This is a genomic window from Vibrio aquimaris (assembly GCF_009363415.1).
GTDB lineage: Bacteria > Pseudomonadota > Gammaproteobacteria > Enterobacterales > Vibrionaceae > Vibrio > Vibrio aquimaris.
Window position 1 is genome coordinate 3,055,285 of sequence record NZ_CP045350.1, and the last position, 57,671, is coordinate 3,112,955.

Genomic DNA, 57,671 nt, shown 5'->3' on the forward strand with positions numbered 1-57,671 from the left:
GCTAAACTCTCACTCGATTCCTTGTGCTCAAATTCATCAATACTTTGTATCACCTCAACACATTCTTCGAGTGTTCCGATGCGATATTCAATTCCCATTTATGCCTCCAAAAAACAAAAGCTGGCTAACAAACGTCAGCCAGCTTTGTAGTGACCATTAATTCTATTAAGATGATTGTAAAAACTTGGCCGATTCAGCATTATCTCTTGCCAGCCATTCAGCGACATCTTTGGCGAAGTAAGTCAGGATTCCATCAGCACCCGCTCGTTTAAAGCACAGCAGTGACTCCATGACCGTTTCACGTTCTTTTAGCCAACCATTTAAGAACGCTGCCTTGTGCATGGCATATTCACCTGATACCTGATAGGCAAATGTAGGAATACCAAGTTCAGATTTTACACGCCGTACAACATCAAGATAAGGCATTCCTGGTTTAACCATCACCATATCAGCACCTTCATTGATATCCATGGCTACCTCATGAACAGCTTCATCGCTATTCGCCGGATCCATTTGGTAGTTATTTTTATTACCACCTTTAAGATTACTCGCTGAGCCAACCGCATCACGAAATGGTCCGTAGTAATGGGACGCATACTTAGCTGAATAAGCCATGATTTGGGTGTTGATATGTCCGGCTTCTTCCAAAGCTTCACGAATGGCTCCTATACGGCCATCCATCATATCTGATGGGGCAATAACATCAGCACCTGCTTGAGCATGGGACAAAGCTTGTTTGACTAAGACTTCTGTTGTCTCATCATTTTGAACATAACCTTCTTCGTCAATAATGCCATCTTGGCCATGGGTCGTGAAAGGGTCCAAAGCAACATCGGTAATCACACCTATTTCTGGTACGTGTTCTTTCAAAGAACGTACCGCTCTTTGTATCAGTCCCTCTGGATTATAGGCTTCGGCAGCACATAAGCTTTTAGCATCTTGATTCACCACTGGGAACAGAGCGATTGCTGGAACACCTAATCGCGCAAGGTATTGCGCCTCTTCCAACATTAGATCTATAGATAATCGCTCTACTCCAGGCATTGACTCCACGGTCTCGCGACGATCTTTACCCATCAAGATAAACATTGGGTAAATCAGATCACTGACTGTAATCTGGCTCTCTGCCATAAGGCGGCGACTAAAGTCATGTTTACGCATACGACGCATACGACGACCAGGAAACTGGCCTTGAATGGAAACGGACACTCTATTCTCCTTATGTGGTGAAAGTGATTGATTTGCATAATATCACTCCTGAGGGCCGACGCTAGCAACAAGTGATAAAAATACAAAAAATGACCAAATGCTCACACTGCCGTATACTCTTTGCCATCAAGCTTTATAGAGATTACCTATGATCGATACTCACGCGCACATTTATGCCAGCGAATTTGACGACGACCGCGATCAGGTTGTGGAAAGAGCGCTTGCTCAGGGGATAGAGAAAATCTTGCTACCCAATATAGATCTTGAATCTATCCAGCCAATGCTGCAAACAGAAGCAAACTATCCAGGTATATGTCGGTCCATGATGGGACTCCATCCTTGCTATGTGGATGGAGACTATGAAAACACGTTAAAAATAATCCATAACTGGTTTGAAAACCATTCCTTTATTGCCGTTGGAGAAATAGGTATCGATCTCTACTGGGACAAAACCTATAAAAATGAGCAAGAAAAAGCATTTGTGACCCAATTGAATTGGGCCAAAGAGATGAAGCTTCCTGCAGTAATCCACACCCGAGACTCCATCAAAGAAACGCTAGAGCTACTCGAACAAGTTCAAGATGGCTCACTTTCCGGCGTCTTCCATTGCTTTGGCGGTGATATAGAACAGGCGAAGGCGATCAATGGACTCGGCTTTCACCTCGGACTCGGCGGAGTAAGTACATTCAAAAACGGCGGTATGGACAAAGTCATCCCCGAGCTCGATCTGAGCTATGTTCTGCTTGAAACCGATTGCCCATACCTAGCCCCTGTCCCCCATAGAGGTCAACGCAATGAGCCGGCCTTCATTTCATTAGTAGCCAAAAAGATCGCTGACTTACGAGATGTTACATATGAAGAAATTACAGCCTTAACAACCCAAAACTCTAAATCATTGTTTTTGTTGTAAAATAATTCAAATTCACTCTAACATAAAAAATAACGCCATAATACGAGAAGAATTTTCATACTTTAATTTAATCACTACTGATTTACTATTGACAAGAAAAATAATTAATAGTTATTACAATATGCATCATCACAGTGGTTGCTTACGCCGAAGGCATCGAACATTTTGGCAAAAGCTACTCGGCGTAAAGGAGGTTTATAAATGCTCACATTGCAGATACCTTGTTAAAATAAGGTAGGCGGAATTGTCTTAAGTATCTCTTTTTGAGTAGCTTACAGTTTGTAATCCTTTTTTATATCAAAATCCAAATCAGCGCGTCTTATTTATAAAATAAGGCGCAGAAAGCCCTCGCATATAAAGCTTTTCAGAGAAATATCTCGTATTTGATAAAATCAGATTCTAGTGACATTAAGCCCAACTTACCCTTTTAAAAAAAATGATACTAGTTTAATATACAAAGCAAACAATAAAAGGAGGGTGATATGTGCAAACACATCAACAGCTTGCACAGGAGACGTCGTAAGCTTTGGCACAAATTAATTGGTATAAAAGAGGTCTACATTTGTTCAAAGTGTGGACATATAATGAAATTCAAGTAAATTTTTCCCATCGCGATGACAAGTACCACACGTTTTGTCAATTTTGCCTCGCTGATGAGTTAGCGTAGAACCTCGCAAAAAATAATCCGACTTCGAAAAGTAGGCACATAGGCACAGCTAGTAGGGTCTGAGAAATAATATCAGGCGGAGTTAGCATCATACCGACCACAAAAGCTCCAACGATAATATAAGGCCGCTTTTCACTTAAGCTTTTAGGGTTGGTTGCCCCAGTCCAACATAGCAAAATAATCGCTACAGGCACCTCAAAAGCAATGCCAAAGGCAAGAAACAAAGCAAGAACAAAATCTAAATAGCTGGAAATATCCGTCGCAAATTCTACCCCACCCAATGAAATTGCCGTAAAAAAGCCAAACACCAGAGGAAACACCACAAAATACGCAAAAGCAACGCCACAATAGAAAAGTAATGAACTTGAAAACAGAAGAGGCATGATGAGCCGACGTTCATGCTTATACAACCCAGGGGCAACAAAAGCCCATACCTGATATAAGATGAAAGGCACTGCGATAAAAATAGAGGCAATAAGAGTTAACTTTAATGGCGTAAAGAAAGGTGATGCGACGTCGGTTGCAATCATTGTCGCACCTTGAGGCAAACGCTCTACAAGGGGTGCAGAGACAAACTCATAAATGTTATTGGCAAAATAAATCAGGCCAAGAAACACAATTAAAACAGCAATGAGTGCACGAAGCAAACGGCTACGCAGCTCCAAAAGATGGCTAATTAAAGGCTGCGTTTGCTCAACAGATGGCATGAAAACCCCTACTGGAAAATATGATAAGACATAGCTGTGACCATACCTAATAAAAGGTAGATTATTTGGCTTTTTTATTATCTGCCAAGGGTGAAGTATCACCAACCACATCGCTTTCTGATGAAGGCTTTAGATCATCAGGACTTTGAACTGTTACAACTTGATCTTCACGCTCACCTTCGCTGTACCCCTGCCCTTTAGTATAAGGCCGCTGAACATCATGCGCAGCCTGTTTGAGCTGCTCAACAGAGGACTTGAGCTCCGGGGATAAATCTTCCATGCCCATCTGCTCAGCCTTGCGTAAGTTATCTTGTAGCTCCTGAACTTTTAGCTCATGAGAGATCTCATCTTTGACGTTATTGGCCATGGTTTTGGCAGCACCGACAAAACGAGAGACACTACGAATCGCGTGAGGTAATCGCTCAGGGCCTAGGACCACAAGTCCAACAACTGAAATCAATATCAGCTCCCAAAAACCGATATCAAACACGAGTTATACCTGCTCTTTATCTTTTTTGCTCTCAGCAGCAGTATCTTTCTGCTGATCGAGATGTTTGGGCTCAAAATCTGCGTCTTTTTTTGCCGTATCGTCTTCACTCATGGCTTTCTTAAAGCCTTTCACCGCACTGCCCAAGTCACCTCCCATGCCGCGCAGTTTCTTAGTGCCAAATAAAAGCACAACAATAACTGCAATAATCAGAAGTTGCCAAATACTAATACCACCCATTTTCTGTACCTCGGGCTATTTCAAATCAATTAAAATCTATCGCCTAACGGCGATAGGCTCTCCAACTAAGCAGCCAAAAAATCGCACCACCACTCGCTGTAACCAAGGATAGCGGATCATACTGGCTGTTTACCAATATTGCTGAGCATACGACTAATGTCGCACCTACCCCAAATAAAAACTTCCCTTTCAGCTGCTGACGCTTACTCACACGATAACCATCAAACAGCTCATCCATGCGCTGATTCATCATTTTACCCTGGCGTAAGCTGTCATACAGCAACTCGGGCAATTCAGGTAATTTTTCTGCCCAAAACGGCGCTCGGTCCCTCACTGCGTTCAACAGAGCTTTAGGGCCGACCTGATTCATCATCCATTCTTCCAAGAAAGGTTTCGCTGTCTGCCACAAATCAAGTCGTGGATATAATTGACGTCCCAAACCCTCCACGTAAAGCAGTGTTTTTTGTAACAAAACCAACTGCGGTTGAACTTCCATATTGAAGCGACGAGCGGTATTAAACAAATTCAACAACACATGACCAAATGATATATCACACAGTGGTTTAGCAAAAATAGGCTCACACACCACGCGTATAGCACTCTCGAATTCATCAAGATTCGTATCTTGTGGAACCCAACCTGATTCAACATGAAGCACCGCTACACGGCGGTAGTCTCGATTAAAAAAGGCCAGAAAGTTCTCTGCTAAATATCGCTTATCTTCACTATTTAGAGTACCAACTATGCCGCAATCCAAACCAATCCACTGTGGGTTCTCTGGATGCTCCAAGCTAACAAAAACATTTCCTGGGTGCATATCTGCATGAAAAAAACTATCTCGAAACACTTGGGTAAAGAACACACTGACACCACGTTCAGCTAACAACTTCATATTAGTGCCGTTAGCTTTCAAACCATCGATATCCGACACTTGGATGCCATATATTCGCTCAGAAACCATGACAGTTTTATTACTAAAGTCAGTAAAAACTTCAGGAACATACAATTCTTCACTGCCTTCAAAGTTTCGCCTAAGCTGAATGGCATTAGCCGCTTCACGCTGCAGGTCTAATTCATCGAGCAGAGTTTTCTCATATTCTTGGACCACTTCCACAGGTTTCAAGCGACGCGCCTCTGGCAAGGCTTTCGCCACTATACGCGCCATGCGGTACATAAGTTTTAGATCCGCATCAATAACTGGACGAATATCGGGACGAATGACTTTTAACACCACTTGTTGATCATTTGATTTGAGTCTCGCGGTGTGAACCTGGGCAATAGAGGCCGAAGCAAGTGGAGTAATATCAAATTCAGTAAACCAATTATCAATCGGTCCGCCCAAGGCGCTCTCAATCTGCTGCTGAGCGAGGTGACCGTCAAAGGGAGATACTTGATCTTGAAGAAGCGCTAAAGGGTCAGCAATATGGGGCGGAAACAAATCGCGCCGAGTCGACATCATCTGACCAAATTTTATCCAAACAGGTCCCAACTCCTGAAGTGCCAGACGTAACCTCTCACCCAATTCCTTATCACCATGTCGATTTTTAATCCAAAATAAGGCTTTTCTGGCAAACAAAGGCCCCTTGGCGAGCTGATGATCAGGAAGAAGTCCATCCAAACCATATTCAAGCTGGACCTTGATAATTCTATAGAGTCGTCTTAATTCGGCTGGAGTCATACTCTGTCCATAAGTTTATTCAATTTTGCTTCCACACGAGCGGTCCAACTCGCAACATCATCCACTTGATCGCAAAAATGTGCCACCTCCAAAGACGCTGGAGCTAACTTCCATTCTTCGGTGATTACTTGTGCAAGATGATTGGTGTGCTTTTCAGCTCGCCTTATAGCAAATTCTCTAAGTCCTGAAGCACTTTGGACTAGATTATGAGCGATAACATCTCCTGTTGCTCTCGACAACCACTCTTCAATATCTGGCTTACAGTCAGATAGCAACTGAGAAAACTTTTGCGCTAGCTGGATATCACCTTCAAGCGTTAATTTATCTTGTTTAATCAACTGAGTAATATTCGATTGCTCTCTTAGCTCTGATAAACTGGCAAGGTTAAGTGATAGATAACAGTCTGGTTCGCCTTCGTAAGCAGCAAGCACATCAATCTTGTGGCTAAACACAAAGGTAAGGGTTTTGTTGAGCTCTCTTAAATGCACTTGGATCACCTGGCCTTTTAGCCGTGAAAGACGACGCACCAGCTCAGGATCATCGTTAACTAAGATGTTCATGCTTGATTCGACAGCAGCAGTAATGAATGCTTCAAAGGGCATAAAGGTTTTCCCTATCAGAACTTGTAACCACGATGAAGAGCAACAATACCACCGGTCAAGTTATGGTAACTGGTGTTTTCGAAGCCTGCCGATTCCATCATACCTTTGAGTGTATTTTGATCGGGATGCATACGAATGGACTCAGCAAGATAACGGTAGCTTTCTGCATCGTTGGCCACCAGTTCGCCCATTTTTGGCAGTAGGTGGAAGGAATACGCATCGTACAACTTCGATAATGGCTCAAATACAGGTTTAGAAAACTCTAACACCAGTAAGCGACCACCTGGCTTTAAAACCCGAAACATTGATGCTAGCGCTTTATCTTTGTCCGTTACATTACGAAGACAAAAGCTAATAGTGATAGCATCAAAATAATTATCTGGAAACGGTAATTCCTCAGCGTTGGCTTGAACATAATGAACATTACCAACAACACCACTGTCACGAAGCTTGTCACGGCCGACATTGAGCATTGAGTTATTGATATCAGCAAGGATGACATGCCCTTTATCACCGACGATTCGTGAGAACTTCGCCGTCAGATCTCCAGTACCACCACCTAAATCAAGCACTTTATGCCCTGGGCGAACCCCACTGCAATCAATGGTAAATCTTTTCCACAAGCGATGGATCCCGACCGACATCAAATCATTCATGATGTCATACTTTGCAGCAACGGAATGAAAGACTTGCGCAACCTTAGCGACTTTTTCCTCTTTGGCTACCGTGCTAAAGCCAAAATGCGTGGTTTCATTTGATTCTATAGCGGTATCTAACTTCTCGCCTGTATCTGTCATGACAATTCCTCTTAAAGCAGCGTTATGAATTAATACGACCTCAGCGCTGCGAGCGATTAGTTTACTTTATCCTCAGCTTGTTGTCTTTCATCGATAGAATCATTTTCAAGTCCAGAATTATTTTCCTGTAACCCATCATAACTTGCCAAATTCGTTACACTGGGCGCAATAGGCCTCTTTACTTCAACCCCAAGCTGTTTAAAGCTTTCTGCCTGTCGAATCATATTGCCTCGACCGCTAGCAAGTTTGTTCATCGCTCCTTGATAACTCTGATTTGCTTTATCTAATGCGCCACCAAGATTTTGCATGTCATCAACAAATAAGCGCAGCTTGTCATACAATTTGCTCGCTTTGTCAGCGATAACTTGTGCATTCTGGTTTTGACGCTCGTTGCGCCACAAGTTGTCTATCGTGCGAAGGGCAACCAACAATGTGGTTGGACTCACCAAAATAATGTTTTGCTCTAGCGCATCTTTAACTAAACTCGGATCAGCCTGAATGGCCAACTGAAAAGCAGGCTCTACTGGCACGAACATTAATACATAGTCTAGGGTTTCTATCCCTTTCAGCTTATGATAATCCTTTTGCGATAGCCCTTTAATGTGTGCTCTTACTGAGAGTAAATGTTCACTTAGGGCTTTATCTCTCATTTCATCGGATTGGGCATTAAAATACCGCTCGTAAGCAACCAGAGCCATTTTTGAGTCGACAACAACTTGTTTATTATTGGGCAAGTAAACAATGACATCTGGCTGAAAGCGTTTACCTGACTCATCTTGTAAGCTCACCTGCGTCTGATATTCATGCCCTTCACGTAAACCTGATTCAGCTAACACACGCGCTAAAACCACCTCACCCCAATTGCCTTGCTGTTTGTTATCACCTTTGAGAGCTTGAGTTAGGTTAACTGCTTCTCGGGCCATCTGCTCGTTAAGCCTCTGAAGATTCTTTAACTCATGAACCAGAGTATGACGCTCTTTTGCTTCTATATTGAAGCTGTCATTAACCTGCTTCTTAAAGCCTTCCAACTGGTGTTTCAGCGGCGATAATATCGCATCCAAACTTTGTTTATTTTGCTGGTCGACTTTCGCTGTTTTAGCGTCAAATAGCTGATGCGCTAACTGCTCAAATTGTTGTTTGAGACGAACTTCTGCCCGCTCCAGCAGTTGCAACTTTTCTTGGTTGGCTTTATTTTCTTCTTGATGTCTTGCATCTTGCTCTCGAAGCTGTGCTTCAAGTTGCGCTTTTTGCTCTCGACTAATATCAAGCTGAGTGGCGTAATGCTGACGCTCCTGTTTAAGTGTTTCCAAATAGCGAAGTTTTTCCAACGAAGCCATATGCTGGCCATGCACTTGCTTCAACTCATAAGCCGCTTTATCTCGTTCTGAGTCAAGTTGATCAAGCTCTTGATTTGCTTGTTCTAGGGCTTTTTGTAACTGGCCAATCTGCTCATTTGATAATTCTCGAGCCGATTCCATTTGCTGTTTTAAAAGCTGGTGACCTAAGGTCATTTTCTGCTTTACCCACCAGCCAACTGCAACACCACTTAGAAGCGTACAACCTATTACGACCATAACTAGGGTCAAATTATCTAGAATCCACTGCATAATCAGGGGTTAACTCATATTTTCCATATGTTAAATGGTATTTTACCACTGGATAAATGTCCAGTTTGATGGTTGAATATCAAACCGATAGACTAGCGCCTTGAGTTGTATCTATCTAGGCAAGGGAATGTCATGAACGAACGTCGTGCAATCGGTTTAGGACTATCTGCTGTACTTTTATGGTCGACTGTGGCCACAGCCTTCAAGCTCACCTTAGCAGAGTTAACACCTATACAAATGCTCACTGTCGCAAGTACAGTTTCGACACTTGCATTAACTTTAATATGCGCTTGGCAAAGAAAGTTATCTTCCATTAGTTCAACTTTTCTCGCCAATCCTTTCTATTACATCTTGCTTGGGGTAATTAACCCCTTGTCATACTACCTTATTCTGTTCAAAGCTTATGACCTGCTGCCAGCCTCACAAGCTCAAGCGATCAATTACAGTTGGGCAATCACACTGACTGTTATGGCTGCTGTATTTCTCAAGCAAACAATACGCAGGCAAGACTGGGTTGCGTGTGCTTTAAGTTACTTTGGAGTCATTGTTATTGCGACTAAAGGTGACATTTTAAGTATGACCTTTGACAGTCCGCTTGGCGTAGGCCTCGCCCTACTATCGACTTTATTATGGGCGGGTTACTGGATACTCAATACTAAGAATAAAGCCGACCCTATAGTAGCGGTTTTGCTAGGCTTTCTCGTCGCAACGCCGTGTGCACTGCTGATTAGCTGGATAGAGGGCGCTAGTTGGAACCATATTTCTTCACAGGGCTGGCTAGCAGCAACATACGTGGGCTTATTCGAAATGGGTATCACCTTCGTTCTCTGGCTAAGTGCATTAAAACTTACCCAAAATACCGCACGGATCAGTAATCTTATTTTTGCGTCTCCCTTTATTTCCCTAGTGCTACTTGCAACAATCATCAAGGAGCACATCCACCCAACCACCTTGATAGGGCTTGTACTTATTATTGCAGGCTTAGTCATCCAACAAATGAGGTTTAGGAGAAAGAACCAATACGAGCCTTCGTGTTAGCGGTACTAAAACAGCTGGTATGCCATTTCACTCCCTTGGCCTCTAACTGCATCAATTTTTTCTGTTAGATTAGAGTCTAGGTTCAGCGCTATAGCAGCCTTGTGTTTTTTTAAATACCCCAGCTTCTCTTTAGCGCTCATTGAATCCCAGCTTTGGTGAATATCCCTAGCCAGAAAGACTAGGCAGGCCAATCGTTTCGACTCTACAGCCTTGTTGGGGTGATTAACATTGGCAATCGCATCAATCAATTCGGCAGGAAACTTCCAACTCTCAGCTAAAGCAGCTCCAAGCTGCTGAGCATCGGCCCCAAGGACATCTCTCTGTACCTCTATAGGATTACTACCCTTTTCAACACGCCGATTGATCTCCAAAGCTTTTTCTGGCTCAAGAGAGTGAATCATAAGCTCACCGATATTATGTAATATCCCAGCGATAAAAGCTTCGTTTGGGTCAATTTTGACTTCCTTCGCTAACGCACCAGCGACAGTCGCTACCTCAAAAGTACTGGCCCAGTAGTCTTTGATATTAAGTGTTTCCAACTTAGGGAAGGTAGAAGCCAGAATTGATGAGGATATTAAATTGCGAATAGCCCCAGTACCGATTCGTACGATTGCATCATTAATGTTCGACACACCCTTAACGCCGCCGAACTGAGCAGAATTGGCCATTCTCAGCACCCTAGCTAACAAAACTTGATCCATGGCCATCTTTTTTGCCAACTCACTAAAATCAATCTGATCGCTATTTACCATCTCAAGAAGCTCTTGAAGCACACTCTCTATTCTAGGCAGTTCATTGATTCTTGAAATTAGCGCTTGATAGCTCATATCATCCCCCGTAAACAACACCTTTCTCACTTAATATAGGACAGAAATCACTAAACGGAACAATAAGCTAGAGCTCTCACATCCAAGCCACAGCGCAAAACAAAAGCACCTAGTTTCATATAATTGATAGCACTCACACAAATTATACATGTCAGTTCAAAGCCAGTTATTCCTTAATTGATCAAAGCACATTCATGTACTTACCTTGAGTAAAATATTCCATTGGTGGTGATCGGTAAGCCTTCGAGTTGCTGCCTAACTTTGATGATATGATTTTATTTAATACCCTTAGTAGCAAACTCTCCAATCGTAATACAAGCGCCAAGATTGGTTATCGAGAAGCACAAGTATTGGAGCTTCTAATCCAACACTCTCCCAATGTTGTTAAGAAATGCGACATCATCCAACACGCTTGGGGAAATCAATATGTTGGCGAGACTTCTCTTGCTAAAAGCATCAGTTCACTGCGACATGCTCTGCTGAAGTTAGGTGCCAACGAATCGCCCATAGTTACCGTGCCCAAAGTAGGTTATAGACTAATTAACGACTGTATTGCTTGCGATACGCAAAAAACGGTCCAGAGAGAGGCCATACAAAAAGCTTTTGTTGACATATCAGCACCTAGAAGCAAAGTCACAGTTGACGATCAACCTAACTCCATTTTTCACCACTACAGGTTCTCTATCTGTTATCTCTCCGCTTTTATCTTGTTATTTTCCGCGAGCCTACTCGCTTTTAGTAAATCCTATGGCTGGCACTGGGAAAACGTAAACAGTAAGCACTCACTAATAATAAGAAAAATAGATATGATTGATGTCATTCGTACTCCAGATACTCATCTAAATCCAGAGCTTCTCGCCTTAATTTCCAAGCATCAATGCCGCTGTGTTGTGTACTTCGAACAAAATGATCAGTATGCGGAGCTATCAATAATGGACAGAAATCGTCGCCGCTCTATCAATATCTTCTACACTCATGGGCAGCCACATATAGTCTCAAACCAGATATTAAGTTTTCTTGAAGAGAGTCAATTATGATCCCCTATCTAACTCTCATCTGTTCCGTAATCGTGTTTCTTTTTGTGCTCGCTCTTCCTTGGTCAAATCAGGTAGAGGGAAATCACTATCAGCATACCGAAGTACGCATCCAACAAAACCAGAAGGTCTTTCGCTCAGACGGGCTCACCCGTATTGAAAATAATCATGTCGTCCACCTTGCTTCGCTAAAAGATAGTTCAATGCAAGATCCAGTAGTGATTCGTTTTTCTGGTAAAGCAAAGTCATTTGACCAATTTGGTTTCTCTCTGTCTGGAACACTTGATTTAATGTCAGTACAAAGTTTACGATCAGGCATAGATGATACAAGCATCTCTCCCTACCTCTTACTCAACAATGATCCCTATTCGGTAGATATTAAGATTTTATATACAGCGGACGATTACATCCTTATCCGAGAGCAACCCAGCGGCCGAGCAAAGCTGCTGGCCAAGCGCGAACTAGCTCAATAAAGTCAATCCAACTTCGCTCACCGTCTTGTTTTCTTTATTTGTTAACAACCAAAATACCACAAGCATTTGATTTTTAACTGGAATAAATTTCAATTCTTTTCAATACCTCAATATTTCTGAGTATGGAAAGGTAAACACCTCGGAGTTAACAAATCGTTAACAACAGTATGTAACCTCACCAACGTCACAGACATAAAGGGGAATATCCATGCCAACCATCAAAGTGCCCTTGTTCTCTATTGCTATCTTCATTTTTTCAAGCACAAGTCTTCATGCAAAGATTTATCCCGATCAGCTTGTTATTGATACGCTTGGTGAAGATATTTGCCGGTCAGAGTATCGCCCAATAAATAGGTTCGAGGCAGCTCAACACAAGGATTATCTCGTGGCTCGAATGGGCAAATGGCAAATTACGGGACTTGACGACAATTGGGTGATTATGGGCCCAGGTTACTATGGAAAAATTAAGCAGGATTTATCAAACCACCAGACTTGGTGCTACCCCAAGAAAGCCATCTCTGGCATCCCTCACTATCAATCCAGATCAATAAGCGAAGGTAATGAGCTTGATATCCAGTACCGACTTGTAACCAATCAAGAAAATTTCGTTAAACCACTTAGCTATCTAGCACACTATTTAGGTTATGCGTGGGTAGGCGGCAATCACGGCCAATATGTCGGAGAAGATATGGATATAAGGCGTGAAGGTGATAATTGGGTAATTCAAGGCAATCAAGATGGTACCTGTAACGGATATCGCTGCAACGAAAAGACCAAAATGACCATAAGTAATTTTGCCTACACCCTTAATAAAGATGATTTTTGGCATGGTGACGTCACCGAGTCATCTCGCGAGCTGGTCAAAACCATTACTGCTGTGGCGAGAAACTATACCGACATCCCCCAACAGGTTGTGGTTGATCTAAAAGTTAACGAGTCTACAAACTGGTCAAAATCAAACAGCTTTGGTTTTGCGCAGAAAGTGACGACCGAAAATACCTTTAAATGGCCTCTGGTTGGCGATACTAAGCTGACCATCAACCTTGAATCCAACCAAAGCTTTGCCAGTACCAATGGCGGATCAGACAGCGAGAATATCATGCTTCAAGCAAGACCTATGGTACCCGCAAACTCTGAAATTCCAATTCGAGTTGAGCTTTATCGCGCAAGCATCTCTTACCCTTATCGTTTTGGGGCGAATATCAGCTACGACGTTACATTCAATGGGTTTTTGCGTTGGGGCGGTAATGCATGGTTTACGCATCCTAGTAATAGACCAAATCATACCCACACCTTTACCATGGGACGAGCTAGCAACCATTCTGCCGATCTTCGCTATCAATGGGACCATAGATACGTTAATGGTGAAGTGAAATGGTGGGACTGGAGCTGGGCAATCAATGAATATGGCCTTGAAAATATGCAGCACACAACAGGCGCAAGTTTAAGACCATTTTACTCCTATGTCTCTGGGGAGTTTTACGCTGAGTCTCAATTTGCTGGAAGTATAGAAATAGGCCAGGCCAGCGCCATTAAAAAACAACATCTACATACAGAAAGACCTGTTGATGTGTCGAGTGACTTTGATAAGCAAGAACTCGACAGACTGGGTTTTAGCAACGCAGAATTCTCCATCAAAGTTGTCAACGAGTAAAACAGGCTCTTAAGCCAAAAAACGGAAGAGTGGCTACCTACTCTTCCGCTTTATCATTGATAGCAAAAAAGTCTAGATTATTATCAGGCTGTGCTCTTACTGAGCACATCTAACATTATTTACAACTTCTACGCCACCATTACTAATTTCATCAATCTTTAGCGTGGCAAAAAATAGTTAGGTGAGTCCATAGACTGAGCAGGGCATCCGCATGAATGAAAAATGATTCATGAAACAAGAATAAATATTATAATTTTATCCTTTTGATAATATAAAAAACCTGATATATATAATTAAAAAATCACCTTTTAACTATGCGATAGCACAATACTAAATCGACTGCCTTGGCCAACTTGTGACGATAGTTTAATCGTCCCACCCAAGTTATCTACCATAGCCGCGGCGATTGATAGCCCTAGTCCATAACCCTCAGTGTTACTGCGACTCGTATCAACTCGATATAATCTTTCGAAAATGAGTGATTGGTATTTATACTCAATTCCAATTCCTGTATCAATAACATGAATTGCCACACCTTTATCACACGACTTTTCAATATCGACAGTAACTTGCCCACCTTCAGGTGTATATTTGATCGCGTTGTCCACTAAATTAACTAAAACTTGAGTCAGCTTATCTGGGTCTGATTCAATCACCACCTCTTCAACTGACGTAGTCATTAGAGTGATATTCTTTTGTTCAGCGACATCTTCAAACCAGCTTGATACCTTTTCTACCACCTCATTTATATTGGTTGAGACTTTTTTTATCTTACGCTTCCCTACTCTCTCATCATTTAACTTCATCAATGCGGTCAGCATATTACTAGCCTGCATCGCCTGTTCAGCGCAGTCAGCTAAAGCCTCTTTTACTTTACTCTCATCGGTATCTTCTTCACTCATGAGAGCGGTTTGCGAAGACAGCATAATTCGAGATAAAGGAGTACGAATATCATGAGCAATAGCATCAACTGTGGTGTTAAGTACTGTCGTAGTATGATGCAAACTGGTCACTCCTTCTTGAACGCTTGCACTAACAATGCTTAACCCTTGCGGTGCTTTGATCGGCTCTATACTGTCTAACTTACCGTGACGAAGCTGTTCTAACAAGTTGCCTAATGTCACCAAAGGGGTCATAGCATTGCGAATAATCCGCTGGGTAAAGATTGAAGTAATCACTAACATAACAAGCATTGCGTACACGGTCGTTATCCAGTTTTCAAACGCAATCACGTAACGCTTTTGGTTATCAAGCACTAACCAAAAGTTCTGTGTATCGCCTTTTACTGGCACAACAAGATAAGGATTGAAAATGAAGCGTTCGATCCAATTGCCACTCTCTTGTTGCTGCGCCCTTGAACCAAGATCAGGTGAAAGCATTTCATCTCCGACGATAAGCGTTACTTGATCTGGTTTGTTAGCTTCAGTCACAAACACGCTAATCTTGTTATCAATCAAACGTTCTGGGTTTGCTTCCAGCACATGAGTTAAACGCTGCGCAGAATCATATTTCAATATGCGCTGATATTCCGAGGCCATAGAGGTAAGTATTTTGGTTTCAGCGCGATAAAGATCATAGAAAAAAAGCATGCCGACAGCGAGCTCTACCAGTAGCAGGCAAAATAAAAGCAAACCGATGAAGCGCAGTAATAACTTCTTTTCAGCACTGATAAGCGCCTGTTTAATATTACGACTTGAGGACATAGCCAACTCCCCTCAGTGTGTGAATCAGCGGTTTGTCAAAACCCTTATCAACCTTACTTCTTAAGCGGCAAACCAACACATCAACCACATTGGTTTGAGGATCAAATTGATGCCCCCAAACTTGCTCTAGTATCGCGGTTTTTGACAACACAACCTCTGGGTTCTCCAATAAAAGCTTCATCAATAAAAACTCTCGCTGGTTTAAAGCGATAGCCTTACCCGCCCTCACTAATGAATGTTTCATCAAATCCAAAGTCAGATCATAATATTTCAGCTCATAAGACTGAGGTGAGCTTTGCTTTCCTCGGCGAAAGAGCGACTGACACCGCGCTAAAAGCTCAGGGAAAGCGAAGGGCTTAACTAAATAGTCATCCGCGCCAGCTTTTAACCCAACGACTCTTTCCTCCACCGAATGTTTCGCGCTGAGAATAATAATTGGTGTTGTATACCCTTGGCCTCGATACTGTTCGAGCACTTCAAAACCTGTTTTCAGCGGTAACATCAGATCTAGGATAATCACGTCATAAGACTCCGTGCTTGCTTCGTGCAGCCCGTCAACACCATTAACCGTATGGGTTACTGTGCACCCCTCTTGCTGGAACCCATTAAGCAGGAAACGAGCGATATGAGCATCATCTTCTATCAACAATATTTTCATGAGCCTTTCACTTTGATGGCGCTTGTATCAATCTACTTTATCAACAATAGTTGGTGAATTTCATCTAGATTACATTTTTGTAATCTTTGGGCAAGCTTCTGGTAATAGTGTTCTTGGTAGTCTGACTGTGTTGATAACAACAATGTGTTAGATGGAGTCATTATGAAAAACTTAAAACAAAACGCGCTAGTTACCGCTCTTGGTCTGTTCTCTGCTGCCCTATCTTTTAGCTCTGCAGCAGCAGAAAAAAACCAAACTGTTTCTGTTAATCAAATTTCCTCAACAGCGGCATTCTCGCTGGTTAAGGAAGCCGTGCATAAGTGTGAGCTTGATGGATATAAAGTGACAGCAACTGTAGTTGACCTGTCAGGTAACGTACTTGCTCAGCTGCGCTCTGATGGTGCAGGCGTTCATACTTTGGAAAGCTCGCGCAAAAAAGCCTTTACCGTGGCAAGCATGAAACAGCCTTCTGGGAATCTGATGAATCTGATCGCCGACAAACCTATTCTTCAGCCACTGCAAAACATGGATGACAACTTATTGTTCTTAGCAGGTGGTGTACCAGTCCAAGTTAACAATGCCATAGTAGGTGCTATTGGCGTGGGTGGCGCACCGGGTGGTCACTTAGATACAGCCTGCGCAGAAAGCGCAATTAAAACGGTACTTTAATATCTAGGGAATACGATGCCATATTGAGTAAAGCTCTATGGCATCAGTTAGTTTAGGTCCACTCCACCTATTTTCAGTTCGGCGTTATCTAACGACTCTAGAATCCAAAGCTAGTGTATCCTATGCTTCACCACCTCAGTGTAAAATAAACAACCGACTATATCACTACTTTATTTATCGATTGGTTGTAGCTCTTGAAACAAAATTATCCCCTCAGCTTCAAAGAACAATGATCGCTGTATCTTGCAATCATTAACGCTCTTTTTTTATTACCTATCTTGTGACAAACAAAGGAAGATTTTTATTCCTTCACGTTATATACATATAAAAAATTTATATTTTAAAGATCTTGATATGAAGAAATAGATTGCATATAAAATATCTGAGGTTAAGTCATCACTTGATTAACCTAAATACTTTGATTGATCTATTAATATTGCTTCACTAGGAGAATGTTATGAACTCAATTGATTTAACACCACTTTACCGTACTACAATTGGATTTGACCGTATGGCAGCATTAATCAACAGTGCGCTGAGTTCAGATCCCATCCCCAGTGGGTATCCTCCCTACAATATTGAAATGCTAAACAATTGCGAGTACAGCATTACACTTGCAGTAGCTGGCTTTTCGCAGGACGACATCGACATCCAAGTAGAGAATGGATTGCTCACAATCAAAGGCGAGAAAGAAAGTACTGATAATGAGCAAAGTAAGCTGTTGTATCAAGGCATAGCAAATCGCTCATTTGAACGACGCTTTAACCTCGCTGAATATGTAGAAGTCACTAGTGCCGATATGAAAGATGGGCTATTGACTGTGCACCTTAAGAAAGAAATACCTGAAGCTATGAAACCAAAGCGTATTGAAATCAGTGTAAACAAAAAGGAGGCGATTGAGCATAAAAAGTAACCTGACTCGAGAGCTGCACATGCAGCTCTCACCGATACATTTTTTGAAGAATGATGTTTTCAAGGAGGATACAATGACTGTTTGCCCATCTTGTAAAACCGAAATGATTTCGAGAAATGGCATTCATGTTTGCCCTAGAAATGAGATTGGTGATTGCGCTTTTGACGCTTATACCGAACTCAAACAAGGTTATTATCTTAAACCTAAACTCCAAAATATTCCCGACCAATGGGCGATTCGGCAACCTAGCCGCCCCCATATGTAATACGATAATTTAACAGATCGTGATTCTCGATGCGTAAAGATCAAGCGGGCCAAGTGCCCGTTTGCTATCTTTTTATCTCCATAATTCTGAACGCTTGATCCGATTTAGAGTAAATTCAGGCTTAACGATCAAACCAATACCAAGTTAGCAAAGATTGTCACGCAATCCACTGAAATGGGTGATTAGTTTTGCAAAGACTGCAACACCTTAGACTGGCCGTAGATTTGAGCAAACTCTTGCAAATTTAGCCCCGCTTTATTGCGTAGCTCTGGCGAGCATTTAGCTTTGTAGAGGTCACTGGCAATACTGATTTCACGTTTTATCAGTGCGCCCATTAGGGCAGTGTGACCGCGTTTATCTTGCAAACAGGCATTAGCACCGGAATCCAAAAGTAAGCGCACACTTTCTTTATTACCGTTGTAAGCAGCTACCATCAAGGCGGTATAGCTTTGGTTGTTGCGTTGGTCAACCGGAAAGCCCTGCGATACAAACGTCTCAAGCACCTCATTGTCACCTATTCGCGCTGCATCAAAAAATAGCTCCACCAAAGCTTGGTATTCTTCTTCTACCTTGGTTTCTGCGGCTAGTAAGTTAAATGACAGGCTGATCGAGAAAAGAACTGAGCTTAGTAATACTAGTGTTTTCATTTGTTTACCCTAAAAAAATGGCCTGCGGGAGCCCTGATTTTCGGGCAGAAAAGAGCAGATACACCTCCCGCAGGCCAAAATTTATTCCTACATCATGGCTTTACTTTTAACACTCGCAAGGTCGGTATGGGTCGCCTTGGCAAGGCGCGTCCCATAATCTTTATCTGCGCGATAGAAGAAGCTGACCATAGTTTCCTTAACGTCTTTATCTAAAACTTGGTTTAAATCACCAGCCAAGTTAGCAATCAGATCGCTTTGATCTTGATAACTCATACTGCGATATAAAACACCAGCTTGATAATAATCACGAGGATTGCTGATTGCCTTTTGAATCACAGTGCCAGACAAAGGAGTTTGAACCGCTTTAAATTGCGTATCTTCAGACAAATCAAGTTGGCGACTCGGCTCATAATTCACATCCCCATTTGCCTGTTTAGCCTTATTACTTAGGCCATTTTGGTTGTGATTATTCACCGTCGAGAGCGGGCGATTCACTGGCAATTGAAATAGGTTTGCACCTAAGCGGTAGAGTTGAGTGTCAGCGTAAGCAAACAAACGGCCTTGCAAAAGACGATCTTCAGATGGCTCGATTCCCGGAATAAGATTTGACGGCGCAAAGGCTGACTGCTCGGTATCTAGAAAGAAGTTTTCAGGTATCCGGTTAAGCGTCATAGTACCAACTTTTTTATCCGGTACATTAAGCCAAACTTTAGTCGCATCAAGACCATTATAATCGAGCTTACTGAGCTCTTCTGGTGACAACACCTTGACGTACAAATCCCATTTCGGGTAGTTACCACGACTGATTTCGGTATATAAATCATTAGTCAGATGATTAAAGTCCTGACTTTGCACTTTAGCCACTTCATTTGGGCGAAGGCTCTCTACACCTTGCTGACTCTTCCACTCAAACTTTACATAATTAACATCACCTTGGGTGTTAATCCATTTGTAAGCGTGGACACCAAAACCATTCATGGTGCGGTAACTAGCAGGCGTACCCAGATTACTATACACCCAAGTCAACATATTGGTTGAGCTTGGCTCATGACTAAAGAAGTCAAAAAATCGGTTTGGATCCTGAACGTTGGTCACAGGCGATGGTTTAAGAGAATGCACCATATCCGGAAATTTAATCGAATCACGGATGAAAAACACTGGTAGGTTATTACCTACTAGGTCCCAGTTGCCTTGCTCAGTGTAAAACTTGGTAGCAAAACCACGTGGATCGCGAAGGGTTTCAGGGGAACCTTTTGAGTGAACCACCGTCGAGAAGCGCACAAATACAGGTGTCACCTTGCCACTTTCGGTAAAAGGAGCAGATGCAGTCAGCTGACTAAAATCACCTGAGGCAACAAACTCACCATGAGCACCAGTACCACGTGCATGGACCACTCGCTCTGGAATGCGTTCTCTGGCAAAGCGCTGAAGCTTCTGGATAAGATGAACGTCTTGCAATAATACGCTGCCGTTTTCTCCAGCAACGATTGAATTCTGATTATCTCCAACTGGTGCGCCATTATCTCTTGTCAGAGTTTGCGCTTGTATCGATGCGCTAAACACGCCCACTGTAATAAACAAAGATATTTTTGACATCTGCATGGCTGCTCTCCAATGCATGCTAACCCACTGACTCATCGAGTAGTCAATAGATACTCAAAAGCCCTTTTCCGCCCGAAAAACACTATATCTTCAATGGTTAAGTTTGTTTAATGGGAAACAACAATAGAATCAATAGGGATAATCGATGAAATTTTTCAGAGAGGCACTTGACCGTTTTTACACCAATTATTAGAAGAGCAGCCTGCAAGGGAATGCCCCAAAGTGGGTTACAGGTCGAGGTTCGAACAAAGATGAACTGGTAGCTTTAATGTAGAAAAACTTATGGTTAACGAGAAGTAAAACCAGTCCGTGAGTTTTCACAGAACCTTCATTTTCACTACATTAATAGTCATTATGCAACGGTGCACTATAGGTTAAAAACTGTTACGATCTTTTCACGATCAGTTGAAAGGATAAATATAATGACAACAATTGCTTACCTAACCATAGAGAGTATTGAAGGCGGCTTATTATCGATGGCTTGTAATACCCCAGATTCAATGGGTAATGGCTATCAAAGTGGCCATGAAAACGAGATTACAGTTCTGGGCTTTTCGCATAACATGTCATGGGAAAATCGTTCAGTGCACTCACCTATTCAGATCGTTAAAAAAGTGGATAAATCGAGTCCACTAATATCACAGGCATGCTCAGATGGAGTTGAATTGAAGTGTCAGCTTACTTTCTATCGCAATTCTCCTAGAGGCGGTACACAAGAAAAGTTTTACCAAATTGACTTAATTGGCGCTTTGATTAGAAATGTAAATATCGAAATGCCCAACGTGGCTCATTTTGGTGATTCTGAAATGCAAGAAGTTGTCGATATCGCATACCGAGATATTCACTGGAAACACCTAGCAGCAACTACAAATGGCTTTTCCTCATGGATGAATGGGCTTGCCAGTATAAAAGATGGCTTGGGTATGTAAGTATGTCAGGTTCAAGGGAAGGCTTAGACGAAAACTACTGGCTTTTAGAACAAGAAGCAAATCAATTTATAACCGCTACATTATTACAACTCGCACAGTTAAAGCTTGAGCGCCAAGTTCATTCCAAAGCTGTCCGTGAGTTTAGTCAGGCTGTTAGCAGTATTTTAAAGGCATATCAAAAACAGTCTATAAGTTATGAACAAGCCAAGCAGTTATTCAAAAACCTCAAACTGGGGTTTATTGATGGTGTTAGAGCTATTAAAACGTCGCAAAGACACAGAAAAATTCGTGGGCAACAAAGACTCTCTCAGGATGGAAGTTATCGCCGAAATATGACGGTAAACAATCAATCGTTTAACGTTAGATTTAAAGCTCGTTGTGCCACTCCAGAATGTTTAATGAGAGGAGCAAACTTTGACCTTCAGGATGATGCATTTCAGGACTATATTGAGGCCGCTACGCAAGATAAACGATCGGATGTGATGACAGTCGTCAACATGACCTTGATTGCTGCGCCATACCTCAAACCTCTTGAACTGCTGTCTCATATTGACAATGTTTACACCATATATTCTGATGAGACCTTAAACCCCGCATGGGCCTATGCAGCAGGGAAAGGTGCAGCATACAGATTAAATTTACTTGGCATACCCAAAGCCATATCATCAAGGGTGGAGAATGCCACAGCATTTACTACGGGTAGCATTTTAAATGAAGCTAACTAACGATAACGTACTCAAGCTTTTCAACGCATTAACAGCCTTCAAAATCTGCATCGTGATAGCCTGTTTCTTTTACGAACCAAAGGCCGCTGGAATAGCGGCTGGGCTTTGGGGGCTGTCCTTTATTGCATCTGAACTACATATGAGGAATTACTTCAAAGGAAAACCAATGATGAAGTTCGGTACATTGACCGAGGAAGACCCAGATGACGTAGATTCAATAAGGAACACATATTATTTGAATATATTTATCGTTCTTCTTGTCTTTATCTTCATGGTTTTGACGCTTATCAGAGCGATCTCTTAGGTTAGAAATTGAAGATATTCCCAGACAATAACAACATTGAAGCCAGACTTAACATGACATTGGCCGCAACGGTAGTCCTGTTGATGATTAGTTTGGTTTTGAATGGAGTTCAAAGCTCATTACCGATTCTTGCGCTTTTTGCGTTCTCTTTCTTACACTCAGAACTCCACCTTAGAGCTTACGCTAAAGGAAAAAAGATGGTCAGGTTTGGAACCATCTCAGATGTAGAGAATGAAGAGCAAGAAGCAAACTCATACAAAAATCACTTTGCTACAGTATATGCCAGTGTGGTGCTGACTCTTGTCTTTATTATATTTAAACTAGCACAATAGCTGTCAAAAAGCCTTCCATGACGGAAGCTTTCCCCCTTACAAAGGAAGGAAGTGCATTAAGCAGGAACATGATATTGCGTTTTTATGCAATGAGTCATTAGCAAGTAACAACTACTATTTTGATTTAGGAAACTAACAATGAAAAAAATAGGATTAGTAATCTATGGAGCAGCTTATTTACTCCTCTCATTGTTCAATATGGTGACGGCAATTTTAGCGGGCGCTATTTCTGTTGGGTTTTTGGTTAGTATTGGATTTACAACTCTGTATTTAATTGGATTTTATGGTTTTCTTTTTAAAAAACCAATTTTCACTCCCAAAGTATGGAGAAACTTATTTTACTTACAATGCGTTGCTTTAATACTACAGTTTACGCCGGTTCTATTTGAATTCAGTAGTGAATTGTTAGCTATCAATGGACTAATATTAATAGTAACTCTACCTATGCTTGTATGTTTGTATAGATATAGCTCTCCAGATAGTGAAATCTGGATTTCGGCTTCAGAGCGAGCAAAGGTTAGTCAAATAGAAACACTTCTAGCAACAACAGATGTAATTTCTGCTTCTAAGACGATGGGAGAAAAGACAACAACCGTTACGATGAGCAAGGCGGCGGGTTGCTATATCGTCCATATAAAGCGTGTTTCTACAGAAATTGAGTCTTTCAAAAATGAATTCATAACATTAAATCGAGCCGTTGAGTTTGTTGAGAAGTACACATCAATAAGCTCTGAAGAGTTGGTAGCCTTACAGACATAGCGAGTTTCTTTCTCTTATGAGTTAGTTAGGTTCGCACGATAACTCTGGCTAACTCTTGCCCCAAAATCATCCAGCATCCGATTCCTGACCACTTTCTCATGTCAGTTTTTGACCTACATATACTAATAGTGGATTATGAGCTTAGTTGGACATTTGCGACTAGACAAACATGCTCTGTAATCTGGAAGCATAATGGAGAATAAGACTTATAGAACAGTATGTTGCTATGGTGTCTGTATTTTCTAAAAATATTAGATGCTGAAAAGACACTCGTATACCACAAGGAGGTCAACTTGACTTGTGTAGAGGTTTTTACCTTAATTAAAGATTTAGCTCTGACTGGAGCGGCTGTCTCTGGTGCGATTGTTGCGATCAAAGGTTTGGGAACGTGGCACCGCCAACTAAAAGGTCAATCTGAATATGAATTGTCGCGGAGAATACTAGTTAGCTTATTCAAGTATCGAGATGCGATAAACGGAGTACGAGATCCTGTTATGCTTTCGCATGAAATACTGCACCCATCTGAAGATGATGCTAAGAGTATGAGTCCGAAAGAAATTGATTATTATGGTATCTCGAAAGCCTATCAGAACCGGTGGAAGAAAGTTCAGGATCAACGTACAGCTTTGTATGCTGATCAACTTGAAGCGGAAGCTATATGGGGTGATGAACTAAACACACTGTTCAAAACTATTTATTCTCTAGAACATGAATTATTAACACATGTTCGCCACTATCTCGTTTTGATGAACCCTAAAGCTAATGAGGGAAAAAAAGACGCCATCTATCGAATAGATCAAAAGAAAAGGGATATCATGTATGACGAATTAGGAGAAGAACCTGATGAGTTCAAGCACGAGTTGCTAGAAGCAATAAGACACGTTGAAAACTATTTGAAACCTAAGCTGCGTCATGAAGTGGTATAACAATTCAATGCAATTGACGCGGTCAAGCTTCACAATTGCGGTATAAAGTTTTTAAAACGCTTTGGTTACAGCGCAATGCGCAATTGATTGGGGTGTTATATGGCAATCAGAGTTAGGAGTTTTTTTGATAACTGAACGAATAAAGTTTTGGGCTTTGGCTTATTTTGCCAAGAATGCTTGTCCAAGTCGGTTCTCGCTTTCTAGCGAAGTTGCAAAGAACAATGATTTTTATGAGACTAATGTATATTTCCCTCAAGGGACAGTAGAACAGTTAAATTCAATGTCCAAAGAACGAGTAGGGAGTCAGAAATTACTATATAGGTTTATCCCTCTAAAAAATGGATTGCAAGCTAATAAATTGATTAAGGGTTACAGGTTCTTAGATGACAACCAGACTATTGAATGCTTTGTATCAGAAGCTGCACTGAAACATGCTCGCATTGATGTTACATATTACTTAGGCTATTGGAGAGACGAAAACACTCACTGTACACCAGCTAGGCTTGTACAAATGGTTTTATGGCGCAAATTGCGCCTAATGTACATGGGTATTTTCTTTTCAAAGGTTCGTCAAAAGCTTCGTTCTTGGCGTATTTCTAAAAGGCTGCGTACACCTTTGCGCTCGAAGTACGAAATATACGAGTGCCTCATGTCTAGTGATAAATTTTTAACCAAAGGGACTTTTAATAAAAGTGATTTAGTTGAATTGTTTTTGGGTCAAAAAAGCATATTTGACTATGCGCTTCACAGGAAATTTTCACAATCGCTTGATTGGATCTTGGAAGCATGTGTAGAAGATGGAGAAATTGTCAGAGTCGGTCATGCCAATGACTCTAATCCTCTATACAAAATGAAAGGCAAAGGTATTCATTACTTTACTCAGACCAAAGAAAATATACGAAACGAAGAGCATCAAAAAGAAATTCAAAAGACACAAGTCAGTATCCAGAATAGGATGTTGTTTTTAACTTTTTTACTTGTCATCGCAACGTTTATGACAGCGGTTGACAAGTTTGATGAGACCTTAGAGGTTATCTATAAGTTAGCTGACTGGATAACAAAGTTATTATCTTTAGGGTAAGCCATATAACAAATTCCCAAGGAATCAACAACTTTTTCTAATCTGACAGAAACGCTGTAGAGCATCAGTTCTAAACGTTACTGTCCAAGAATGTGTTTGGAAGTGATCTGCGATTTTTGTGATCACCAAGCGATTCTGTCGTACCATTATAAAATGGGTATTTAATTGTTGCGGGCAAACTTTATTGTCTCTACACCCATTGCCCTGCCACAAAGCCTGAGCTCCAGCACCATTGGAAATTATAGCCGCCAAGCCAACCTGTCACATCCACTACTTCGCCAATAAAATAGAGGCCTGCTATGTCTTTACATTGCATCGTCTTGGATGAAATATGTTCGGTACTCACACCGCCCAAGGTAACTTCTGCGGTGCGATAGCCTTCTGTGCCATTGGGCATGATGCGCCAATTCTCAAGTTTCTCAGTGACTTCTATTAGCTGTTTAGAAGTGAACTGCTTTAGTGGCTTATCTGTGAGAACTTTACGCTCTATCAGAACCTCTACTAAACGCTTGGGCAGCACTTTAGCTAAGGTATTTTTCAAACTCTGGTTGGGGTGCTTTTCAAGATTACTCGCCAGCAAAGCATCGACATCGACATCAGGAACCAAGTTAATCGTAACCGCTTGTCCTGCCCTCCAGTATGAGGATATTTGCAGCACAGAAGGACCAGATAAACCTCTGTGGGTAAACAGCAAAGCTTCTTTAAATACTGTGCCATCTTGGGCAGTAATTTCAGCATCGACGGCAATACCAGACAACTCAGCAAACGCTTCTTTATCCTCTTTGTGAAGGGTAAAAGGCACAAGGCCTGCAGTAGTTGGTTCGATGTTTAGGCCAAACTGCTCAGCCACTTTATAGCCAAATGGCGTTGCACCAAGCTTTGGCATTGACAGGCCACCAGTCGCGATGACTAGTGAATCACACTCAATGGAATGGGTGTTTACATCAAGCACAAAGCCAGACTGGGTCTTTTCGATATGATGGACATCTTGTTGGTAGCGCTGAGTAACAGTGGGCAAATCGCACTCGGCTAAGAGCATCTTAACGATATCTTTTGACGTGTAATCACCAACGCAAAACAGCTGGCCATGGTCGCGTTCTTCAAACTCAATACCATGCTTGCTGACCATGGCAATAAAGTCCCAATTGGTATATTGAGATAGCGCAGACTTAACAAAATGAGGGTTTTGGCATAAAAAGTTGCTCGCCGACACGTCATAGTTAGTGAAGTTACAACGACCACCACCTGCGATGAGAATTTTTCGACCGGGCTTTTTAGCATGATCCAGTACCAGCACATTACGACCACGTTTACCTGCCTCTGCCGCACACATTAAACCCGCAGCGCCCGCTCCGATAATGACAACATCAAACTTCTCTGTCATAACCTTTCTCAACTTAAACCCAATAAAAAAGGATGTGCATCTAGCACATCCTTAGCCAATTGGCGCTATTCTACCCCCAATTAGAGGCCTTGCCAAATTATCCAGCTACAGAATCATAGCTGCAAAGAGGGTTACTCCGAGTAGAGAACTCGATAGAATAAACAGCTCCCTTACTCTTTCACACTTGCCGGTAAAGATTTCATCATGATGATGGTGGTACTCTTTACTCTTCAAATAATGATAAAGCCTAACCTGCTTAGTCACGTTACCATGAGCGGTGAAGAATCCGCCACCATCAACTTGCTGATAAAGCAAGGGGTGAGCTTCGCGCATAATGTATATGAGAGAACGTAAGGCGGTTAAGTATCTGGCCATGTTGACCAAGGTGATTAACATTAACGTGAATAAAATCGTATCAGCTGTGATCATCTTTTCCTCCCTACATCTTCATCAGAAGCCCAGAAAGAAAAGACGATCTGCCTAGAAAGTCTTATGCTGAAGCTTATTCAGCGGGGGCATCCATGATAGAAGATGAACCTTCTTTCGCCAAAGCTGCTAAATCTTTGTCAATAAAGAACAGGGCTTTACCGTCTTCACCAACAAGATCAAGCTTGTCTATGATCCCTTTAAACAACTTCTCTTCTTCGTGTTGTTCTGCGACATACCACTGCAGGAAGTTGAAAGTTGAGTAGTCTTGGGACGTAAAAGCGACGTGGGCAAGCTTATTGATGTTCTGAGTTATCATTTGCTCGTGTTCATAAGTCTCACGGAATACGTCACCTAAACTGGCAAACTCATGCTTAGGGGCTTCAATTGCACCCAAAATTGGCATGGCGCCTGTTTCACTTACGTAAGTAAAAAGTCGCTGCATGTGCCCCATTTCTTCAACCGCGTGTGCACGAAGAAACTCGGCGGCACCTTCAAATCCTTTGTCTTCACACCAAGCACTCATTTGTAAGTATAGATTGGATGAGAAAAATTCGAGATTAATTTGCTCATTCAGTTGATCAACCATCGCCTGTGAAAGCATTTCTTACTCCTAATTAACTTGATTTACTTCAATGAATCTTATCACTACCACACCTTAACACTTTGACGAGTGAATGTGGATCTGAGATCACCTCAACAAAAACATTTACATCATAATGCTAACCTATCAACAGACACTAAAATGGAGAGTTCACCATGAGTTATCAGCATATATTAGTTGCCGTAGACCTGTCAGAAGACAGTAAAACACTGGTCGATAAAGCCGTTTCCCTAGCCAAACCACTCGGCGCTGAAGTGTCTTTTATCCACATAGATGTCAATTATGCCGAGCTCTATACAGGACTTATTGATATCAACCTCGCCGAAACCCAGCATCAAGCTATCGAAGCCTCGCAGCAGCAGTTACAAAACTTTGCCAAGCATGCCAACTACCCGATTAAACATACCCTAGTAGGCAGTGGTGACTTAGGCAATGAACTGTGCGATACCATCAGAGAGTTTAATGTTGATATCGTAGTTTGTGGCCACCATCAGGACTTTTGGAGCAAGCTATTATCTTCAACCAGACAACTCATTAACTGCTCTCCTGTCGATATGTTGGTCGTGCCACTTAATGACTGACCCTGCTTGGTTTTTGGTATAGACTGCTGGCCATTTATTGATAATGAGTATTGATTATGGCTTACCTGTCTGCCGTCACACTTTTGTGGGCATTCTCATTTAGCCTGATCGGTGTATATCTCGCTGGTCAGGTAGATTCTTGGTTCTCTGTGCTAATGCGTGTTGCTTTAGCAAGCTTGATGTTTCTTCCATTCTTAAAATTTAGGGGAGTAAATAAAAAGCTGATTGCCAAGCTTATGACAGTTGGGGGCATCCAACTCGGTTTAATGTATTGCTTCTACTATCAATCTTTTCTTTTACTCTCTGTACCAGAAGTACTGCTGTTTACTGTGTTTACCCCAATTTATGTCACTCTGATCTACGACTTACTCAAAGGGCGTTTTTCACCTTGGTATCTGGTTACCGCGATTATCGCCGTTGCTGGAGCCGCGTTGATTAAGTTTGCTGGAATTAATGAAAACTTTCTACTTGGCTTTCTGGTGGTTCAGGGAGCAAACCTTTGCTTTGCTATTGGTCAAGTCGGTTACAAATACATCATTGAAAATCAGCCTGTAAACCTATCTCAGCATACGATCTTTGGCTATTTCTACCTCGGTGCTCTGTGCGTCGCTGTCGTTGCGTTCAGCTTACTCGGTAACATAGAACGCATGCCTACCACCAACACACAGTGGGGCGTGCTTATTTACCTTGGCATTATGGCCTCTGGATTGGGTTATTTTGGCTGGAATAAAGGGGCAACCTTAGTCAACGCCGGTGCGCTAGCAGCAATGAACAATGCCTTGGTTCCAGCAGGACTGATTGTCAACATAGTCATTTGGAATAGAGACGTCGATTTAACTCGTTTAGCCGTGGGCGGCGCTGTTATCATGCTGTCACTATGGTTTAACGAAACTTGGGTAAAACGCAAAGTAGCACTCAGTTACCAATCTTAGCAGCAACGATATTAGCTCTCCCTATGGAGAGCTTTTTAATGCATGTTACTCGCTTGTAAGCTGGTCTTTTTGAGATCAGAAAACTGAGTCACATCAAGACAAGCTATTAACTTAGCTTCCCGTTTTAATAACTTTCTCTTTTTCTTCGCTAGCTTAAGTAGTTGCTTTTGCTGCTTATATTGCTTTTTCAGTGCCTTTTGAGCCCTTTTAATCTCTTTAGTACTGGTATATTCAAGCAAGCATTCTGGGGAGATATTAGGCTTGTCGTTGGCCTTTTGTTTGGCCTGTTCAATAACCTTTTTCACCACTTGGGATTTATCTTGCGCCGCAGAAGCGGGCTGGTTATCTGGCGCATTATGAGGGGATAGCGTCGAAATGGATGTGGGCTTACAGAGTGCCGCCTTGTCTGCTGAGCAACGCGCACACGAGCGACAGACAAACTTAGGCTCAGCCACCAAACGATAAATGTCACTCAATCCATCGGCAATTTGCTTGCGGTTCATCTTACACAAGCTTTTAGTCATGCAAACACTCCAGACAAGAATACGAATAATTCTTACTATGATATACCCATATCAGAGTTTAATGGCAAGCATAAAAGTAAAACTTGAGGCCGTGAGTCTAAGTTAGCTCATTGACGCGTTGACATAGACATCAAAGCGATTTTTTTTGGTTTCAATTGCCATGGTCGGCTTTTGCTCTCCTAACCACTTGGCATAGTCAGGACGTTTGACCACAACTCTTTTTTTCGCCATGGCTAAAGCTGGAGACAGCAAGTCATCGGCATCGAGATCAGCACCAACAAGAGACTGAAAGACGCGCATTTCTTTTTTAACCAATGCTGATTTCTTTTTCCCTTCTGGGTGTGGATACATGGGGTCTAAATAAACCACATCAGGCCTATCAAGATTGGAATCATTAACAAGTGATTCGAGTGCACTATGGCTGGAAGTATGATTCAACGAAAGACGCTCACTGACCCAATCACCTATTTCAGGATCACGCTTGGCACGCATTAATCCATCATCAAGCAAGGCTGCCACGACAGGATTACGTTCCAGCATCTGGACTTTACAACCAAGCGAAGCGAGCACAAAGGCATCTCGCCCAAGCCCAGCGGTTGCATCCAGAACACTTGGTATAGCCCCCTTATTCATGCCTATCGCTTTGGCAATCGCCTGCCCTTTACCACCACCAAATCTTCGCCTGTGAGCAGCTGCACCACCAGCAAGATCAACATAAATAGCACCAAGCTTAGGTTCATCCGTTTTTCTTAACTCCAACCGCTCAGAGGTTAAAACCAAAGCAAAAGGACTTTGCTCATCATGCGTAAGCCCCCATCGAAATGACAAATCTTTCAATTGTTCATTGAGGCTGAAGTCTTCGCTGATAAGTTGTAGCTGCAAGTGTTGGCTCCAAAGTTGAGTTCGAAAAACAGGCGGGCAAGTGTAATAGATTTCGTCTTGGGTGACTATTTTTGATTGTCCGATGCAAGCAGTTCGTCAACCAGAGTGGGCAAAGGTTTGGGAATGCCAATTAAGTATCCTTGGGCATAATCAACCCCAAGATCAATAAGCATATCGAGAATTCTGTTGTTTTCGACAAACTCGGCCACCGTTTTCTTACCCATCTGCTTAGCCAAATCATTGATAGATCGAACCATGAGGCGATCCCCATCATTGACATCAATCTCGCGTACGAACAGACCATCAATCTTGACAATATCAACCGGCAACTTTTTAAGATAGCCAAACGAGGATAGCCCTGAGCCAAAGTCATCGAGCGCTATCTTACAGCCAAGCTCCTTGAACCGAGTGAATAATGCAATCGCCTGCTTCATGTTGCTCATTGCTGCAGTCTCTGTAATTTCAAGGCAAATCTTACTACATGGAACTCGGCTAAATTGCAGCTTGTTGAGTAAAAAGCTGATAAATTCTTGGTTACCTATAGAGTGCCCCGACAGGTTAATCGAACACATCCCCAGGTGCTCTAGAGCCTCTGGGTTTGCTTCAAACCAATCGAGAGCTTGAGTAACTACCTGTTTATCAAGCAGCTGTGCCATGTTGTAGCGCTCAGAAGCAGGCATAAAGATACCCGGTGCGATATATTCACCTTCAGCGTCTCGAATACGGATCAGTATTTCAAAATGCATCAGAGGCTCATTGTCATCCAAAGCCAAGATTTGCTGGGCGAATAACTCGATTCGATTGTTAGCAAGAGCGTCATGAACAAAGCTAACGCATTCCATTTCCTGCTCTCTGCGACGAAGATCTTCATCATCTTGGCAGTAAAGATTAAACCTGTTACGCCCTTCCTCTTTGGCTGCGTGGCATGCTGTATCGGCTTGCGCATGCACCATTTGGGGAGACTCAGCAGTATGGTCTATCAAGCGAATACCAATTGAGCAGGTCAAGTTTAATCTAATGTCATCCCAAACAAAGTGTTGATCACTGAGCGCCCAAATAATCGAGCTGGCAACGCTTGTTGCATCTCGCTCAGTGCAGTCTTTGAGTAATACCGCAAACTCATCTCCACCCATACGAGCAAGGATAGCGTTATACGGCAATACCTCTTGGAGCATACTGGCACAAAATTGAATCGCCATATCTCCTGCTTCATGACCCGCGGTATCATTTAACACCTTCAATTGATCGAGGTCCAGATAGAGCATGGCATGGGTTCGCGTATAACTTTCCACTTCAATCAGTGCTTTTTCTAACTCGGCTTCAAACTGATTCCGGTTATAGGTACCCGTGAGTAAATCATACCGCGCCTGATATTCGAGTTGCTCCGCCAAATGCTTAGTTTCGGTAATGTCTTCACCAACAATCAATAAATGCCCAGTTTCAACCAATGGTCGTATATTTTCACGAATCCATATTGCATGGCCATCGGCATGACGATATTCAATCTCGCGTCGCCAAACGCCACACATTGCTTGCTTGGGTTGGAGTAAAACCTGCCTTGGCGTGACCGCATCTGAGTGCCAATAGAACTCCACCAGTCGATGACCAAGCAAGCGTTCAGGTTCATAACCAAGTAAGAGTTCAGAAAAATGATTCACTTGCTGAACACAATTATGCTCATCCAAAGTAATCATCATCACAGGTTGCTGGTCATAGTAATGACTTAGATTTGCTTCGCGCTGAAATAACTTCGTCTCAGTAATTTTTCGCGACGTAATATCTCGCGCTTCAAAAAGATAGTTAACTCCTTGGCCATTATCAGGTAAGGGTTTAAGCGCTATTTCTAGGACCATTGCACCTTGCTCTGAATGCCAAATCTCAGCTTCAAATTGGGCACTTTGTTTGGTATCTTCTTTGTCGAAGTAATGCTTTAAAAGCTTCGCTGAGTTCGTTTCCCAGTGCTGGTGTTGCCAAATTGGCTGATCAACGCTGTAGTCTTGATGATAAAGCAGCTCTTGAAGTTTACTGTTGCAGGAAACCGCTCGGCCGTAACCGTCCAAAAGGCCAATAAAGTGATAGCTTTGGTCAAATACCATTTCAATGAGCATCTGACTTTCTCTTGCTATCGACTCACTTCGTTTTAACCGGCTCAAATAGTACACCAACGCCATGATAATCAAGGTCAAAAATACTACAACACTGACAAATATCTTCAGCTCACGCTGATAGCGAACGGTAAAAGGTATAGGCTTATTAAATAAAATGGTCGACACTTCACCATCAATCCCCAAATCCCATTTCTTAACCGCTTGGTAGTCTAGTTTTATTTCTGGCGTGCCCATTTCAACATTAGGCATTTTCTTGGAATTAAAGTGCAATACTTTAAGGAGCTGGTTGGCCGTTTGCTGGCCGTGGGTTCTTCCGCTTTGAATAAATCCGCCTACCGCCCCCTTACCTAAACCCAAATCGTGGACAAGGTAGATAGGCGCCCCAGACGTACGATTAAGCTCTTGCCATTGTGCCTCTTCAGTGATCCAGCCATTTTTATCTCTGTGGTACATACAAAATAAGATACTGCTCGATTTATCCAAGGTTTTCGACAGGTCTATTAACTCTTGATAACTTTCAGGAGTAATTTGCTCAACGATACGCTTATATTCGGGGTTGACGGTTAAAAATTCGGTCACTTGCAGGCGCACAAGCTCTCCAGAAACAGAATAATCGCTGACCACGTAGATTTTCTTAACTTCGGGTTGAATACGCTCTATCAGAGCGATATTGCTGTAAATATCGATATCTTCGATCACTCCCGTCGCTCTTAATTGAGAATGCATATTCGGGCTGTAGTGATTTATCCCACCAAATATTACTGGTGTTTCACCGACTTCTGATGCTAAACGTTGCATCAGATCAAGCGCGTTATTATCACTAACAACAATTGCAGTAAAGGCTTCTTGGCTTAACTTGGTTTTATATAACTGATAAAGCTGTTCTAAATAGGTGGGATCTTGTATCCGCTTTGAATCGAGGTATTCAACTCTCAAAACTAAATGATCATCTTGCAACACATCTTCCAACCCTAGCTGGAAAGCGTCGGTCCAAAAAAAGCCTTGGTGATATGAATGCACCACGAGGACATCTTTACTTGCACCATGAGAATGCGAGAGCGCTGCATAAAATACCGCTAGAAGAATAAGACAAAAGCGCACTAAAATAGCTCTCATATTAAGGTGGCAATTAATCTAATAGTATCACTATTGGTGATAATTTGAACTAGAGACCAATATTAAGTTGAGAACCTAATGCAAGCTCATAGCACTAAGATGGATGATTTAGATAGAACTATTTTAAAAACTTTAATGGAGGATGCCAGAACACCCTATGCGGAAATGGCTAAGCAATTTGGTGTCAGCCCGGCCACCATTCATGTTCGAATTGAAAAAATGAAAGCGGCTGAGGTGATACAAGGCACAGAGGTTATCGTGGATACTAAAAAGCTCGGCTACGATGTTTGCTGCTTTATCGGTATCAACTTAAACGCAGCTCGTGATTATCATTCCGCCTTAGAAAAATTAAACGCATTAGAGGAGGTGGTTGAGGCTTACTACACCACAGGAGCCTACAATATTTTTGTTAAGTTGATGTGCCGATCTATCGAGGAGTTGCAGTTTGTACTCATTGACAAGTTACAGGCAATTGACGAAGTTCAGTCAACGGAAACATTGATCTCGCTGCAAAACCCAATAAACAGGAACGTAAATCCATAATAATTGCCCGTTTGCTGTGGGCAATAAATTAATTAGATTCTAAATATTTCTTTAATTCATCAACTGAAATGCCTTGCTCGGCAATAGATTTTGCGATGGAGGCAACTTCTTCACCTTTTCTATCTTCAATGACTTGTTGAAACTGGAAGATAATATCGCGCAACATATGCAAAGGAACTTGTTTAGCAGCGCTACGGATGCGCTCACCGCTTTGATTGCCTAATTCATTGAGTAATTTACCAAACATGACTTTTTCTGGAGAATCTTCTAGTTGCTCCAGCACACGAGCCATTTCATAAGTTGTCATCGACATCGAAGTTAAGTGTCCACATTGTTATTAGAAGTGAAGTTTAAATATACAATGTTTTTTTGGTTGTTCAAAGCAATTAGATCAAGTTAAGCCAAGGTTGCATGCCATTTTCTACCCGTTTTACTCAACAAAATAAAAACACTTGGCACCACAATAAACATTTGCAGAGCGATCATCACATGAGGTTGCATATCTAGCCTCTGCATTAGGGCAACAACTAGGCCGGAACCACTCATTTGAAATAGCCCTAACAATGCAGCTGCCGTACCTGCTTTATCTCCAAACGGTGCCAAAGCTTTACCAGCCGCACCACCGAGGATAAAAGCGAAACTGGCGGAAGATAAGAAAATAGGCAGCATAAAGGCCAATGGGGTTTGGTATTGCGCTAAAAATAGCATCAGTATTCCGCCTATACCTAGTATCAAAATCCCAGTAACCAGCGCATTATAGGTACCATATTTGTCCATAAATTTAGGCGCGCTTAAACAAGCGGCAATATTTACCACAGCATTAATACCAAACCAGAGCGTAAAATTATTCATACTAAGCCCTAAGCCTTCAATTAAAACGACTGGAGCAGAGGTAACATAGGCTAATATCACAGCCATTGAAAACATACACAAGCAGGCATGAAACAAAAAGGACGGCGTATTTAATACTGCCATATAGCGACTGGCTCGAAAAACAGGCTCGCAACTTGGTTTAGGATTTGTCTCCTTCATAGCTACAGCCAAGACTAAATATACAAGCACACCAAATAAAACCATAAATGAAAAGTTTGTTCGCCATCCAAACTCTTGCGTCAGCCAACTGCCGAGAATGGGCGCCAAAGCAGGAATAAAACAAATCGCACCATTTAGGTAACTGATGACTTTACCGCTTTTGTTTGGTCCAAAGATATCGCGAACTGTTGCAAAGGCTGCTACCGATGTAGCACATGCACCCAAGCCTTGTAGCAGTCGAGCCAATAGCATCCACTCTATCGTCTGAGCTCCCCACGCCAATAAGGCGCTCAATGCGTAGATACTTACTCCTCCCAATGCAACAGTTCGACGCCCTAGTTTGTCTGCTAAAGGACCGGCAAATAGTTGACCAAGCCCCATAGCAAACAAGAACCATGTAATTGTATCTTGAATCAAAGCATGCTTGACACTGAAAGACTCAGCCATCTGCGGCAGTGCTGGCAAATAAATATCAATAGCTAGTGGGCTAAAAAGCACCAATAACACCAAAAGAACAATTTGCATTTGGTTACCATTATTTGCGGCAGCATTTGACATAGATTCTGACTCTGGCAGGCGTTGATGAAATTATTGACAGTGTATTTGAATCGAGTTATTACATCCAATGACGCATAGTCATCCAAGATATTCCAAAAAGGAATTTCCTATGAATATAGAAAAGCTGGCACGCATCGATCTCAACCTTCTTGTTTGCCTTAATGTGCTCGCTGAAGAGCTGAATGTAACCCGAGCTGCTCATCGCCTATGTTTGAGCCAATCTGCAGTGAGCAAAAACCTGGCAAAACTCAGAACTCAATTTGGAGATCCACTTTTCGTGCGCCATGCCCACGGACTAAAGCCAACACCTAAAATTTTGTTTTTGAAACCAAAGCTCGATAATTTAATTAATCACTTAGAACAAATCACTCAACCAGAAGAGTTTTCACCTGACTCTAGCGACTATCGCTTCCAAATCTCTGCGGTGGAGAGTGTCTACCCTCTGATACTTCCCCACTTTCTTCCCGAGATTTTCAAACGTGCACCTAGTGTTACTATTAGTACCCATGGATGGACAGAGAATACGTTTAATCAAATCTTACGTGGTGATATGGATTTAGGTATTACTGGTAAAGACATCGACATTAATGATGCCAAACTGACTATGCTGCCACCTAGCGATATTTGTGAAAAAGAAATTTACCGCGATAACCAAATGTGCTTGTTGCGTCAAAATCACCCAGCCCTGTCTAAACCTTGGGATCTCGATAGCTATTTATCGCAAAGACACGTTCAGGTAAGGTGTGATGGCAACGATCGCTGGTTACTTGACTATCGCCTCGCAGATATCGGCAAAGAGCGAGACATTGCTATCACAGTTCCCGACTTCAATAGTGCGGCAATCCTCTGTTCTTATACCGATTTTATTTTCACGGCCCCAAGTCATTTCATCAAACTCTCATCGCGGCAGCTTGGTTTGACAACCCTTCCCTTGCCGCTTGAGTTTCCTCCTATGGCTTACACCATGTTTTGGCACAGAGATAGAGAAAAAGATCCTGCTATCTCATGGCTTCGACAAATTATTGAAGAGAAAACCACTTCTCTTAGATGATTTGCAGGCTCACGATAAAAAGAGTAGCTTATCCATATCGTCCGCTGTCAGTCGCTTAGTCAGCAAGGACGCACAACAAATGAAGGATTACGATAAATGCTTAAGACTACTGAGCAACGCCTAACTGCAATACGTCAGTGGCTAAAAGACAAAGATATCGACGCACTGCTTGTACCGCATGAAGACGAATATTTAGGTGAATATGTACCCGCGCATAACGAACGCTTGCACTGGCTAACTGGTTTTACTGGCTCTGCTGGTGCCGCTGTCATCACAAAAGACCAAGCAGCCATTTTTGTCGACGGTCGTTATACTGTACAAGTGACTAAGCAAGTGTCTGCCGACCACTTTGAGTATCGACACCTAGTTGAAGAACCAGCACTTGAGTGGGTTAAATCTCATCTACCCAAAGGCTCTCGTTTAGCCATTGATCCAAGAATGCATAGCGCCTCTTGGTTAGGTATGGCGCAAGAGCAACTCGCAGATACTCTAGAGCTAAAAATATTAGACACCAACCCTATTGATGAACTTTGGCACGATCGTCCAGAGCCTATTATTTCTACTGTGCGCCTAATGCCAGCGGACGCTGTTGGTCAAACCTGCGAAAGCAAACGTCTACAAATCGCAGAACTTATCAAAAAACAGGGAGCGGACAGCGTTGTCATTACCGCTCTCGACTCCATATGCTGGCTGCTTAACATTCGTGGGCTTGATGTCTCTCGCTTACCCGTGCTACTTTCCCATGTGATCTTACATGCTGACTCAAGTCTTGAATATTTTCTTGATCCAACTCGCTTACCACAGGACTTTCATTCTCATGTCGGCCCGAATGTCACTATCCACCACCCAGAATCACTTCAATCTAGAATAGAAGCTCTAACTAGCAAGCAGGTTATTTTGGATCCAGCTACCAGCAATGCTTGGTTCAAACTAGTGTTACAAAATACAGGTGCGAATATTGTTCATTGTGCAGACCCATGTCTAATGCCAAAAGCCGCAAAAAACGCAACAGAGGTTGCGGGCATGAGGGCGTGTCACATACGCGATGGTGTAGCCATGGCCAAGTTTTTGTCTTGGTTAGATGAGCAAGTAAGCTCGGGGCATCTACATAATGAAGCAACACTAGCAGATAAACTTGAGTCATTCCGTTATCAAGATCCGACAATACAGGACTTGAGTTTTGATACTATTTCTGCGGCTGGACCGAATGCAGCCATGTGTCACTACAATCATGAAAATCAGCCCACGCCTGGACAACTTGAGATGGACTCTCTTTATCTTGTTGATTCTGGAGGTCAATACATTGATGGCACAACGGATATCACCCGCACAATCGCCATTGGTCAACCCAGCGACGAAATGATCAAGCAATTTACTTTAGTCCTTAAAGGCCATATTAATGTTGCCCGTGCGAAATTTCCCAAAAGTACTCGCGGCTATCAGATTGACACTCTCGCTCGTCAGCACCTTTGGGCAGAGGGTTATGATTACGATCATGGTACCGGCCATGGTGTCGGACATTTCCTAAATGTTCATGAGGGACCAGCAAGTATTTCCAAACGACAAATTGACGTTCCACTAACTACTGGCATGGTGCTCTCCAATGAGCCTGGGTATTACCGAGCTGACGCATTTGGAATTCGAATTGAAAACCTCGAGCTTGTCGTCGAATCAAAAACCAACGGCGACTTTTCTGTGCTTGGCTTTGAATCTCTAACTCGCTGTCCTATCGACAAGCGTAATATCAATTTTGATATGTTGACGGACACCGAGTTAGACTGGCTGAACGAGTACCACCAAAAGGTGTGGCACGATGTCAGCCAACATGTTGAAGGTGATGTAAAAGAGTGGCTGCGCCAAGCAACGGATAATGTCATTCGATAAGCTAGGCCGCTAAATAATCCATAGATAAAAAGCTCCAACTAAGGAGCTTTTTATGATTTAAACCATAACTCTATCAACAATAATGTTTCACGTGAAACATTTATTGCACTTGGCGAACTCCCGAATAAGCGGAATGCCAATCTCGCCACACAGGCTCAAACCCTCTAGCTATGATTGCACTTTCCACTTCCATTGCACTTCTTCCATCACTAATTTCAAACTGTTCCAGCTCTTCCTGCTCGAATGAATAGCCACCAGGCTGAGTTTTCGACGCTGCAGAGATAGTGGTCACTCCCAAGGGGAGTACGTTGTCTCTGAATGTTGCAGATTCACGAGTTGACATTGAAAGTTCAACCTGAGGGTTAAACAAACGATAGGCACATATAAGCTGCACCAATTGTTTATCTGTCATCACAGACTTAGGCTGGACATAATTCGACGAGTTTGATCCCTCGCACGGACGCAGTCGTGGAAATGATATTGAGTAGCGAGTTTGCCAATAATTGCGCTCTAAATAATCTAGATGTGCGGCAACAAAAAAGCAGTCGGTTCGCCACTCTTCTAAACCAATTAGTGCACCCAGTCCAATTTTATCGATGCCCGCTCTAGCGAGACGGTCTGGCGTGTCCAGCCGAAACTCAAAATCAGTCTTGTTGCCGCGCAAGTGGTGTTGTGCGTAAGTGGAAGGCTTATACGTCTCTTGATAAACCATCACCGCATCCAAGCCAAGTGCTTTCAATTCAACATATTGTTGCTGTTTAAGAGGTTGAACTTCCATTGCAAGATAGTTGAAGCTGCGTTTTATAACTGGCACCATCTCGCGAAAGTAATCCATTCCTACTTTTGACTCATGCTCTCCGGTCACCAAGAGTATGCTATCAAACTTCATACGTTTAATCGCTCTAACTTCAGCCATAACTTCGCCTTTACTTAAAGTACGGCGTTTTATGCGGTTCTGCATTGAGAAGCCACAATAAGTACAGTCATTGGCACATAAGTTAGACAGATACAAAGGAATGAATAAGGATATGGTATTACCAAAACGCTTACGGGTAACAGCATACGATTTTTGAGCCATCATTTCGAGATATGGCTCTGCTGCTGGTGAAACAAGTGCCTTAAAGTCCTCTAAGTCGAGCCTTTCTTTGTTAAGCGCCGCTTCAACATCCTTTGCGGTTTTGGCATAAATCGACATTGAAATATCGTCCCAAACAAAGTGATTAAACTCTTTACTGAAACTCATCAGCCCCTCCATTTATTGCTGGATTTCATCAAGAAATGAAGTTAATGGACTTGACGAAACCGCATGAGAACCTTGACTCGCTAAACCTGCCTCATATGCTATACGGCCAGCATTCACCGCCAGTTTAAATGCCTCTCCCATAATAACAGGGTCCCTAGAAGCTGCAATCGCCGTATTGACAATTACAGCGTCCGCACCCATCTCCATCACTTGCGCAGCATGAGAAGGTGCACCTATTCCTGCATCAACAATAACCGGTACCTTAGCTTGTTCGATAATGATTTCCAAAAAATCCTTAGTGACTAAGCCTTGGTTTGACCCTATGGGTGAACCAAGAGGCATTACAGCTGAGCAGCCGACTTCTTCCAACCGTTTACATAATACTGGATCTGCGTGGCAATAAGGCAATACGACAAAGCCAAGATTCACAAGCCTCTCTGCAGCTTTGAGTGTCTCGATAGGATCAGGCAATAGATATTTGGGGTCAGGATGAATTTCCAGTTTTACCCAGTTGGTCTTTAGTGCCTCTCGGGCTAAGTTCGCCGCAAAAACGGCATCTTCAGCGTTCTTCGCACCAGAAGTGTTTGGCAATAATCCTATGCCTTTTTCTAAAAGCGGCTCAATAATGTCGTCTTTGCTGTCGTTTATGTTAACCCGCTTAAGCGCCATAGTGGCGAGCTCAGAACCAGCAGCAGTAATTGCCTCGACCATCAATCTACTGTTAGAGAATTTTCCAGTGCCAGTAATCAATCTCGATTTAAACTGTCTCTTTCCAATTGTTAACATCTCACTCACCCTCCCGCAATCGCTTGAAACAAACAAATGCGATCCCCTTCTACCAGTAGAGTCTCAGTCCACTCACTACCGGGGACCACGTGATTATTAATCGAGAATACGTAGCCGTTCTCAGACAAACCTAACTGATTTACTATCTGTTCGAGGTTTGAGTCTTTAGCCACCTGTTTTGAAATATCGTTAATTACGATAGTTATTAGATCATGGTTCGCTTGTGAACGATGAACTACTTTTTGTTCAGAAGTTGTCACTGCCTTCCTGTCCTTGAATGTTTGATAAAGTTTATGCTTCAGGCATCCCATGTAGTTCGGGTTTCAATCCAACTTTAACTACAGACTTTGCACTGTTTATCTTTCGTTATCGATAAGTACTGCCATTGCATTTGCAGCCCATCGAACCTATGCAGCATAGGGACCTTGAAGTGAAACCGACCAGTTGCAAGCTTTTGAATGGCGGCAAGTGCTTGATAGTTTCCTAAAATCCCAACAACCGGCCCAATCACACCAAGCTCAGTGCATTTGCGTGCCTGATCCACTTCATCAAATGGGTATAGGCAACGATAACAAGCACTACTTTCCCTCTTCGAACTAAAGTCAAAAGCACAGAACTGTCCTAGCCAACCAATGGCAGCAGCAGAGATCAAATCTGTATTCTGCTCTAAACAAACTTGGTTAATCATCTGCCGAGTAGGCATGTTATCTGAGCAATCTAATACGATGTCAGCTAACATTACCTCTAGCTCAAGTTGAGATTTGCTCAGTCTTTTATCCAAACTGCGTATCTTTACGTCTGGGTTTAAAGCTAGCAACTGACTCGTCATCGCCTGAGTTTTAGATGAAGAGATGTCTTTATCGCGATAAACAACCTGTCGATGGAGGTTGCTAAGCTCAACATCATCGTCATCAATAATAATCAGCTTACCCACACCTGATGCTGCTAAATATAAACTCGCGGCACTACCCAGACCGCCGCAACCAATCATAAGCACATGTGACTGACTTAACTTGACTTGTCCCTGTTCACTTATCTCTGGAAGAGTGACTTGCCGCTGATAACGGTTAAACTCATCATCAGTTAACATAAGCCCTCCGAGATTCTTTTATAGAAAGTGGTTTTTGGCCCTTGCTTTTGTCAACATAGCTCTGGAGTAGATCAGTAAAAAAGCTAACGGTAGTCTCTAAGTTATCTGAAGCAGAAATAGCGCCTATCAAGGCAATACTGGATACACCACATTGCAAGACCTGCTCAACATTCGCTTGATTAATGCCACCGATTGCTACCGTAGGACAAGGGCTTGCTTTAAGGCGACCGCTTGATATATTGCAAGAGCCAATACTGTCGATTAGCTGTTGGTATAATGCTAAACGTGCCAACCCTTGTGGTTTGGACACTAACTTCTTGGAGTTGGTATGAAAAATAGGTCCTATGGCAATATAACTAGGACAAAGACTCAAACCACGTAAAAGCTCATAATAACCATGAGTTGATATACCCAGTCTAAGATTGGCCTGCTTAATACGTAACAAGTTTGATTTTTCTAAATCTTCTTGGCCTAGGTGAACGCCAAAAGCACCATGTTGAATCGCGAGTTCCCAGTAATCATTGATAAAAACTTGGCCGCCATATCGGCATCCAAGCTCAATTGATCTAACAATTTCACTCTCCAACTCAATTGGACTTAAGCCCTTCAAGCGTAACTGAATTGTTTTTACGCCTAACTCTAGTAACTTTTTCACCCATTCGCTGCTGCTGACAATCGGGTATATGCCTAAGCCATCTTTCGCAATAGATGCAAATGGTGTATCAGGCGTATTTGATGACCGAGCCGATCTAATACACAAGCGTGAATCGTTCTGAACAGGTGTGGGAAACTCAGAAATGCTATTCGGCCAACTGAGTAAACTAGGATTTAAGTCGTTATCTCCATATGTTTCACGTGGAACATTATCTTTTCTATTGGTCATAGCTCGAGCCAAAACCAACGAGTCCTCCATAGAAAACTCCAATGCGAAGAGCGTAACTAACCAACAAAAATGTTCCTTTGGCTTAAAATTATCACTATCACATTTGCGACCACAAGATAACGCATGAGTTTCACCTGTTGCAGGGCTAAACCATATATCCATATGATTTTCTGTGTTTTTTTCTATATCATCAATACCTATATAGAAAGAGCTAGGAGAGTAACGGTTGTAATCTAGAGCGGATAGCTTGGAACGATAGTAGACATAATGAGTGTTTTCAGTCACCTCTAGAGCGTCATCAATAATATCCGTATTAAAATTAGTCACCTGATGTTCTTTAATCACTTTAAATGATGAAGTAGAACTCACTCCCAACTCTATCTCATTAATAGCAAACCCTTGCTTTTTCGCGCTCAATAAATACTGTTGAATAAGACCTGTAAGCTCAATCAGTGGCTTGGGAATAAGGATTTTTGTCATTATTCATTGGCCTCAGCATGAGCCGCTGGATGGTAAAGTTCAGACCCTGTCGCTAGAAACTCCTGTGACTTTTTACGCATCCCTTCCAGCGGATCATCCAGCATTTGTATGCTAATAGCTTGGTCTGCAGCGACCTGCTGTTTGTCTTTGGCGTATTCTCGAACCTCTTGGGAAATTTTCATCGAGCAAAACTTAGGACCACACATAGAGCAGAAGTGCGCCACTTTACCTGACTCTTGAGGTAGTGTTTCGTCATGAAAAGAACGAGCAGTATCTGGGTCTAGAGCTAAGTTAAATTGGTCTTCCCAGCGAAACTCAAAGCGTGCTTTGGACAAGGCATTATCTCGAACTTGCGCTCCGGGATGCCCCTTAGCTAAATCTGCCGCATGTGCAGCTATTTTGTAGGTAATCAGTCCAGTTTTGACGTCTTCTTTATTAGGTAAACCTAGATGCTCTTTAGGTGTGACATAACAAAGCATGGCGCATCCGTACCAACCAATCATCGCCGCCCCTATACCCGATGTAATGTGGTCATAGCCTGGTGCAATATCGGTAGTCAATGGTCCAAGAGTATAGAAAGGTGCTTCATGGCAATGATGTAATTGCTCTTCCATATTCTCTTTAATCATGTGCATAGGTACATGTCCTGGCCCCTCTATGATGACTTGTACATCGTATTCCCAAGCTATCTTGGTGAGCTCACCAAGAGTCCTCAGCTCAGCAAATTGAGCTTCATCATTAGCATCAGCAACCGATCCTGGTCTTAATCCATCACCGAGGGAAAGGGCAACATCATACTGCGCACAAATTTCGCAAATCTCTCTAAAATGTGTGTAAAGAAAGCTTTCTTCATGATGCGCCAAGCACCATTTGGCAATAATCGACCCTCCACGAGAAACGATTCCAGTCACGCGTTTAGCCGTCATAGGGACATAACGCAAAAGAAGGCCTGCATGGATGGTAAAGTAATCAACGCCCTGCTCTGCTTGCTCTATCAGGGTGTCACGCATAACTTCCCAGTTCAGGCTTTCAGCAACACCATTGACCTTTTCTAGCGCCTGATACATAGGAACCGTGCCTATTGGCACCGGGCTATTACGTAAAATCCACTCTCGCGTTTCATGAATATTGCGACCAGTGGAAAGATCCATAACCGTATCGCCTCCCCAGCGAGTTGACCAAACCAGCTTTTCAACTTCCTCTTCAATTGACGACGTAACCGATGAATTACCAATGTTAGCGTTCACTTTGACAAGAAAGTTACGGCCAATGATCATAGGCTCAGACTCGGGATGGTTTATGTTGGAAGGTATAATTGCGCGGCCCTGTGCTACCTCCTGACGCACGAACTCAGGGGTAATATCCTTGGGTAAATGAGCGCCAAAGCTTTCACCCGGATGCTGTTGGTTTAAAGTCTTGTCTCGATAGACTGCACGCCCCATATTCTCGCGCAGTGCAATATATTCCATCTCTGGCGTTACGATACCCTTGCGAGCATAATGGAGTTGAGTAACGCATTGACCTTTCTTTGCTCGACGAACACGAGGAAGATTCCCATACCTAAGATCATCAAGTGTTTCATCCGCTAACCGCTGCTTGGAATAGACTGAACTTACATCGTCTAGTAGCTCAGTATCGCTGCGCTCTATGATCCACCTCTCTCTGAGCTTAGGTAGACCATTATAAAGGTCGATGTCGTAGTCAGGATCTGTATATGGTCCAGAAGTGTCATAGACTCTAACAGCTTCATTGGGCTCAAAAACGGGGCTCTCTTTACTTCCACCAATCAAACTATCTGAAAGTTTAATTTGACGCATGGGAACACGGATATCGGGCCGAGAGCCTTCAACATAGACTTTACTAGAATTAGGATATGGTGCAGCTGAAAGCGTGTCTATAAACTGTTTTGCTTCCAGTCGAGCTTGTTTGCGATTCGACATAGCATTTTTCCTTGCTTTGTTATTCTTAGATAAAAAGTCATAAAAATGCTTGGCGGAAAGATGCGACAAGAGGTGTCAAACGAGAGCCAAATAGGGTTACTTCAAGTAACAATAACGATACAGCTGTGTTCGACAAGTTGATAGATAAACCAGAACTGAAGCTGGTATAGATATCTTCTCTTGTTCCCTTCGCAGATACTAATCTGATCAGGTTCAACGGATCCCGAATAAACGGTCTCAGCCTTATGGCACTCCGACAAGTAAACAAAGTATATAGAAGAGACTTGGTTAAACCAAGCCAAGTTAAACAGTAATTAGCGAAATATTGACAGTCACTAGAGCTTGGCGATCAATTGAAAGCCCACCCAAGCAGCAGAAATACTCAAAATAACATTCGCTAATATATTGAGGCCCATTTTAAAAAACTCGCCCTGCTGCATCAGCAAAACATTATCCATGGAAAAAGTCGAGAATGTGGTCAAAGCTCCAAGAAACCCCAAGCCGATAATTTGGCGCCATGGTTCACTGGCTAACATTTCATTTTCAAATGCAGCAATGAGAAGCCCCATAACAAAAGAGCCAATCACATTAACCGTCAAGGTTCCGTACGGAAAACCTCGTCCAAGTAAGGCAACAAAAACCTCAGTCACAAGATAACGAGAACATGCCCCCAAAGCCCCACCTAGTGCAATAAACCCAAGAATCGAAAGCTGTACCATTATCCCCCCAGAGAATACCTGTTACCTTTGGATAGTTAACGAACAATAGTAACAAATTATCGAGTAATATCACTGCAAAATAACATGAGATTTAAAAAGTTACAGGAGTCACTTTACTTCAATATAACCCATTAAGCCCGTTTTCATATGCTCAATCACATGGCAATGATACATCCAGCGGCCGGGATTGTCGGCAACAAATGCCGCTTTAGCCGTCCCATTCTTACCAAGCAACACTGTGTCGGTATGAAAAGGGGCTTCTACTTTTTTGCCATTCAGCTCCAATACTGTGAATGTATGCCCATGCAAGTGGATTGGATGATGGTATTGAGTAACATTCTTTAGATAGAAAATGTATGTTTTACCCAGTTCAAGTGAAGCAAGAGGCTCAGGTATATTATCTTTTGACATCCCCTCCCATGCTCGTTTATTGGTTAACCAGAACTTAGGCATCGACTTACCATTTTTGCCAACTGGTGATACTGCCCCCTCCCATTCGAATACAAAATCAAGTTTTTGAGCATTATCAAGGTCCAGATCGGGAACAGGGTTAAGGAGCAACTTTGGAATGGACCGCTGATCTGGCAGATCTGAATGAACAATATCAAACTCACATAATGGGAAAGGGAATCGCCCCTTCATATAACGCACATAAACACGCTCTCCTTGCTTAGGAGCAATTAAAGCAAGGTCAAGTCTCATACCTGGGCCAATTTTATGCTGAGAAAGCTCATAGGGGAATTCTATTGGATTACCGTCTATCGCTATGACCCATGCTTGAGCACCTTCAATAGCGATTGGGTAGGTCAAGGTATTGTCCACATTAGCTATACGTATTCGTGTCGCTGCGTTTTCTTTTAACTGATAAACCGGTTCATGAACGCCATTGACACTACTCCATTCACCCGGCGTGCCCATTCTTGCACTTAGGCGAGGGATCATGAGATCTTTCCACTGCCCCTGTTTATCAAGGTGCCAATGTTTGAGCATCAGGTCGTATTCTTGGTCAAACCGAACAGGAACTGACTCTTCGACAATGATCAAGCCAACCAAGCCCATGCCTAATTGCTTAACGCTGTTCATATGAGGGTGATACCAAAATGTGCCTGCATCTGGCGGGGTAAATTTATATACAAAGGTTTCACCGGGCATAATAGGGGGCTGACTAAGAAATGGGACACCATCCATTTCTATAGGTATTCGCAACCCATGCCAATGAATGGTTGTAGGCTCATCAAGTTTATTCGTAAACCGAATCGTTACCTCTTGCCCCTGACGACACCGAATAGTCGGAGCAGGTATCTCGCCATTGAAACCTAGCACATTGGTCGTATAACCGGGAACAAGCTCCACTGAAGCCGGCTCTGCCGTAAGATCGTATATCCATTCATCTGGATTAGTGGAAGTTCGAGTTAAACTACAAGCTGGAAGAACACTGAGTGCGGAAAGTGCTAGACCAGATTTTACAAATTGGCGACGAGAGATACTCATAGATAATAGAATATGAATTCAACAGGGCGATAAATGTAACAGATAAATAAGAATACTTCTCATCGATGTATAACAAAAATCATCGACCATCCATGAAGCATAAAAAGTTGAGTCGAGAAAAGCCTGCTGTTTTACAACTAGATCTTCTATATGTTACAGGAGTGGAGAGATTCTAAGCTCCAACACGCCCATTCTTTGGGTATAAGCTGAATCCGCTGCTTGAGAGCTACAAAGTAAAAAGGCTTCAGTCTTTAGACTAGAGCCTTAAATATGGCAGGGGTGGAGAGATTCGAACTCCCAACACGCGTATTCTTTGGGTATAAGCTGAATCCGCTGCTTTAGAGCTACAAAGTAAAAAGGCTCCAGTCTTTAGACTAGAGCCTTAAATATGGCAGGGGTGGAGAGATTCGAACTCCCAACACGCGTATTCTTTGGGTATAAGCTGAATCCGCTGCTTTAGAGCTACAAAGTAAAAAGGCTTCAGTCTTTAGACTAGAGCCTTAAATATGGCAGGGGTGGAGAGATTCGAACTCCCAACACGCGTATTCTTTGGGTATAAGCTGAATCCGCTGCTTGAGAGCTACAAAGTAAAAAGGCTCCAGTCTTTAGACTAGAGCCTTAAATATGGCAGGGGTGGAGAGATTCGAACTCCCAACACGCGGATTTGGAATCCGCTGCTCTGCCAATTGGAGCTACACCCCTGTGGATATCTGAAAAAACCTCGCATTAGCGAGGTTTCTAAATAAGTGGCGGAGCGGACGGGACTCGAACCCGCGACCCCCGGCGTGACAGGCCGGTATTCTAACCAACTGAACTACCGCTCCGCACTGGTTAGACCTAAGTCTAAATATAAAGCCTGGCGATGTCCTACTCTCGCATGGGGAAGCCCCACACTACCATCGGCGCTATTGCGTTTCACTACTGAGTTCGGCATGGAGTCAGGTGGGTCCACAACGCTATGGTCGCCAAGCAAATTCTTTCTCTCTATCTCTAGAGAATAACTTGGAAAGCTGTTTTTGTTCTTAACACATTCAATGTTCTAGTTGAGTCCATCAAAACCCTTTGGGTGTTGTATGGTTAAGCCTCACGGGCAATTAGTACAGGTTAGCTCAACGCCTCACAACGCTTACACACCCTGCCTATCAACGTTCTAGTCTCGAACAACCCTTTAGGACCCTCAAGGGGTCAGGGAAGACTCATCTTAGGGCTCGCTTCCCGCTTAGATGCTTTCAGCGGTTATCGATTCCGAACTTAGCTACCGGGCAATGCGTCTGGCGACACAACCCGAACACCAGAGGTTCGTCCACTCCGGTCCTCTCGTACTAGGAGCAGCCCCCTTCAATCTTCCAACGCCCACGGCAGATAGGGACCGAACTGTCTCACGACGTTCTAAACCCAGCTCGCGTACCACTTTAAATGGCGAACAGCCATACCCTTGGGACCGACTTCAGCCCCAGGATGTGATGAGCCGACATCGAGGTGCCAAACACCGCCGTCGATATGAACTCTTGGGCGGTATCAGCCTGTTATCCCCGGAGTACCTTTTATCCGTTGAGCGATGGCCCTTCCATACAGAACCACCGGATCACTATGACCTGCTTTCGCACCTGCTCGAATTGTCATTCTCGCAGTCAAGCGGGCTTATGCCATTGCACTAACCTCACGATGTCCAACCGTGATTAGCCCACCTTCGTGCTCCTCCGTTACTCTTTGGGAGGAGACCGCCCCAGTCAAACTACCCACCAGGCACTGTCCTCAACCCAGATAATGGGTCTAAGTTAGAACATCAAACATACAAGGGTGGTATTTCAAGGATGGCTCCATGCACACTGGCGTGCACACTTCAAAGCCTCCCACCTATCCTACACATGTAGGCTCAATGTTCAGTGCCAAGCTGTAGTAAAGGTTCACGGGGTCTTTCCGTCTAGCCGCGGGTACACTGCATCTTCACAGCGATTTCAATTTCACTGAGTCTCGGGTGGAGACAGCGTGGCCATCATTACGCCATTCGTGCAGGTCGGAACTTACCCGACAAGGAATTTCGCTACCTTAGGACCGTTATAGTTACGGCCGCCGTTTACCGGGGCTTCGATCAAGAGCGTCGACTTACGTCTAACCCCATCAATTAACCTTCCGGCACCGGGCAGGCGTCACACCGTATACGTCATCTTACGATTTTGCACAGTGCTGTGTTTTTAATAAACAGTTGCAGCCACCTGGTATCTGCGACTCTCATTAGCTCCATCCGCGAGGGACTTCACCGACAAGAGCGTACCTTCTCCCGAAGTTACGGTACCATTTTGCCTAGTTCCTTCACCCGAGTTCTCTCAAGCGCCTTGGTATTCTCTACCCGACCACCTGTGTCGGTTTGGGGTACGATTCCTTACAATCTGAAGCTTAGAGGCTTTTCCTGGAAGCATGGCATCAATGACTTCACTACCGTAGTAGCTCGACATCGTGTCTCAGCCTTGTAGAGAGCCGGATTTACCTAACTCTCAAGCCTACGCACTTGAACCTGGACGACCGTCGCCAGGCCCACCTAGCCTTCTCCGTCCCCCCATCGCAATTGTAAGAAGTACGGGAATATTAACCCGTTTCCCATCGACTACGCCTTTCGGCCTCGCCTTAGGGGTCGACTTACCCTGCCCCGATTAACGTTGGACAGGAACCCTTGGTCTTCCGGCGAGGGGGTTTTTCACCCCCTTTATCGTTACTCATGTCAGCATTCGCACTTCTGATACCTCCAGCATGCTTTACAACACACCTTCAACGGCTTACAGAACGCTCCCCTACCCAATACGATAAATCGTATTGCCGCAGCTTCGGTTTACAGCTTAGCCCCGTTACATCTTCCGCGCAGGCCGACTCGACTAGTGAGCTATTACGCTTTCTTTAAATGATGGCTGCTTCTAAGCCAACATCCTAGCTGTCTAAGCCTTCCCACATCGTTTCCCACTTAGCTGTAATTTGGGACCTTAGCTGGCGGTCTGGGTTGTTTCCCTCTCCACGACGGACGTTAGCACCCGCCGTGTGTCTCCCGGATAGTACTTACTGGTATTCGGAGTTTGCAAAGGGTTGGTAAGTCGGGATGACCCCCTAGCCTTAACAGTGCTCTACCCCCAGTAGTATTCGTCCGAGGCTCTACCTAAATAGATTTCGGGGAGAACCAGCTATCTCCAGGTTTGATTGGCCTTTCACCCCTAGCCACAAGTCATCCGCTAATTTTTCAACATTAGTCGGTTCGGTCCTCCAGTTGATGTTACTCAACCTTCAACCTGCCCATGGCTAGATCACCTGGTTTCGGGTCTATATCCAGCAACTCGACGCCCAGTTAAGACTCGATTTCTCTACGGCTCCCCTAGATGGTTAACCTTGCTACTGAATATAAGTCGCTGACCCATTATACAAAAGGTACGCAGTCACAGGACAAGCCTGCTCCTACTGCTTGTACGTACACGGTTTCAGGTTCTATTTCACTCCCCTCACAGGGGTTCTTTTCGCCTTTCCCTCACGGTACTGGTTCACTATCGGTCAGTCAGTAGTATTTAGCCTTGGAGGATGGTCCCCCCATATTCAGACAGGATATCACGTGTCCCGCCCTACTCGATTTCACTGAACACGCGTCGTCAACTACGGGACTATCACCCTGTATCGTCGGACTTTCCAGACCGTTCGTCTAACGCGTGTAAAGCTTAAGGGCTAATCCAATTTCGCTCGCCGCTACTTTCGGAATCTCGGTTGATTTCTTTTCCTCGGGGTACTTAGATGTTTCAGTTCCCCCGGTTCGCTCTGTTAACCTATGAATTCAGTTAACAGTAACTGCTTATGCAGTTGGGTTTCCCCATTCGGAAATCCCAGACTCAAATGGTTTTTACTACCTAATCTGGGCTTATCGCAAGTTAATACGTCCTTCATCGCCTCTGACTGCCAAGGCATCCACCGTGTACGCTTAGTCACTTAACCATACAACCCCAAAGGGTCTTAGATTAAACAACCAAAGTGTCTGCAATTATTTAAACATGATGCAGACTCGATTTTGCCGGACTCAAATATAAACAACACACTAAGGTGTTGTTTCCAAGAACACTTGAATGTGTTTATTGGTGTTTATCTTTCGATAAACATTGAGAACTTTACAAACAATCTTATTCACAAAGAATCAAGATTGTTTTGTCAGCTTTCCAAATTGTTAAAGAGCAGATTCATTAAAGAACCATGTTTAAGAACACTTAAGACTTTCTATTTCAAAAGAAATGCGCTTAAAGATGGTGGAGCTAAGCAGGATCGAACTGCTGACCTCCTGCGTGCAAGGCAGGCGCTCTCCCAGCTGAGCTATAGCCCCATCAGGTGATACTGTATGCCACGTCTTATTGGGAATAAGATTGGTGGGTCTGAGTGGACTTGAACCACCGACCTCTCGCTTATCAGGCGAACGCTCTAACCACCTGAGCTACAGACCCAGTATCGTCTCTAAAACTTCTAAACCATCAATCTGTGTGGACACTTGTCTTAATAATCATCGTATAAGGAGGTGATCCAGCGCCAGGTTCCCCTAGCGCTACCTTGTTACGACTTCACCCCAGTCATGAACCACAAAGTGGTGAGCGTCCCCCCGAAGGTTAAACTACCCACTTCTTTTGCAGCCCACTCCCATGGTGTGACGGGCGGTGTGTACAAGGCCCGGGAACGTATTCACCGTGGCATTCTGATCCACGATTACTAGCGATTCCGACTTCATGGAGTCGAGTTGCAGACTCCAATCCGGACTACGACGCACTTTTTGGGATTCGCTCACTTTCGCAAGTTGGCCGCCCTCTGTATGCGCCATTGTAGCACGTGTGTAGCCCTACTCGTAAGGGCCATGATGACTTGACGTCGTCCCCACCTTCCTCCGGTTTATCACCGGCAGTCTCCCTGGAGTTCCCACCCGAAGTGCTGGCAAACAAGGATAAGGGTTGCGCTCGTTGCGGGACTTAACCCAACATTTCACAACACGAGCTGACGACAGCCATGCAGCACCTGTCTCATAGTTCCCGAAGGCACCAATCCATCTCTGGAAAGTTCTATGGATGTCAAGAGTAGGTAAGGTTCTTCGCGTTGCATCGAATTAAACCACATGCTCCACCGCTTGTGCGGGCCCCCGTCAATTCATTTGAGTTTTAATCTTGCGACCGTACTCCCCAGGCGGTCTACTTAACGCGTTAGCTCCGAAAGCCACGGCTCAAGGCCACAACCTCCAAGTAGACATCGTTTACGGCGTGGACTACCAGGGTATCTAATCCTGTTTGCTCCCCACGCTTTCGCATCTGAGTGTCAGTATCTGTCCAGGGGGCCGCCTTCGCCACCGGTATTCCTTCAGATCTCTACGCATTTCACCGCTACACCTGAAATTCTACCCCCCTCTACAGTACTCTAGATGACCAGTTTCAAATGCTATTCCGAGGTTGAGCCCCGGGCTTTCACATCTGACTTAATCATCCACCTGCATGCGCTTTACGCCCAGTAATTCCGATTAACGCTCGCACCCTCCGTATTACCGCGGCTGCTGGCACGGAGTTAGCCGGTGCTTCTTCTGCAGCTAACGTCAAATGAGTATGCTATTAACATACCCACCTTCCTCACTGCTGAAAGTACTTTACAACCCGAAGGCCTTCTTCATACACGCGGCATGGCTGCATCAGGCTTGCGCCCATTGTGCAATATTCCCCACTGCTGCCTCCCGTAGGAGTCTGGACCGTGTCTCAGTTCCAGTGTGGCTGATCATCCTCTCAGACCAGCTAGGGATCGTCGCCTTGGTGAGCCCTTACCTCACCAACTAGCTAATCCCACCTGGGCATATCCTGACGCGAGAGGCCCGAAGGTCCCCCTCTTTGAGCCGAAGCTATTATGCGGTATTAGCCATCGTTTCCAATGGTTATCCCCCACATCAGGGCAATTTCCCAGGCATTACTCACCCGTCCGCCGCTCGACGCCGTTATCGTCACCCGAAGGGTCAGATAACTCGTTTCCGCTCGACTTGCATGTGTTAGGCCTGCCGCCAGCGTTCAATCTGAGCCATGATCAAACTCTTCAATTTAAAGTTTTGATTCCCTAAATAAATAGGGGAGGCTCAATGAATACTGAACATTACATAACGTAATGTTTGAATTGACTGTGCTCTTATTGGTGTTCACTTTTGAAAAAGTAAAACAAAACAGCTCAAGGCTGCTTCCCAATTCGAATGGTCACTTCGTATCATTGAAACCTAAATTGTTTCTAAAGAAACTATTTGGATTATCATCAACGAGTGCCCACACAGATTGATAGGTTTAGTTTGTTAAAGAGCGTTCTTCTTTAGTTCTTTTTAGTCCCTAAGGAAGAGTCGGCTATTTTAGCGTTCTAAAGTTAAGTGTCAACCACTTTTTTTAACTTATTTTTGAGCATTTATGCTTGTTTCTAAAAGCCTAGTATGCTGAGCATTTTATGAGCTTGACTTATTTAACCAGGCCTTTCCCTGTCAGCGGAGGGGAATTATAGAGATTACATTCTCGATGACAAGTACTTTTCGATATTTTTCAGTATTTTTTACTTTTAGGCTAAAAAACAGACTCAAACGCCTAAATCTGACTCTATTTTCTACAGTTCATTAAAATTTTGGGCAAACAAAGATACTTTTTCCCAGTTGGTGTATTCGACTTCTTTACTCGTATCTGTCTCTCCACCAGTCAGGCTCATTATTAGTTTAATCATCATTTTATCGAAAAATTTATAACGTGGATAATATAACGCACCAGCAAACACACCTATTAAAGTAGGTTGCCATGGAGACTTACTTAAAAACTTCTGTATATAAGCACTACCTTCGGGAGTGTCCTTCCCCTGGCTTTCTTTTCTCGCCGTTAAATTTACACAAAAAAAGCCCACCTTAGCAGCATCTAATTGGTCTTTATGATGCTCAATAAACTGATAAAGCTTTTTATTGAGGTGACCATAGCGAATGGAAGCACCAATCAAAACTTTGTCATACTTTGAAAAATCAACCTGTTCAACAGTATGTAAATCGGATATTTCGACCTCGAGGTTAGATAAACTATCCTCTATATAAGAGAGGATTTTTTTTGTTTGTCCTTCACGGGATGAATGTAGAAATAACGCTTTAGACACACAGGCTCCTTAGCTACGCCAAAAAGTTGGGGTTAGCAGAATCAATAACGTAAAAATTTCTAATCGTCCAAATAGCATGGAAACAATCAGTACCCATTTAGCTTTCTCGTTCACATCGCCAAAATGAAGCGCTACTTCTCCCAGACCGGGCCCCAAGTTATTTAATGTTGCTGCAACGGCAGAAAAAGCACTCAGCTCATCCATACCGGTAGCAATTAAACCAAGCATACACACGACAAAAACTAAAGCGTACGCTGAGAAGAATCCCCAAACCGCATCAACAACTCGCTGAGAGAGTGCGGTACCGCCAACCTTAATCGTATAAACGGCACGGGGGTGGACAAGGCGTTTCAACTCTCGAGCTCCTTGCAATGTCAGCAGTAACACACGAATGACCTTCATTCCTCCACCTGTTGACCCTGCGCACCCACCAATAAACGAAGAAAACAGCAGTAACACAGGCAAAAACAGCGGCCAATCCGCAAAGCCCGTTGTAGTAAAACCAGCGGTAGTCGAAATAGAAACGGTTTGAAATAAGGCCTGATCAAATGCATCGTAAACAGAATTGTAAGAATGGTGATTAAGCAAAACCAGAAAGCACACCAAAAAGAGCAAGGTTTGAGTAAAAATAAACGCTCGAAATTCAGGATCCTTCCAGTAATATTTCGGATGTACTCCACCTGAGGCGAAAGCGGCAAAATGCAGAGAGTAATTACACGCAGATATAAGCAAAAAAACCACGGTAATCATATTAATAGCATAACTATCAAAGTAGCCTATGCTGGTATCATGAGTAGAGAAGCCGCCAATAGCTATGGTAGAAAAGCTATGCCCAATCGCATCAAAAGGTGTCATCCCAGCTAACCAAAATGCAAATGCACAAGCAATAGTCAGACTTAAATAGATATACCATAGTGCCTTGGCCGTTTCAGCAATACGTGGTGTCATTTTGCTGTCTTTGACTGGTCCGGGGATTTCAGCACGATAGAGCTGCATCCCTCCAATTCCGAGTACAGGAAGAATAGCGACGGCTAAAACTATAATTCCCATCCCTCCAAACCATTGTAAAAATTGGCGGTAAAACAAAATTGCTTTGGGTAGCTCATCAAGACCGACTATGACGGTCGCCCCAGTAGTCGTTAAAGCGGAGAAAGATTCAAAAAAGGCATCGGTCACTGACACATTGGGGTTGTCAGCCAGTAAAAAAGGAATCGAACCTGCGCTACCAATAACCGTCCAGAAAAGAACGACTATCAGAAAGCCATCTCGCGCTTTAAGTTCATGTTTGTGACGTCGGTTTGGCCACCAGCATATCGCCCCACAAATGAATAGGAAAAAGAAAGTTGTCACAAAGGAAACACCAGCACCATCGCGATAGATCAAAGCGACAAGTGCAGGGGCCAACATAGACACACTAAAAAGAGCGAGCAAAAGCCCGACAATTCGGATAATTGAACGAAATTGCATGAATTGATGATTACCGAAGCAAAGCTTCCGACTTCCTGATTATCATTGTTTACCATTTATAGGGGTCACCATCACTTTGGCACCGCTCTTATTAATTACGCTCTGGGTGAAATCACTGACATGACGCACTTCAATGTTGACAACCATTTTCACTTGTTGACTATAGTCAGCCTCGACTTCTTGCGCATCAAATTGAATGAGTAAACCTTGAACAATAGCAACAAAACCATAGTCTAACTCTAGTAGTAGCTTTGTGGTTATTTTTTTCTCAATTGTTTGAAGCAACTTAAGTGCTTGCTGCACTCCGCCACCATAAGCTCGAACTAAGCCTCCAGTTCCAAGCTTTACCCCTCCAGAGTATCGAGTCACTACAGCGGTAATCTCACCAACCCCAGATCCTGAAAGCTGCGCCAGAATGGGCTTTCCTGCTGTACCAGTGGGTTCTCCATCATCACTAAAACCCCATTTCATTGAATCTTCCGGACGACCCGCAACAAAACCCCAGCAATTATGTCTAGCTGCTGGATGCTGGCTTTTTACTTCTTCGATAAAGGCCTTAGCCTCTGCAACCGATGGCGTGTGATTTAACTGAGTAATAAATACACTTTTCTTTATTTCCTCTCGATAAAGAATTAACTCTTCAGGGATAAGAAATGGCTTTTGATTCATGGCTCTATTGCTATAAATATCTGACATTTGAGTCTATCATGCCAATCCCTCAAGAGCGTCAAAAAGATCAGTTACAGCGCACAGTGTTAAACACTTGTTTAAAAAATGTATTGAATTTCATTTTCTCTAAGTCCAAACTTAACAAACTGGTCTAACCAGAACGACTGTACGACATTTATCAATGTCGGCTTAAGACCGACATACGCGCAATCTCAAGATTGTATGTCATGGAGATAGATAATGATTTACCAAGCCGAAACCCTACAGGTAAAGGAATTACAAGACGGCATCGCTGAGCTAAATTTTTGCTCTCCAAACTCCGTCAATAAACTAGACCTAGCGACCCTCGAATCACTCAACAAAGCCCTTGATGCACTATACAGCCATAATGGACTAAAAGGCCTATTACTTACCTCAAATAAAGATGCCTTTATAGTTGGTGCCGATATTACTGAATTTATGGGGTTGTTTGCCAAGCCAGAAGCAGAACTGGATAAATGGCTTCAGTTTGCAAATAGTATCTTTAACAAACTGGAAGATTTGCCAGTGCCAACCCTTTCGGTATTGAAAGGGCACGCTCTTGGTGGTGGATGTGAGTGTGTACTTGCTACCGATTTTAGAATAGGTGACAAAACAACAAGCATAGGGTTACCAGAGACAAAACTTGGCATAATGCCAGGTTTTGGTGGCTG

At 43.2% G+C, this 57,671-nt stretch carries 53 protein-coding genes, 4 tRNA genes, 3 rRNA genes, 1 pseudogene and 1 riboswitch (2 of these 62 only partly in view); of the genes and pseudogenes, 21 read left to right on the forward strand and 40 right to left on the reverse strand.

From position 1 onward, the window contains the following. Positions 1-98, reverse strand: the start of a protein-coding gene (locus FIV01_RS14165; RefSeq protein WP_152431547.1) for a GNAT family N-acetyltransferase. The gene continues 346 nt to the left of window position 1, outside the view; 98 of the gene's 444 nt are visible here — the first part of the coding sequence; its start codon is at positions 96-98; its stop codon lies beyond the left edge, outside the window. Between the two features lie 67 nt (positions 99-165). Continuing rightward, positions 166-1,209, reverse strand: a complete 1,044-nt coding sequence (gene hemB / locus FIV01_RS14170; RefSeq protein ID WP_152431548.1) for a porphobilinogen synthase — start codon at positions 1,207-1,209, stop codon at positions 166-168. A gap of 148 nt (positions 1,210-1,357) precedes the next feature. Between hemB and FIV01_RS14175 the strand changes: the two genes are divergently transcribed. Continuing rightward, on the forward strand, positions 1,358-2,119 hold the full coding sequence (locus FIV01_RS14175) for a TatD family hydrolase (protein WP_152431549.1): 762 nt from the start codon (positions 1,358-1,360) through the stop codon (positions 2,117-2,119). A 636-nt stretch (positions 2,120-2,755) separates the two neighbouring features. On the opposite strand, the gene tatC is transcribed toward FIV01_RS14175, so the two are convergent. The 7 genes and pseudogenes from tatC to rmuC form a co-directional block, all read right to left on the reverse strand. Next, positions 2,756-3,493, reverse strand: a complete 738-nt coding sequence (gene tatC, locus FIV01_RS14180; RefSeq protein WP_152431550.1) for a twin-arginine translocase subunit TatC — start codon at positions 3,491-3,493, stop codon at positions 2,756-2,758. Positions 3,494-3,688: 195 nt separating this feature from the next. Further along, positions 3,689-3,983: pseudogene (tatB, locus tag FIV01_RS14185) on the reverse strand (Sec-independent protein translocase protein TatB); the annotation flags it as partial. Between the two features lie 3 nt (positions 3,984-3,986). Next, positions 3,987-4,220: a Sec-independent protein translocase subunit TatA gene (gene tatA / locus FIV01_RS14190; protein WP_152431552.1), complete on the reverse strand. Its 234-nt coding sequence runs from the start codon at positions 4,218-4,220 to the stop codon at positions 3,987-3,989. 43 nt (positions 4,221-4,263) lie between these two features. Then, on the reverse strand, positions 4,264-5,898 hold the full coding sequence (gene ubiB / locus FIV01_RS14195; RefSeq protein WP_152431553.1) for a ubiquinone biosynthesis regulatory protein kinase UbiB: 1,635 nt from the start codon (positions 5,896-5,898) through the stop codon (positions 4,264-4,266). Next, positions 5,895-6,500 (reverse strand): ubiquinone biosynthesis accessory factor UbiJ, encoded by a 606-nt coding sequence (locus FIV01_RS14200; RefSeq protein ID WP_152431554.1) that lies wholly within the window; start codon positions 6,498-6,500, stop codon positions 5,895-5,897. Before FIV01_RS14200 ends, ubiB begins: the two co-directional genes overlap by 4 nt. A 14-nt stretch (positions 6,501-6,514) precedes the next feature. Beyond that, positions 6,515-7,297 (reverse strand): bifunctional demethylmenaquinone methyltransferase/2-methoxy-6-polyprenyl-1,4-benzoquinol methylase UbiE, encoded by a 783-nt coding sequence (ubiE, locus tag FIV01_RS14205; RefSeq protein ID WP_114787681.1) that lies wholly within the window; start codon positions 7,295-7,297, stop codon positions 6,515-6,517. Positions 7,298-7,353: 56 nt separating this feature from the next. After that, positions 7,354-8,904, reverse strand: coding sequence for a DNA recombination protein RmuC (rmuC, locus tag FIV01_RS14210; protein ID WP_152431555.1), 1,551 nt, complete (start codon positions 8,902-8,904; stop codon positions 7,354-7,356). 132 nt (positions 8,905-9,036) lie between these two features. On the opposite strand from rmuC, the gene FIV01_RS14215 reads away from it, so the two are divergent. Next, on the forward strand, positions 9,037-9,942 hold the full coding sequence (locus tag FIV01_RS14215) for a DMT family transporter (protein WP_152431556.1): 906 nt from the start codon (positions 9,037-9,039) through the stop codon (positions 9,940-9,942). Positions 9,943-9,947: 5 nt separating this feature from the next. On the opposite strand, the gene FIV01_RS14220 is transcribed toward FIV01_RS14215, so the two are convergent. After that, the gene (locus tag FIV01_RS14220; protein WP_152431557.1) at positions 9,948-10,769 is read right to left on the reverse strand and encodes an HDOD domain-containing protein; all 822 of its coding nucleotides are present in this window, start codon (positions 10,767-10,769) and stop codon (positions 9,948-9,950) included. Between the two features lie 269 nt (positions 10,770-11,038). Between FIV01_RS14220 and FIV01_RS14225 the strand changes: the two genes are divergently transcribed. The 3 genes from FIV01_RS14225 (at position 11,039) to FIV01_RS14235 (ending at position 13,930) form a co-directional block, all read left to right on the forward strand. Next, on the forward strand, positions 11,039-11,806 hold the full coding sequence (locus FIV01_RS14225; RefSeq protein WP_152431558.1) for a winged helix-turn-helix domain-containing protein: 768 nt from the start codon (positions 11,039-11,041) through the stop codon (positions 11,804-11,806). Beyond that, on the forward strand, positions 11,803-12,276 hold the full coding sequence (locus FIV01_RS14230; protein ID WP_152431559.1) for a hypothetical protein: 474 nt from the start codon (positions 11,803-11,805) through the stop codon (positions 12,274-12,276). The genes FIV01_RS14225 and FIV01_RS14230 overlap by 4 nt, the downstream gene beginning before the upstream one ends. Positions 12,277-12,484: 208 nt before the next feature. Next, positions 12,485-13,930, forward strand: coding sequence for an aerolysin family beta-barrel pore-forming toxin (locus FIV01_RS14235; protein ID WP_152431560.1), 1,446 nt, complete (start codon positions 12,485-12,487; stop codon positions 13,928-13,930). 308 nt (positions 13,931-14,238) lie between these two features. Here FIV01_RS14235 and FIV01_RS14240 read toward each other — a convergent pair whose 3' ends face one another. After that, positions 14,239-15,633 carry a sensor histidine kinase gene (locus FIV01_RS14240; protein WP_152431561.1) on the reverse strand — a complete coding sequence of 465 codons (1,395 nt, stop codon included), beginning with the start codon at positions 15,631-15,633 and terminating at the stop codon, positions 14,239-14,241. Next, positions 15,617-16,291 (reverse strand): response regulator, encoded by a 675-nt coding sequence (locus FIV01_RS14245; RefSeq protein WP_152431562.1) that lies wholly within the window; start codon positions 16,289-16,291, stop codon positions 15,617-15,619. The genes FIV01_RS14240 and FIV01_RS14245 overlap by 17 nt, the downstream gene beginning before the upstream one ends. Positions 16,292-16,453: 162 nt before the next feature. Here FIV01_RS14245 and FIV01_RS14250 point away from each other — a divergent pair, with 162 nt between their 5' ends. From FIV01_RS14250 to FIV01_RS14260, 3 genes are all read left to right on the forward strand, one after another. Continuing rightward, positions 16,454-16,960 (forward strand): GlcG/HbpS family heme-binding protein, encoded by a 507-nt coding sequence (locus FIV01_RS14250; RefSeq protein ID WP_152431563.1) that lies wholly within the window; start codon positions 16,454-16,456, stop codon positions 16,958-16,960. Between the two features lie 457 nt (positions 16,961-17,417). After that, the gene (locus FIV01_RS14255) at positions 17,418-17,873 is read left to right on the forward strand and encodes an Hsp20 family protein (protein WP_152431564.1); all 456 of its coding nucleotides are present in this window, start codon (positions 17,418-17,420) and stop codon (positions 17,871-17,873) included. 73 nt (positions 17,874-17,946) lie between these two features. Further along, the gene (locus FIV01_RS14260; protein ID WP_152431565.1) at positions 17,947-18,138 is read left to right on the forward strand and encodes a hypothetical protein; all 192 of its coding nucleotides are present in this window, start codon (positions 17,947-17,949) and stop codon (positions 18,136-18,138) included. Between the two features lie 182 nt (positions 18,139-18,320). Here FIV01_RS14260 and FIV01_RS14265 read toward each other — a convergent pair whose 3' ends face one another. Further along, on the reverse strand, positions 18,321-18,785 hold the full coding sequence (locus FIV01_RS14265) for an ankyrin repeat domain-containing protein (RefSeq protein WP_152431566.1): 465 nt from the start codon (positions 18,783-18,785) through the stop codon (positions 18,321-18,323). A gap of 87 nt (positions 18,786-18,872) precedes the next feature. Then, positions 18,873-20,387 carry a catalase KatE1 gene (gene katE1, locus FIV01_RS14270; RefSeq protein WP_152431743.1) on the reverse strand — a complete coding sequence of 505 codons (1,515 nt, stop codon included), beginning with the start codon at positions 20,385-20,387 and terminating at the stop codon, positions 18,873-18,875. Positions 20,388-20,809: 422 nt separating this feature from the next. On the opposite strand from katE1, the gene tssD reads away from it, so the two are divergent. From tssD to FIV01_RS14300, 7 genes are all read left to right on the forward strand, one after another. After that, positions 20,810-21,316, forward strand: coding sequence for a type VI secretion system tube protein TssD (gene tssD, locus FIV01_RS14275; RefSeq protein ID WP_152431567.1), 507 nt, complete (start codon positions 20,810-20,812; stop codon positions 21,314-21,316). 2 nt (positions 21,317-21,318) lie between these two features. Next, positions 21,319-22,041: a hypothetical protein gene (locus FIV01_RS14280; RefSeq protein WP_152431568.1), complete on the forward strand. Its 723-nt coding sequence runs from the start codon at positions 21,319-21,321 to the stop codon at positions 22,039-22,041. After that, a complete protein-coding gene (locus tag FIV01_RS14285; RefSeq protein WP_152431569.1) occupies positions 22,028-22,345 on the forward strand; it encodes a hypothetical protein in 318 nt (105 codons plus the stop codon). Before FIV01_RS14280 ends, FIV01_RS14285 begins: the two co-directional genes overlap by 14 nt. Before the next feature lie 197 nt (positions 22,346-22,542). Continuing rightward, a complete protein-coding gene (locus FIV01_RS20885) occupies positions 22,543-22,677 on the forward strand; it encodes a hypothetical protein (RefSeq protein ID WP_281361323.1) in 135 nt (44 codons plus the stop codon). Between the two features lie 138 nt (positions 22,678-22,815). Continuing rightward, positions 22,816-23,436, forward strand: coding sequence for a hypothetical protein (locus FIV01_RS14290; protein WP_152431570.1), 621 nt, complete (start codon positions 22,816-22,818; stop codon positions 23,434-23,436). Between the two features lie 293 nt (positions 23,437-23,729). After that, the gene (locus tag FIV01_RS14295) at positions 23,730-24,362 is read left to right on the forward strand and encodes a hypothetical protein (RefSeq protein ID WP_152431571.1); all 633 of its coding nucleotides are present in this window, start codon (positions 23,730-23,732) and stop codon (positions 24,360-24,362) included. A 124-nt stretch (positions 24,363-24,486) separates the two neighbouring features. Further along, the gene (locus tag FIV01_RS14300; RefSeq protein WP_152431572.1) at positions 24,487-25,443 is read left to right on the forward strand and encodes a hypothetical protein; all 957 of its coding nucleotides are present in this window, start codon (positions 24,487-24,489) and stop codon (positions 25,441-25,443) included. Positions 25,444-25,633: 190 nt separating this feature from the next. Here FIV01_RS14300 and FIV01_RS14305 read toward each other — a convergent pair whose 3' ends face one another. The 3 genes from FIV01_RS14305 to ftnA all read right to left on the reverse strand — a co-directional run bounded on the left by FIV01_RS14305 (position 25,634) and on the right by ftnA (position 27,857). Beyond that, positions 25,634-26,827 (reverse strand): BaiN/RdsA family NAD(P)/FAD-dependent oxidoreductase, encoded by a 1,194-nt coding sequence (locus tag FIV01_RS14305; protein ID WP_152431573.1) that lies wholly within the window; start codon positions 26,825-26,827, stop codon positions 25,634-25,636. A gap of 105 nt (positions 26,828-26,932) precedes the next feature. Beyond that, on the reverse strand, positions 26,933-27,256 hold the full coding sequence (gene uspB / locus FIV01_RS14310) for a universal stress protein UspB (RefSeq protein ID WP_114787651.1): 324 nt from the start codon (positions 27,254-27,256) through the stop codon (positions 26,933-26,935). Positions 27,257-27,329: 73 nt separating this feature from the next. Next, a complete protein-coding gene (ftnA, locus tag FIV01_RS14315) occupies positions 27,330-27,857 on the reverse strand; it encodes a non-heme ferritin (protein ID WP_114787650.1) in 528 nt (175 codons plus the stop codon). Between the two features lie 155 nt (positions 27,858-28,012). On the opposite strand from ftnA, the gene uspA reads away from it, so the two are divergent. Together uspA and FIV01_RS14325 are read left to right on the forward strand one after the other, a co-directional pair. After that, positions 28,013-28,438, forward strand: coding sequence for a universal stress protein UspA (uspA, locus tag FIV01_RS14320; protein ID WP_152431574.1), 426 nt, complete (start codon positions 28,013-28,015; stop codon positions 28,436-28,438). Between the two features lie 56 nt (positions 28,439-28,494). Further along, the gene (locus tag FIV01_RS14325) at positions 28,495-29,370 is read left to right on the forward strand and encodes a carboxylate/amino acid/amine transporter (RefSeq protein WP_152431575.1); all 876 of its coding nucleotides are present in this window, start codon (positions 28,495-28,497) and stop codon (positions 29,368-29,370) included. 35 nt (positions 29,371-29,405) lie between these two features. On the opposite strand, the gene FIV01_RS14330 is transcribed toward FIV01_RS14325, so the two are convergent. The 3 genes from FIV01_RS14330 to FIV01_RS14340 form a co-directional block, all read right to left on the reverse strand. Further along, positions 29,406-29,894, reverse strand: a complete 489-nt coding sequence (locus FIV01_RS14330; protein WP_152431576.1) for a hypothetical protein — start codon at positions 29,892-29,894, stop codon at positions 29,406-29,408. Positions 29,895-29,996: 102 nt separating this feature from the next. Next, complete coding sequence (locus tag FIV01_RS14335) at positions 29,997-30,776, reverse strand: class I SAM-dependent methyltransferase (RefSeq protein ID WP_152431577.1); 780 nt, start codon at positions 30,774-30,776, stop codon at positions 29,997-29,999. A gap of 65 nt (positions 30,777-30,841) precedes the next feature. Continuing rightward, positions 30,842-33,985 carry a bifunctional diguanylate cyclase/phosphodiesterase gene (locus tag FIV01_RS14340; protein ID WP_152431745.1) on the reverse strand — a complete coding sequence of 1,048 codons (3,144 nt, stop codon included), beginning with the start codon at positions 33,983-33,985 and terminating at the stop codon, positions 30,842-30,844. Positions 33,986-34,078: 93 nt separating this feature from the next. On the opposite strand from FIV01_RS14340, the gene asnC reads away from it, so the two are divergent. Beyond that, a complete protein-coding gene (asnC, locus tag FIV01_RS14345; RefSeq protein WP_152431578.1) occupies positions 34,079-34,543 on the forward strand; it encodes a transcriptional regulator AsnC in 465 nt (154 codons plus the stop codon). A 28-nt stretch (positions 34,544-34,571) separates the two neighbouring features. Here the strand turns inward: asnC and tsrA are convergent, their stop codons facing one another. Together tsrA and FIV01_RS14355 are read right to left on the reverse strand one after the other, a co-directional pair. Beyond that, the gene (gene tsrA / locus FIV01_RS14350) at positions 34,572-34,856 is read right to left on the reverse strand and encodes an H-NS-like global regulator TsrA (protein ID WP_152431579.1); all 285 of its coding nucleotides are present in this window, start codon (positions 34,854-34,856) and stop codon (positions 34,572-34,574) included. 83 nt (positions 34,857-34,939) lie between these two features. Then, positions 34,940-36,100: a multidrug effflux MFS transporter gene (locus FIV01_RS14355; RefSeq protein WP_415846758.1), complete on the reverse strand. Its 1,161-nt coding sequence runs from the start codon at positions 36,098-36,100 to the stop codon at positions 34,940-34,942. Between the two features lie 142 nt (positions 36,101-36,242). On the opposite strand from FIV01_RS14355, the gene FIV01_RS14360 reads away from it, so the two are divergent. Together FIV01_RS14360 and FIV01_RS14365 are read left to right on the forward strand one after the other, a co-directional pair. Next, a complete protein-coding gene (locus FIV01_RS14360) occupies positions 36,243-37,184 on the forward strand; it encodes a LysR family transcriptional regulator (protein WP_114787642.1) in 942 nt (313 codons plus the stop codon). A gap of 96 nt (positions 37,185-37,280) precedes the next feature. After that, entirely contained in the window at positions 37,281-39,068 is a 1,788-nt protein-coding gene (locus FIV01_RS14365; protein ID WP_152431581.1) for an aminopeptidase P family protein, read from the forward strand. 100 nt (positions 39,069-39,168) lie between these two features. Here FIV01_RS14365 and thiH read toward each other — a convergent pair whose 3' ends face one another. The 18 genes from thiH to FIV01_RS14455 form a co-directional block, all read right to left on the reverse strand. Next, on the reverse strand, positions 39,169-40,311 hold the full coding sequence (thiH, locus tag FIV01_RS14370; RefSeq protein ID WP_152431582.1) for a 2-iminoacetate synthase ThiH: 1,143 nt from the start codon (positions 40,309-40,311) through the stop codon (positions 39,169-39,171). Positions 40,312-40,323: 12 nt separating this feature from the next. Beyond that, positions 40,324-41,097: a thiazole synthase gene (locus tag FIV01_RS14375; protein ID WP_152431583.1), complete on the reverse strand. Its 774-nt coding sequence runs from the start codon at positions 41,095-41,097 to the stop codon at positions 40,324-40,326. 5 nt (positions 41,098-41,102) lie between these two features. Next, positions 41,103-41,357: a sulfur carrier protein ThiS gene (thiS, locus tag FIV01_RS14380; protein ID WP_172971839.1), complete on the reverse strand. Its 255-nt coding sequence runs from the start codon at positions 41,355-41,357 to the stop codon at positions 41,103-41,105. 74 nt (positions 41,358-41,431) lie between these two features. After that, entirely contained in the window at positions 41,432-42,187 is a 756-nt protein-coding gene (locus FIV01_RS14385; RefSeq protein WP_152431585.1) for a HesA/MoeB/ThiF family protein, read from the reverse strand. Next, entirely contained in the window at positions 42,177-43,550 is a 1,374-nt protein-coding gene (locus FIV01_RS14390; RefSeq protein ID WP_152431586.1) for a thiamine phosphate synthase, read from the reverse strand. The genes FIV01_RS14385 and FIV01_RS14390 overlap by 11 nt, the downstream gene beginning before the upstream one ends. Next, positions 43,550-45,490 (reverse strand): phosphomethylpyrimidine synthase ThiC, encoded by a 1,941-nt coding sequence (gene thiC, locus FIV01_RS14395; protein WP_152431587.1) that lies wholly within the window; start codon positions 45,488-45,490, stop codon positions 43,550-43,552. Before thiC ends, FIV01_RS14390 begins: the two co-directional genes overlap by 1 nt. Before the next feature lie 167 nt (positions 45,491-45,657). Further along, positions 45,658-45,756, reverse strand: a riboswitch (TPP riboswitch). A 69-nt stretch (positions 45,757-45,825) separates the two neighbouring features. After that, complete coding sequence (gene crcB, locus FIV01_RS14400; RefSeq protein WP_152431588.1) at positions 45,826-46,209, reverse strand: fluoride efflux transporter CrcB; 384 nt, start codon at positions 46,207-46,209, stop codon at positions 45,826-45,828. 108 nt (positions 46,210-46,317) lie between these two features. Continuing rightward, positions 46,318-47,700 (reverse strand): multicopper oxidase family protein, encoded by a 1,383-nt coding sequence (locus FIV01_RS14405; RefSeq protein WP_152431589.1) that lies wholly within the window; start codon positions 47,698-47,700, stop codon positions 46,318-46,320. 625 nt (positions 47,701-48,325) lie between these two features. Continuing rightward, a tRNA-Trp gene (locus FIV01_RS14410) sits at positions 48,326-48,402 on the reverse strand. A 45-nt stretch (positions 48,403-48,447) separates the two neighbouring features. After that, positions 48,448-48,524: transfer RNA gene (locus FIV01_RS14415), tRNA-Asp, on the reverse strand. Positions 48,525-48,554: 30 nt separating this feature from the next. Further along, positions 48,555-48,670 (reverse strand): 5S ribosomal RNA (gene rrf / locus FIV01_RS14420). A gap of 103 nt (positions 48,671-48,773) precedes the next feature. Further along, positions 48,774-51,663, reverse strand: a 23S ribosomal RNA gene (locus FIV01_RS14425). A gap of 303 nt (positions 51,664-51,966) precedes the next feature. After that, positions 51,967-52,042 (reverse strand) — tRNA-Ala (locus FIV01_RS14430). Positions 52,043-52,083: 41 nt separating this feature from the next. Then, a tRNA-Ile gene (locus FIV01_RS14435) sits at positions 52,084-52,160 on the reverse strand. Positions 52,161-52,224: 64 nt separating this feature from the next. After that, positions 52,225-53,776 (reverse strand): 16S ribosomal RNA (locus tag FIV01_RS14440). The 16S, 23S and 5S rRNA genes sit together here with 4 tRNA genes alongside, the layout of an rRNA operon. Positions 53,777-54,315: 539 nt before the next feature. Further along, the gene (gene hemG / locus FIV01_RS14445) at positions 54,316-54,843 is read right to left on the reverse strand and encodes a menaquinone-dependent protoporphyrinogen IX dehydrogenase (protein WP_152431590.1); all 528 of its coding nucleotides are present in this window, start codon (positions 54,841-54,843) and stop codon (positions 54,316-54,318) included. A gap of 9 nt (positions 54,844-54,852) precedes the next feature. Beyond that, complete coding sequence (locus FIV01_RS14450; RefSeq protein WP_152431591.1) at positions 54,853-56,310, reverse strand: TrkH family potassium uptake protein; 1,458 nt, start codon at positions 56,308-56,310, stop codon at positions 54,853-54,855. A 42-nt stretch (positions 56,311-56,352) separates the two neighbouring features. Next, positions 56,353-56,979: a YigZ family protein gene (locus FIV01_RS14455; protein WP_152431592.1), complete on the reverse strand. Its 627-nt coding sequence runs from the start codon at positions 56,977-56,979 to the stop codon at positions 56,353-56,355. A gap of 240 nt (positions 56,980-57,219) precedes the next feature. Between FIV01_RS14455 and fadB the strand changes: the two genes are divergently transcribed. After that, on the forward strand, positions 57,220-57,671 hold the 5' portion of the coding sequence (gene fadB, locus FIV01_RS14460) for a fatty acid oxidation complex subunit alpha FadB (protein WP_152431593.1). Its footprint extends 1,720 nt past the window's final position; 452 of the gene's 2,172 nt are visible here — the first part of the coding sequence; it begins with the start codon at positions 57,220-57,222; its stop codon lies off the right edge, out of view.

Excerpts from the sequence above, each read along its gene's own strand:
- FIV01_RS14175 (WP_152431549.1), top strand. The coding sequence starts at position 1,358 with ATGATCGATACTCACGCGCACATTTATGCCAGCGAATTTGACGACGAC.
- tatC (WP_152431550.1), bottom strand. The coding sequence starts at position 3,493 with ATGCCATCTGTTGAGCAAACGCAGCCTTTAATTAGCCATCTTTTGGAG.
- tatA (WP_152431552.1), bottom strand. The coding sequence starts at position 4,220 with ATGGGTGGTATTAGTATTTGGCAACTTCTGATTATTGCAGTTATTGTT.
- ubiB (WP_152431553.1), bottom strand. The coding sequence starts at position 5,898 with ATGACTCCAGCCGAATTAAGACGACTCTATAGAATTATCAAGGTCCAG.
- FIV01_RS14200 (WP_152431554.1), bottom strand. The coding sequence starts at position 6,500 with ATGCCCTTTGAAGCATTCATTACTGCTGCTGTCGAATCAAGCATGAAC.
- ubiE (WP_114787681.1), bottom strand. The coding sequence starts at position 7,297 with ATGACAGATACAGGCGAGAAGTTAGATACCGCTATAGAATCAAATGAA.
- rmuC (WP_152431555.1), bottom strand. The coding sequence starts at position 8,904 with ATGCAGTGGATTCTAGATAATTTGACCCTAGTTATGGTCGTAATAGGT.
- FIV01_RS14215 (WP_152431556.1), top strand. The coding sequence starts at position 9,037 with ATGAACGAACGTCGTGCAATCGGTTTAGGACTATCTGCTGTACTTTTA.
- FIV01_RS14220 (WP_152431557.1), bottom strand. The coding sequence starts at position 10,769 with ATGAGCTATCAAGCGCTAATTTCAAGAATCAATGAACTGCCTAGAATA.
- FIV01_RS14225 (WP_152431558.1), top strand. The coding sequence starts at position 11,039 with ATGATTTTATTTAATACCCTTAGTAGCAAACTCTCCAATCGTAATACA.
- FIV01_RS14230 (WP_152431559.1), top strand. The coding sequence starts at position 11,803 with ATGATCCCCTATCTAACTCTCATCTGTTCCGTAATCGTGTTTCTTTTT.
- FIV01_RS14235 (WP_152431560.1), top strand. The coding sequence starts at position 12,485 with ATGCCAACCATCAAAGTGCCCTTGTTCTCTATTGCTATCTTCATTTTT.
- FIV01_RS14240 (WP_152431561.1), bottom strand. The coding sequence starts at position 15,633 with ATGTCCTCAAGTCGTAATATTAAACAGGCGCTTATCAGTGCTGAAAAG.
- FIV01_RS14245 (WP_152431562.1), bottom strand. The coding sequence starts at position 16,291 with ATGAAAATATTGTTGATAGAAGATGATGCTCATATCGCTCGTTTCCTG.
- FIV01_RS14250 (WP_152431563.1), top strand. The coding sequence starts at position 16,454 with ATGAAAAACTTAAAACAAAACGCGCTAGTTACCGCTCTTGGTCTGTTC.
- FIV01_RS14255 (WP_152431564.1), top strand. The coding sequence starts at position 17,418 with ATGAACTCAATTGATTTAACACCACTTTACCGTACTACAATTGGATTT.
- FIV01_RS14260 (WP_152431565.1), top strand. The coding sequence starts at position 17,947 with ATGACTGTTTGCCCATCTTGTAAAACCGAAATGATTTCGAGAAATGGC.
- FIV01_RS14265 (WP_152431566.1), bottom strand. The coding sequence starts at position 18,785 with ATGAAAACACTAGTATTACTAAGCTCAGTTCTTTTCTCGATCAGCCTG.
- katE1 (WP_152431743.1), bottom strand. The coding sequence starts at position 20,387 with ATGCAGATGTCAAAAATATCTTTGTTTATTACAGTGGGCGTGTTTAGC.
- tssD (WP_152431567.1), top strand. The coding sequence starts at position 20,810 with ATGACAACAATTGCTTACCTAACCATAGAGAGTATTGAAGGCGGCTTA.
- FIV01_RS14280 (WP_152431568.1), top strand. The coding sequence starts at position 21,319 with ATGTCAGGTTCAAGGGAAGGCTTAGACGAAAACTACTGGCTTTTAGAA.
- FIV01_RS14285 (WP_152431569.1), top strand. The coding sequence starts at position 22,028 with ATGAAGCTAACTAACGATAACGTACTCAAGCTTTTCAACGCATTAACA.
- FIV01_RS20885 (WP_281361323.1), top strand. The coding sequence starts at position 22,543 with ATGGTCAGGTTTGGAACCATCTCAGATGTAGAGAATGAAGAGCAAGAA.
- FIV01_RS14290 (WP_152431570.1), top strand. The coding sequence starts at position 22,816 with ATGAAAAAAATAGGATTAGTAATCTATGGAGCAGCTTATTTACTCCTC.
- FIV01_RS14305 (WP_152431573.1), bottom strand. The coding sequence starts at position 26,827 with ATGACAGAGAAGTTTGATGTTGTCATTATCGGAGCGGGCGCTGCGGGT.
- uspB (WP_114787651.1), bottom strand. The coding sequence starts at position 27,256 with ATGATCACAGCTGATACGATTTTATTCACGTTAATGTTAATCACCTTG.
- ftnA (WP_114787650.1), bottom strand. The coding sequence starts at position 27,857 with ATGCTTTCACAGGCGATGGTTGATCAACTGAATGAGCAAATTAATCTC.
- uspA (WP_152431574.1), top strand. The coding sequence starts at position 28,013 with ATGAGTTATCAGCATATATTAGTTGCCGTAGACCTGTCAGAAGACAGT.
- FIV01_RS14325 (WP_152431575.1), top strand. The coding sequence starts at position 28,495 with ATGGCTTACCTGTCTGCCGTCACACTTTTGTGGGCATTCTCATTTAGC.
- FIV01_RS14330 (WP_152431576.1), bottom strand. The coding sequence starts at position 29,894 with ATGACTAAAAGCTTGTGTAAGATGAACCGCAAGCAAATTGCCGATGGA.
- asnC (WP_152431578.1), top strand. The coding sequence starts at position 34,079 with ATGCAAGCTCATAGCACTAAGATGGATGATTTAGATAGAACTATTTTA.
- tsrA (WP_152431579.1), bottom strand. The coding sequence starts at position 34,856 with ATGTCGATGACAACTTATGAAATGGCTCGTGTGCTGGAGCAACTAGAA.
- FIV01_RS14355 (WP_415846758.1), bottom strand. The coding sequence starts at position 36,100 with ATGCAAATTGTTCTTTTGGTGTTATTGGTGCTTTTTAGCCCACTAGCT.
- FIV01_RS14360 (WP_114787642.1), top strand. The coding sequence starts at position 36,243 with ATGAATATAGAAAAGCTGGCACGCATCGATCTCAACCTTCTTGTTTGC.
- FIV01_RS14365 (WP_152431581.1), top strand. The coding sequence starts at position 37,281 with ATGCTTAAGACTACTGAGCAACGCCTAACTGCAATACGTCAGTGGCTA.
- thiH (WP_152431582.1), bottom strand. The coding sequence starts at position 40,311 with ATGAGTTTCAGTAAAGAGTTTAATCACTTTGTTTGGGACGATATTTCA.
- FIV01_RS14375 (WP_152431583.1), bottom strand. The coding sequence starts at position 41,097 with ATGTTAACAATTGGAAAGAGACAGTTTAAATCGAGATTGATTACTGGC.
- FIV01_RS14385 (WP_152431585.1), bottom strand. The coding sequence starts at position 42,187 with ATGTTAACTGATGATGAGTTTAACCGTTATCAGCGGCAAGTCACTCTT.
- FIV01_RS14390 (WP_152431586.1), bottom strand. The coding sequence starts at position 43,550 with ATGACAAAAATCCTTATTCCCAAGCCACTGATTGAGCTTACAGGTCTT.
- thiC (WP_152431587.1), bottom strand. The coding sequence starts at position 45,490 with ATGTCGAATCGCAAACAAGCTCGACTGGAAGCAAAACAGTTTATAGAC.
- crcB (WP_152431588.1), bottom strand. The coding sequence starts at position 46,209 with ATGGTACAGCTTTCGATTCTTGGGTTTATTGCACTAGGTGGGGCTTTG.
- FIV01_RS14405 (WP_152431589.1), bottom strand. The coding sequence starts at position 47,700 with ATGAGTATCTCTCGTCGCCAATTTGTAAAATCTGGTCTAGCACTTTCC.
- FIV01_RS14450 (WP_152431591.1), bottom strand. The coding sequence starts at position 56,310 with ATGCAATTTCGTTCAATTATCCGAATTGTCGGGCTTTTGCTCGCTCTT.
- FIV01_RS14455 (WP_152431592.1), bottom strand. The coding sequence starts at position 56,979 with ATGAATCAAAAGCCATTTCTTATCCCTGAAGAGTTAATTCTTTATCGA.